Annotated in this window: 36 protein-coding genes and 2 pseudogenes (2 of these 38 cut by a window edge); 10 read left to right on the top strand and 28 right to left on the bottom strand. The window is 52.5% G+C overall.

Annotated elements, in window-relative coordinates; translation table 11 throughout:
* The 6 genes from GE107_RS03765 to GE107_RS03740 form a co-directional block, all read right to left on the bottom strand.
* A protein-coding gene (locus GE107_RS03765) for an extracellular solute-binding protein (RefSeq protein ID WP_219638156.1) crosses the window boundary here: on the bottom strand, window positions 1-45 show its 5' end (the start). Its footprint begins 1,653 nt before the window's first position; only the first 45 of its 1,698 coding nucleotides appear in the window; it begins with the start codon at window positions 43-45; the stop codon falls past the left edge of the window.
* Window positions 46-383: 338 nt separating this feature from the next.
* A complete protein-coding gene (locus GE107_RS03760; protein ID WP_219638155.1) occupies window positions 384-2,369 on the bottom strand; it encodes an alpha-L-rhamnosidase-related protein in 1,986 nt (661 codons plus the stop codon).
* Between the two features lie 104 nt (window positions 2,370-2,473).
* Window positions 2,474-3,928 carry a response regulator transcription factor gene (locus GE107_RS03755; RefSeq protein ID WP_219638154.1) on the bottom strand — a complete coding sequence of 485 codons (1,455 nt, stop codon included), beginning with the start codon at window positions 3,926-3,928 and terminating at the stop codon, window positions 2,474-2,476.
* On the bottom strand, window positions 3,906-5,660 hold the full coding sequence (locus GE107_RS03750; protein ID WP_219638153.1) for a cache domain-containing sensor histidine kinase: 1,755 nt from the start codon (window positions 5,658-5,660) through the stop codon (window positions 3,906-3,908). Before GE107_RS03750 ends, GE107_RS03755 begins: the two co-directional genes overlap by 23 nt.
* A 121-nt stretch (window positions 5,661-5,781) precedes the next feature.
* The gene (locus GE107_RS03745; RefSeq protein ID WP_219638152.1) at window positions 5,782-8,163 is read right to left on the bottom strand and encodes a glycoside hydrolase family 95 protein; all 2,382 of its coding nucleotides are present in this window, start codon (window positions 8,161-8,163) and stop codon (window positions 5,782-5,784) included.
* A 35-nt stretch (window positions 8,164-8,198) separates the two neighbouring features.
* Complete coding sequence (locus tag GE107_RS03740) at window positions 8,199-10,868, bottom strand: glycoside hydrolase family 2 protein (RefSeq protein ID WP_483298233.1); 2,670 nt, start codon at window positions 10,866-10,868, stop codon at window positions 8,199-8,201.
* Between the two features lie 152 nt (window positions 10,869-11,020).
* Between GE107_RS03740 and GE107_RS03735 the strand changes: the two genes are divergently transcribed.
* Window positions 11,021-11,869, top strand: coding sequence for an AraC family transcriptional regulator (locus tag GE107_RS03735; protein WP_255570155.1), 849 nt, complete (start codon window positions 11,021-11,023; stop codon window positions 11,867-11,869).
* Here GE107_RS03735 and GE107_RS03730 read toward each other — a convergent pair.
* From GE107_RS03730 to GE107_RS03710, 5 genes are all read right to left on the bottom strand, one after another.
* Window positions 11,857-13,413 carry a response regulator transcription factor gene (locus GE107_RS03730; protein WP_219638150.1) on the bottom strand — a complete coding sequence of 519 codons (1,557 nt, stop codon included), beginning with the start codon at window positions 13,411-13,413 and terminating at the stop codon, window positions 11,857-11,859. The genes GE107_RS03735 and GE107_RS03730 overlap by 13 nt on opposite strands.
* Window positions 13,388-15,205, bottom strand: coding sequence for a sensor histidine kinase (locus GE107_RS03725; protein ID WP_219638149.1), 1,818 nt, complete (start codon window positions 15,203-15,205; stop codon window positions 13,388-13,390). The genes GE107_RS03730 and GE107_RS03725 overlap by 26 nt, the downstream gene beginning before the upstream one ends.
* An 88-nt stretch (window positions 15,206-15,293) precedes the next feature.
* A complete protein-coding gene (locus GE107_RS03720; RefSeq protein WP_219638148.1) occupies window positions 15,294-17,033 on the bottom strand; it encodes an ABC transporter substrate-binding protein in 1,740 nt (579 codons plus the stop codon).
* Between the two features lie 67 nt (window positions 17,034-17,100).
* Window positions 17,101-18,009: a carbohydrate ABC transporter permease gene (locus GE107_RS03715; protein ID WP_219638147.1), complete on the bottom strand. Its 909-nt coding sequence runs from the start codon at window positions 18,007-18,009 to the stop codon at window positions 17,101-17,103.
* Window positions 18,010-18,024: 15 nt separating this feature from the next.
* Window positions 18,025-18,933, bottom strand: a complete 909-nt coding sequence (locus GE107_RS03710; protein ID WP_219638146.1) for an ABC transporter permease — start codon at window positions 18,931-18,933, stop codon at window positions 18,025-18,027.
* Window positions 18,934-19,236: 303 nt separating this feature from the next.
* On the opposite strand from GE107_RS03710, the gene GE107_RS03705 reads away from it, so the two are divergent.
* The gene (locus GE107_RS03705; RefSeq protein WP_219638145.1) at window positions 19,237-20,913 is read left to right on the top strand and encodes a cellulase family glycosylhydrolase; all 1,677 of its coding nucleotides are present in this window, start codon (window positions 19,237-19,239) and stop codon (window positions 20,911-20,913) included.
* A 226-nt stretch (window positions 20,914-21,139) separates the two neighbouring features.
* Here GE107_RS03705 and GE107_RS27380 read toward each other — a convergent pair whose 3' ends face one another.
* From GE107_RS27380 to GE107_RS26340, 9 genes and pseudogenes are all read right to left on the bottom strand, one after another.
* On the bottom strand, window positions 21,140-21,451 hold the full coding sequence (locus GE107_RS27380) for a glycoside hydrolase family 95-like protein (RefSeq protein WP_483298234.1): 312 nt from the start codon (window positions 21,449-21,451) through the stop codon (window positions 21,140-21,142).
* 54 nt (window positions 21,452-21,505) lie between these two features.
* Window positions 21,506-23,414: pseudogene (locus GE107_RS26975) on the bottom strand (glycoside hydrolase family 95 protein); the annotation flags it as partial.
* A gap of 100 nt (window positions 23,415-23,514) precedes the next feature.
* The gene (locus tag GE107_RS03695) at window positions 23,515-25,500 is read right to left on the bottom strand and encodes a beta-galactosidase (protein ID WP_219638144.1); all 1,986 of its coding nucleotides are present in this window, start codon (window positions 25,498-25,500) and stop codon (window positions 23,515-23,517) included.
* Window positions 25,497-27,029, bottom strand: a complete 1,533-nt coding sequence (locus GE107_RS03690; protein WP_219638143.1) for a glycoside hydrolase family 43 protein — start codon at window positions 27,027-27,029, stop codon at window positions 25,497-25,499. Before GE107_RS03690 ends, GE107_RS03695 begins: the two co-directional genes overlap by 4 nt.
* Before the next feature lie 154 nt (window positions 27,030-27,183).
* The gene (locus GE107_RS03685; RefSeq protein WP_255570209.1) at window positions 27,184-28,863 is read right to left on the bottom strand and encodes an ABC transporter substrate-binding protein; all 1,680 of its coding nucleotides are present in this window, start codon (window positions 28,861-28,863) and stop codon (window positions 27,184-27,186) included.
* A 76-nt stretch (window positions 28,864-28,939) separates the two neighbouring features.
* Entirely contained in the window at window positions 28,940-30,517 is a 1,578-nt protein-coding gene (locus GE107_RS03680) for a response regulator transcription factor (protein ID WP_219638141.1), read from the bottom strand.
* Window positions 30,510-32,318: a cache domain-containing sensor histidine kinase gene (locus GE107_RS03675; RefSeq protein WP_219638140.1), complete on the bottom strand. Its 1,809-nt coding sequence runs from the start codon at window positions 32,316-32,318 to the stop codon at window positions 30,510-30,512. The genes GE107_RS03680 and GE107_RS03675 overlap by 8 nt, the downstream gene beginning before the upstream one ends.
* Window positions 32,319-32,842: 524 nt before the next feature.
* Window positions 32,843-33,142 carry an MFS transporter gene (locus GE107_RS03665; protein ID WP_219638138.1) on the bottom strand — a complete coding sequence of 100 codons (300 nt, stop codon included), beginning with the start codon at window positions 33,140-33,142 and terminating at the stop codon, window positions 32,843-32,845.
* A gap of 4 nt (window positions 33,143-33,146) precedes the next feature.
* Window positions 33,147-33,344 (bottom strand): annotated as a pseudogene (locus GE107_RS26340) (alpha/beta hydrolase); the annotation flags it as partial.
* A gap of 542 nt (window positions 33,345-33,886) precedes the next feature.
* On the opposite strand from GE107_RS26340, the gene GE107_RS03660 reads away from it, so the two are divergent.
* A complete protein-coding gene (locus GE107_RS03660) occupies window positions 33,887-36,616 on the top strand; it encodes a glycoside hydrolase family 9 protein (RefSeq protein ID WP_219638137.1) in 2,730 nt (909 codons plus the stop codon).
* A 172-nt stretch (window positions 36,617-36,788) separates the two neighbouring features.
* On the top strand, window positions 36,789-39,803 hold the full coding sequence (locus GE107_RS03655) for a glycoside hydrolase family 9 protein (protein WP_219638136.1): 3,015 nt from the start codon (window positions 36,789-36,791) through the stop codon (window positions 39,801-39,803).
* A 1,300-nt stretch (window positions 39,804-41,103) separates the two neighbouring features.
* Here the strand turns inward: GE107_RS03655 and GE107_RS03650 are convergent.
* The 4 genes from GE107_RS03650 to GE107_RS03635 form a co-directional block, all read right to left on the bottom strand.
* Window positions 41,104-41,484, bottom strand: coding sequence for a hypothetical protein (locus tag GE107_RS03650; protein WP_219638135.1), 381 nt, complete (start codon window positions 41,482-41,484; stop codon window positions 41,104-41,106).
* 573 nt (window positions 41,485-42,057) lie between these two features.
* Window positions 42,058-42,306 (bottom strand): hypothetical protein, encoded by a 249-nt coding sequence (locus GE107_RS03645; RefSeq protein WP_219638134.1) that lies wholly within the window; start codon window positions 42,304-42,306, stop codon window positions 42,058-42,060.
* 127 nt (window positions 42,307-42,433) lie between these two features.
* Window positions 42,434-43,012, bottom strand: coding sequence for a hypothetical protein (locus GE107_RS03640; protein ID WP_219638133.1), 579 nt, complete (start codon window positions 43,010-43,012; stop codon window positions 42,434-42,436).
* A gap of 248 nt (window positions 43,013-43,260) precedes the next feature.
* Window positions 43,261-47,007 carry an LAGLIDADG family homing endonuclease gene (locus GE107_RS03635; protein ID WP_219638132.1) on the bottom strand — a complete coding sequence of 1,249 codons (3,747 nt, stop codon included), beginning with the start codon at window positions 47,005-47,007 and terminating at the stop codon, window positions 43,261-43,263.
* 340 nt (window positions 47,008-47,347) lie between these two features.
* Here GE107_RS03635 and GE107_RS03630 point away from each other — a divergent pair, with 340 nt between their 5' ends.
* The 3 genes from GE107_RS03630 to GE107_RS03620 all read left to right on the top strand — a co-directional run bounded on the left by GE107_RS03630 (window position 47,348) and on the right by GE107_RS03620 (window position 51,106).
* On the top strand, window positions 47,348-49,108 hold the full coding sequence (locus GE107_RS03630; protein ID WP_219638476.1) for a DEAD/DEAH box helicase: 1,761 nt from the start codon (window positions 47,348-47,350) through the stop codon (window positions 49,106-49,108).
* Window positions 49,105-49,986 carry a YqhG family protein gene (locus tag GE107_RS03625; protein ID WP_219638131.1) on the top strand — a complete coding sequence of 294 codons (882 nt, stop codon included), beginning with the start codon at window positions 49,105-49,107 and terminating at the stop codon, window positions 49,984-49,986. The genes GE107_RS03630 and GE107_RS03625 overlap by 4 nt, the downstream gene beginning before the upstream one ends.
* Before the next feature lie 172 nt (window positions 49,987-50,158).
* Complete coding sequence (locus GE107_RS03620; RefSeq protein WP_219638130.1) at window positions 50,159-51,106, top strand: hypothetical protein; 948 nt, start codon at window positions 50,159-50,161, stop codon at window positions 51,104-51,106.
* On the opposite strand, the gene GE107_RS03615 is transcribed toward GE107_RS03620, so the two are convergent.
* Complete coding sequence (locus tag GE107_RS03615) at window positions 51,097-51,342, bottom strand: YqzE family protein (RefSeq protein ID WP_219638129.1); 246 nt, start codon at window positions 51,340-51,342, stop codon at window positions 51,097-51,099. The genes GE107_RS03620 and GE107_RS03615 overlap by 10 nt on opposite strands.
* A 125-nt stretch (window positions 51,343-51,467) precedes the next feature.
* On the opposite strand from GE107_RS03615, the gene GE107_RS03610 reads away from it, so the two are divergent.
* Window positions 51,468-52,196, top strand: a complete 729-nt coding sequence (locus GE107_RS03610) for an N-acetylmuramoyl-L-alanine amidase (protein ID WP_219638128.1) — start codon at window positions 51,468-51,470, stop codon at window positions 52,194-52,196.
* Here the strand turns inward: GE107_RS03610 and GE107_RS03605 are convergent.
* Window positions 52,175-52,990, bottom strand: a complete 816-nt coding sequence (locus tag GE107_RS03605; RefSeq protein WP_219638127.1) for a divergent polysaccharide deacetylase family protein — start codon at window positions 52,988-52,990, stop codon at window positions 52,175-52,177. The genes GE107_RS03610 and GE107_RS03605 overlap by 22 nt on opposite strands.
* Window positions 52,991-53,445: 455 nt before the next feature.
* The gene (locus GE107_RS03600) at window positions 53,446-54,504 is read right to left on the bottom strand and encodes a LacI family DNA-binding transcriptional regulator (RefSeq protein WP_219638126.1); all 1,059 of its coding nucleotides are present in this window, start codon (window positions 54,502-54,504) and stop codon (window positions 53,446-53,448) included.
* 277 nt (window positions 54,505-54,781) lie between these two features.
* Here GE107_RS03600 and GE107_RS03595 point away from each other — a divergent pair, with 277 nt between their 5' ends.
* Entirely contained in the window at window positions 54,782-56,281 is a 1,500-nt protein-coding gene (locus GE107_RS03595; RefSeq protein WP_219638125.1) for a GMC oxidoreductase, read from the top strand.
* A gap of 5 nt (window positions 56,282-56,286) precedes the next feature.
* On the opposite strand, the gene GE107_RS03590 is transcribed toward GE107_RS03595, so the two are convergent.
* Window positions 56,287-57,078, bottom strand: coding sequence for an AraC family transcriptional regulator (locus GE107_RS03590; protein ID WP_219638124.1), 792 nt, complete (start codon window positions 57,076-57,078; stop codon window positions 56,287-56,289).
* A 138-nt stretch (window positions 57,079-57,216) separates the two neighbouring features.
* On the opposite strand from GE107_RS03590, the gene GE107_RS03585 reads away from it, so the two are divergent.
* A protein-coding gene (locus GE107_RS03585) for a sugar phosphate isomerase/epimerase family protein (protein WP_219638123.1) crosses the window boundary here: on the top strand, window positions 57,217-57,671 show its 5' portion. Its footprint extends 319 nt past the window's final position; the window shows 455 of its 774 coding nt (coding positions 1-455); the start codon lies at window positions 57,217-57,219; the stop codon falls past the right edge of the window.

Here is a 57,671-nt window from a genome sequence, read left to right as displayed (position 1 = left end):
CAGGGCCAATACTGTAAGCACTTTCAACTTCTTAAACTTTGTCATACTTGCTGTTCACCCCTGTGTTGAATGTTGGTTGAGACACCTTTATCTTAACTTGAACTCATGGCGCGCCATATGTTCACGTTTTGTTTTTGGTTTGGTGTAGATTTTTGTCGCAAAGCTCCTTAGCCAGATTCACTTGAACAAGATCGCTGTTTCCGTAGTATTTGTATACGAACAGTTATTTATTAATGGCGAACCGATTCCAAAAACAAAGGATGACCAAAATATGGAACAGAAATGCTGTTGCGCTAGCCGTTTGCCCTTTTGAAGGGTTCTTTGCCAGAATGAATTGGAAAACGGAGCCCGTAAACCCGCGCGGCTCCGTTTTTGTTGTGATGTTACGTTGTGCTGGATTTCATATTCAGCCTTAAAGGAATATCCTTCTGTAGTGGATACTCCCGCCCATTAACACGCACCATTCCTCCCGGCTTATCAGCGAGAACCTCCAGTGCCTCCTGTGTCAGTTCCACGGATACCGTTCCCCCGTTTACCGGAACCGTTCCTTTAATCCATTCCAATCCGCCAAGCTGCGGTTCCACTATAAAGGCATCGTATCCCGCTGCAGTTTGGTTAACGCCAAGATAATAACGTCCCAGCAAATAGATGGGGCTCGCTCCCCAAGCATGACATAAGCTTTTGCCGTAGCGGTCGCCGTACATTTCATATCGATCCAGACCGGTTACTGCAGGATTGTACTCCTCCCAGAAGGTAGTCGCCCCTAATTGAAGCATGCCTCCCCAATAATCCTGGATCTGCTTGGTGACGTCTTCCAAACGGCCGATTTTGCACATGGCCTCCAACTCATAAAATTTAAAATAGGGGGTACTAATTTTCGGTACGGCATCGTTGGAAAGTACGTTCATGATGATGCTCTCCCGCTGCTTCGGATCCGCATAATCCCATAGCAAAGCAAAAATATTGGCATGACGGGTGATGTTACGTTTCCCGGATTCAAAGCTGTCGATATACGCCCCCTTATCTTCGTCCCAATAAAACTTGGCTATCTGTTCCTTAAGTTGATTGTAACGTTCCAAGTAACACGTTTCACCGGCGCCAATCAGATCCCCACAAATCCATGTCGCTTTTAAACTTTCGGCAAAAAGTATTTGTTCCGCACACACAGCACCGGTTTTGTCTATTTCCGCCCAGTCGATGAAAACCCAGTCCCCCTCTCTTCCCCGGATAAAACCGTCCTCATCCGTAAGCGAGATACAATAATCCATCATGGATTTCATCCTGGGATAGATAAAGGAAACGAAATCCAAATCCTTTGTCGCTTGATAATAATCATGGATACTCATGATCCAGTAGAAGGAGTAGTCGAGAATCGTGTTGATATGCTTGGCAATGGGATCCTTGCCACGCAGTGCGATAATGGTCCGCTTGGTAATATCCGTATCGAAATAGAGGTAGTTGTTAATGAAATAGCTTTGGTACGCATCACCGGACCAGACCCAACGATCCCGTTTGATCCCATCCAAGAAGAACTCCCGGCTGTTCAAGTGTAACGTATACTCGGCCATATCCCAGATTCGGTTCACTTCATCATTCGAACAAGTAAAGCTTCCTTTTTTATAGAGGGGTAGATATTCATACAAAGCGGTCAGTTCGAATTGCTCTATCTCCGCTCCCTTGACAAATACATACCTAAATGCCCGGGAGGAGCAGCGATACTTGTCGCTTCCGGCCGGCACAGCATCAATCAGAATACTATGTTCCGTATCCAATGCTTCTTCTAATGATTCACCGTAGAAGATCCGAATATCCTTTGGTGCTTGGATATTCTCGAAAAGTAATGCGGCAAAGGTTTCTTTTCCATAGTCGTATAGAAGACCTTCCTGCCTCTTTTCTATCGATACAGGCAACATTTCCGCATATTGAAACGAGAAAATGTTCGGGTCATCCTCTTTATTCGGGTACAGTTCGTTGCAACCTGCGGGAAGCCATTCGAAGCTGTATTCGTTAGCCTCCCATGACGAATTGCTGGCACTCTGAACTCCATCCACATAGACACAAGGCAGACCGTCCGTACGGGCAACGCAAATTTCAATATTGTGGATTCCGGTTGAAAGAATAATTGGCTTCCGTAAGGCTTGCTTTTTCCCGTCCACCCAAACATGTCCGACACCATGGGCATATACGGTCATTTCTTCAGGAGTGTCGCAGTGCACCTGTTTCCGGAAACGGACATTGTGATAGCAGTCATCCAATCGCCAGAATGCAGGCCATTGATAATTTCGTTCTTCCCTCCGAATATTAAGCAGCAAATGGTGATAGATTTCAAAATCACCCGGATACCAGATCCATACAGAGCCTTTGTTCATCTCGTTCCCATCCTTTCGCAGCCTCTCGCCGTTATCTTACCTTGAACCCTTGACGCGCCATATGCTCACGTTTTGTTTTTGGTTTGGTGTAGATTTTGGCGCGGTTATCTTTTTCGGTGTTGGCTCGGCGTGAGGCCGAAGTGCTTCTTAAACAGCTTGTTGAAATGAAAGTAATCTTTATACCCTACCCGTTCCACGATTTCCTGAATCGACAACGATGAATCGCTCAGCAGCTCCTTAGCCAAACTCAATCTCCTGGCGACCACGTAATCCGAATAATTCGTTCCAGTCTCCTTCTTGATCAAGGCGCTTAAATATCCGAGACTGACGTTGAATTGTCTGGATAACATGCTGAGCGAAATATCTTCCGTATAGCTGGAATCGATGTAATCGATGATTTTCTTCACCGTCTCTTTGGAGAGCTGCATCTCTTCGTCCAACTGCCGTTCGAAGATGACGCCGATCCTTTCGAAGAGCTGCCGAACCGACTCGCAGGACCGCACGATTTGGGAATAGGTCATGTACTCCAAGCCTTGAACAAGATCGCTGTTGCCGTAATATTTGTAGACGAACAAGACGATCTGGTTGTAAACCGCGGAGATTTGGTCGATCGGCATGCTCCGCGTTTCGCATTCCTCGCACAGCTCGTCCAGCCCTTCCCTTATGATGTCCCGTTTATATCCTTTAATGGCCAGCTCAATTTTAAGGACCAGCTTGGTCAACGCCGATGCGTGGTCCGTCGATTTGTATTCGGCGATTCTCTTCTCCTGCAGAAAGGAAGAGCTGGACAGAGCAATATCCGATTCTTGATACAACTTGCCGATGGGCGTCGAGTAAAGCCCGATGCTGCTGATTCCCACGTACTGAGCGCCGGCAAGGCTTCCCGAGATAAAATCGAGCAAGCCGACCGGATTTTTCTGTTCGTCGTAATTGACCAGATACGATCGTTTGTTTTGCCCCGTGCGAAAACTGACCCAATGGATCCCCTTCTGCGCCGCTTGCTCGGCGACGGCATCCCGAGAAGACGAATGCGGATATAAACAGCTGATGAAACGGTAGTGGGGAAACTCGAATTCCATTCCCCGATGGATCATGAAATTGCTGATTTTGATGTTGTTGTCGGGTTCGAGCAATTCGAACAGTTCCTCGAGGTGCAAATCCGGCTCGCGTTGACCTTTATGCAAGTTCTCCAGCTCATTCTTTAGCCGCAGCAAGGTTTCGGTCAGCGTATTTTTGTTGACCTGCTTGAGCAAATAATCGAAGGCCCCGAACTGGATCGCTTTTTGCGCATATTTGAACTCCGCATATCCGCTGATCAGGATGACCTTCGTATGAAGCCCCTGATGACGAATGCTTTCCATCAGCTCTATCCCGTTTAATCCGGGCATGCGGACATCCGAGAGAACGACATCGGGATTCATTTCCTGAATCGCTTCCATCGCCTCGATTCCGTCGTGGACGTCTCCAATAACGAAGTAGCCCAGGCTCTCCCAATCGATTAAGGCGATTAATCCTTTGGCAACCCAAGGCTCATCGTCAACGATCAATACCCTGTACACGATTCGTTCCCTCCTCTACTTCCGCGTTATCATGCGCCGGAATGGCTATCCTGATTATCGTTTCGGCATTTAGCTGACTTTGAATGTCCATCTCCGCCGCATCGCCGTAGAACAGCTTTATTCTTCGATAAATATTGGCAAGCCCTATGCCTTGCTTGTCACCCTTCGCCTCAGGTACGAGCGCATCTGAATTCCTCAGACGTTGCAGCAGCTCCTGCACCTGTTCCTCCTCCATGCCGCAGCCGTTGTCTTGTACGGTATATTGAATCCGGTTGTCTGAGAGCGGTTGTACCGTTAGCCGGACGACGCCTTTGCCTCTTTTTCTCTCCAAGCCGTGAAAGACGGCGTTCTCGACAATCGGCTGCAGCAGCATTTTTAGCGTCTTCCTATCGAGCAAGCCTTCGTCGGCTTCGACTTCCACCTGAATCCTTCCCGCAAATCGGAGCCCGATAATTTGGGCATATTCCTTGACATGCGTAATTTCATCCCGAATCGTCACGAAATCGTTGCCTTTCACCGAGTATCGGAACATATTGGATAAGGAGGCCGATATATCCGCAATCTCCTCGCCCTTATTGTGTAAGGCCAAAGCGCGGATGCATTCCAGCGTATTGTACAAAAAGTGTGGGTTGATCTGATTGCGGAATGCCGATATTTCCATCTGCTTCTTGGCGATTTCGATTTCATATTTTTGTTTTTGCGTAAGCTGGACTTCTTGGCCCAGGGCATCGATTTCGTCCAGCATTTTATTCAAATGGGATGCGAGCACGCCGATTTCGTTATGGTACTCGATGGTGAAGCGCGAATCGCTTCCCATCTTCGAATAAGACCTCATGAAATCCATCAACGCTTTGATCGGCCTCATGATCCGGGAGAAAAATAGCAGCAGAAACAAACCGAGCATGCCGGACATAACCAGGTAGGTCGCGATATTCAGTCTTTGTATCGTATCCAAATCCCGCAGCAGCTCGTCCTTCGGGATAATATTGATTAGCTTCCAACCGGTGTGGGGAAGCGTAACCGACTGCACGATGTACCGTTTATCGTCCTTCCATTCCGCCAAATCAATCGGATCGATATTGGACACGGCTCCTTCGCTCGCCAGAATTTTGTTGTTCTGATCTAGGAGCAGAAAGCGGGAGCTGGGGGTGATCTTCGTATTTTGCAGGATGCTGTTGAAATTGCTTACATCCATGCTGAATACGCATGCTCCCATATAGTCTTGAATCTGGAGGCTCTTCAGGTTATAGATCGGAACGGTGATCGTATAATGGGGACCGTCCGTCGATAATAAGCCGGAATACTCGGTCTTTTGGACCGGAAGCTTAGCGGAATCGCCGATTTCCTTGCCAGCTATGGCCAGCATCGTTCCTTCGTTGTTATAAAGACGTATGCCTCGAATATTTTCTTTCAGCGCCATCGTGTTGGCGAACATCGATGTCAAATCCGGATTCATGAGAACCAGGGTCACCTTATCTTCCACAGTCAACGCGGTTTGAATGGTCGGACTGTAGAGCAGCGATGTCGAGATTTCGCTCATATCCGCATAAAAGCTGGTCATCTTCTCTTCCGCCTGAAGCAGTATTTTATCGACGGAGTCCGTAACCTTTCTCTCGACGATCCGCTTTGCGATTTGGTTCGTAATGATGAATGAAATCAGAAGAATGACCATCATGATCAATATCAGAAACAGGATTTGTCTGATCAAGCTGAGCTTGCGAAATCGGTCCATGGATGGTTTCTTTCCCCGCCTTTATCATTTTTAGCATCAGTATAACCTGAGTGCGTAGGTATAAGAACAGGGGATGATGCGCAATGAACGCTTCATCCCCTTAACCTCTCGCCTTCCAATCCTATTCCGTAGCCAGTATGACGTATCGTTTACCGCATTCTGTACGGAATCCGACACGACCGTTTTCCAGTTCAACCTTATTTACTTCTTGGCCGTCCTGGGTAACCCGGATCGCCCGTTTAACCGACACTTCGCATGTCTGCGTGATGGAGGCAGAGATCTCTGCCTTCGACAAAACCCCGTTCGTCCACTCCAGATCGACCTCGTATCCGCCTCTGCCCCGCAATCCTCTGACATACCCGTTCTTCCAGGAATCGGGCAACGCCGGCAAGAACTCCAGGCATCCCTGATGAGATTGCAGCAGCATCTCGGCGATTCCCGCCGTTGCGGCAAAGTTACCGTCGATCTGGAAAGGAGGATGCGCGTCGAACAAATTGGCGTACACGCCGCCTATGTCCATATTGAGCGGTGCGTCACTCTTCACGAGTGTGAGCAAGTTCGAGATTAACCGTTCCGCGCGATTGCCGTCCTTGAATCTGGCCCATAGGCCGATCTTCCAGCCAAGGCTCCACCCCGTACCTCCGTCTCCTCTGATTTCAAGCGATTTCTTCGCCGCATGGAAGAGGTCGGGTGCAGACTGCTCCGTGATAAACCGCCCGGGGTATATTCCTACAAGATGGGAAACGTGCCGGTGATGCACATCTTCGCCTTCGAAGTCTTGGGACCATTCCTGCAATTGACCTCGCTTGCCGATCTGCAGGGGCAGCAGCCGTTGCTTTGTTTCCTGAAGGTTCCGGGCGAAGTCTTCGTCGATCTTCAACTGCTGTGCCGACAGTATGCAGTTGTCGAATAATTCCGCGATCAGGGACAAATCCATCGTTGTTGCTTCGCTTACGGCATGGCGCTTATCCCCAAACAGAAATTTTTGCTCCGGGGAGGTGGAAGGCGAGGTGATGAAGTGACCGTCCTTATTCTCGATCAGCCAATCCAGACAGAACAACGCCGCTTCCTTCATGATCGGGTATGCTGTATTCCGTAAATAGGCTTCGTCCCCACTAAACGCGTAATGCTCCCACAGATGCTGAGTCAACCATACGCCGCCCATCGGCCAGTACGCCCAAACCGGGTCTCCGTCTCCAAAATCGCCCACCGGCGCCGTTTGTCCCCACAAATCCGAATTATGGTGCGCAACCCATCCCCTTGCGCCATAGTTCGTTTCCGCCGTCTTCTTGCCGTTAACGGCCAGTCTGCCGATGAAATCGATCAACGGCTCGTGCAGCTCCGCCAAATTGCACGTTTCAGCGGGCCAATAGTTCATTTCCGCGTTAATATTCAGCGTATAGTTGCTGCTCCATGGCGCCCTCGTCTCTTCGTTCCATATGCCTTGAAGATTGGCCGGACTGGTTCCCAGGCGCGAGCTGGCAATAAGCAGGTATCGGCCATAATGGAACAACAGCTCCACCAGACCCGGATCGCTGCTGCCGTATTCGGCAATGCGCCGATCCGTAGGCATATCCGAGGGAGCTTTGCTTTCGCCCAGATGCAGGGCAACCCTGCCGAATAGCTTGCCATGATCGTCCAGATGACGATGAAGGACATCCGTATATCCCTTCCCGCATACGGAACGAATCGCTTCGGCGGTCGATTGTCCCGGATCGCGTTCGGGGCTGCTTGCGCCAAGCCCGAAGTCAAAGCTGGTCGCCGCGCTGAAGTACAAAGTCGCAACCGTCGCTCCGATGACATGCAAGCCGTCCGTATCGGCCCGCGCCGTTCCTCCATCTTGTACGACCGCCAGGCGTCCGTGGAATTTCAACCCTTTGGAGGCTACCGGATCGCCATATTGCACAGGATATTCCGCATCGCGGTAACTGGGCTCAACGTGCTCCGGCGCGTGGCCGGATATCGTAAAGTGATCGCCATCCGCTTTCGACGTGTATCGGAGCGGACTGTCCAGCTTGGCCCGGAAGCTCAGGAAGCCCTCCTTGCCCGCCGTTAATCGCACGACAATCGCCTGATCGGGATGCGAGGCGAATATTTCCCGCGTGTAATGAACGCCGCCTACGTTGTAGTCTACGGTCGCAATTCCGGTCGAGAGATCGAGCTTTCGGCTATACCCCCCCCAGCGGCTTACCTGACCGTGTTCCATCACGATGTGCAAATCGCCGAAAGGCAAATAGGATTGCGTATACGGCCCCATCATTTCCTTGCAGAGCCGATCCGCTTCCCCGTACTTTTCTTGCGCGATCAGCTCCCGTACTTTCGGCAACGCTTCTTTCGCCCCCGGATTGTTCCAATCCTTGGGGTAACCGGACCAGAGTGTATCCTCATTCAACGCGATGCGTTCTTTCTCAATCCCTCCGAAGACCATCGCGCCGAGTCTGCCATTGCCGACGGGGAGCGCCTCAACCCAGTAAACGGCGGGCGAGTGAAATTGAATGTTCATCTGATTTTGTCAGCCTCCATGAATCGATTCCCTGTCTATTCCATGTTCAAGCCGTACAGTCCGAACGATTTCAGATTTGCCGGTACTCCCGCCGGCAAATCCGTGAATAAGAGTTTCACATATCGGCAAGCATTAGGCTCAAGAAGTTCCGCGACGGCGTCGATCGCATCATGGTTCTGACGATAATCAAGCAGCGTTTGCCAATGATTTCCGTTGCTCGATCCGATGAGGACAAACTGATAAGTCCCTTTCGTATCAAACTCCAGCTCGATCCGTTTCGGATATTTGACGCCTTCCAGATCCAGCATCCACCATTCTCCGGAGTTGGTGCCGCTGGCTCTCCATGATGTGCTGCGGTCGGCGTTGTTGGCGTTGCTTTTGCCGTGTCCCTTCGCTTCGCTGCTTGCCCGGTTGGGCCGGTGCGTAGCCAGATCGAGCCATTCCGTATCGATGGAGGCCGCACGGACCGTTCCCGTCCGTACTTGAGGGATCGTCATGTCCGGTTCCATACCGCCGTCGTCGCCTGCCGTTGCGATAACGAAGGACGCTCCTTGCAACCCGGGTGCGGTAGCCGCTATGACCGTTTCGCCCGCATAGTAGGAACGAAAAGTAATGGCCCCAAGTCCTTCGATGATGACAAGTCCCGTTTCGGTATCTATGCGTTTTGGATGATAGGAAGGGAATTGACCGGGACCGGATACGACTGTCAGCGTTACATCCGCCGTGGCATCCACGCGGTTCCCGTGTTCGTCCACGAGTTCTATGATGAGCTGCGTATCGTCGGTTCCGTCATTTCTTATCGCGGTACTGCTGCCGACGCCCGGATAAAGCTTGATCCGCTTGGGCGTTCCCGGCTTCGGCCACGCCGGTTCGGCATCGCCGGCAGCAGGCGGCTGGATGCCTAAATAGCCAAGATCGCCGGCATCCGCACCCCCAAGATTCGCTGAATAATTAAACCGGTACCAGTACCAGCTGCGCAGGGGAAGCCGGTAGTAATCGATAATGCCCATGTGCCCCATATCGCCCGCCAGACTGCCATGATGGAAGCCGCACCAAACGGCTTGTCCGCAACGCCACCGGGGCGCGGCATAACGGTAAGGAACGGTCCGGCTCGCCGAAACGTGATCGTAAAACGGACGATATTGGCCAGGCCGGTTCATCACCTGGCTGCCGTATTCGGAGATGACCTGGGGGCACGCCGGCCGATCCGCCTCCGGGTCGTCGACGCGATCATCGCCATCCCATTTCAGATAGAAGCTTCCCCCGTCGCCATTCAGCCCCGCCACATCCGAGAAGTCCGGCCGGTCCAAATCCCACCTTTGGGCGCCGCCTGCCGCCGCTTTGCGTGTCGGATCTTCCTCGTGCGATACTTCCACCATTTTCCGAATGAGACCAATCGCCTTCTCCCTGACGGATTCGTGGCTGAAGAACGGCTCATTGCACATGCTCCAGACGATAATGCTAGGACGGTTCCGGTTGATGCGGATCATTTCGCGCAACTGCTGAATGGCGCTTTGTTCAAAGCCTTGTTGGTGCGCTTCCAGTACCGGATAAGCGCTGCATTTCCCCCAATGTGTCTGCTCCCCCGTGTCGCCGGCCGTTCCGCCGATTCCCCAGAAGGTCGCTTCCGACCAGAACAGAATGCCGTAATGGTCGCAAGCCCGGGCAAAAGCGGGATGATGGGGGTAGTGGCTGCCGCGAATGAAGTTCATACCGGCCTCCTTGATCATTCGAACGTCCCGGTATATGGCTGCTTGGGTAACCGCATCACCCCAGCCGGCTTGATCCTGGTGAACGTTCGCCCCGTTCAAGTACACATGCTTGCCGTTTAAGAAAAATCCTTCGTCAGCGGTCCACTCCATCCACCGGAATCCCATTGTTTCTTCTACAAGATCCTCCACCGCTCCATCCTTGATGATTTCAGTGGTAACATGATACAGATACGGGTCATCAGGGGACCAGAGCCGGGGATTGTCAATCGTCTCGCTTACGGCTTCAATCCGCTGCCTTCCCCAGGCCGGCACAACGGCTGTGCTTTCCAGCTCTATCAGCTTTAAACCCTGATGATCCTTCACAACGGTACGAACCATGGCATGCGCGTCCGAATCCGTATGATTGTCAACCTCCGTTTGCATGCGCACCTGCATCATAACATGATCCTTGCTCGCTTCCAGCAGCGGCGTAGATACAAAAGTACCGTTCCAGGCAATATGAACCGGATTCGTGATCGTTAAGCTCACGTCACGATAGATTCCTCCGGAAAACGTGTGCTCTCCGGCACGTGGAGCAAGCTGTCCGTTCCAATGGTTATTAACTCGAACGGCGATGAGGTTGTCCCCTTGCTTCAGCAGTCGGGTGATATTCAGACTGAATCCCGTATACCCGCCTTCATGCTTCCCGGCAATGGTTCCATTCACGAATATCTCTGCGACCTGAAATACGCCTTCGAATTCCAGACTTATCATTTTGTTCTCCCATTCCGGAACCCACTTGATATGCTTTCGGTACCATCCGTATCCCACGTACCATTCATTCTCCATATAATATGGAATACTGAACGAATGCGGCAATCCAATATGGCACCATGAGGAGTCATCATAATCCGGTTGTTCCGGACCGTTCTCGTGGAATCCTTCCCAGTCTCCGCGAATGAACCTCCATTCCCGATTCAATAGGTTGGATGATCGGATGTTGTTGCATTTCATGATTGTCCCCAGCCCCATCTTTATAACAAAATTATTTTCTAAATGAATTATATAATAACGGATATGCTATATTAAATAATATAATAATACTTAGTATATAACGATATTACGTTTTATTGACACATAAGAGCGGAAAGGGGTTCGTCTATCTCATGATGTTTCGTCATTATTTTTTGCCGCCGTTCGATGAACTCAATTTCTTTTGTTTCCCGCATTCCGTAGGCAAATATACTCGTCCCGACAAACACTACGTCCTCCGTGAAGAAGGTGTGAAAGATTTCAGCTTGCATTTTATCGTAGGCGGCAAGGGGTATCTGGAGATCGATAACACGGTCTACGCCTTGAAGCAAGGAGATGTTTTTCTACACGTTCCGTATCAGAAAATGAGTTACCATATGTCGAATGACGAAAGTTGGGATATCTACTGGATGCAATTCAACGGCAACAAACTGACGGATTTCCTATTGGAAAGGGGCTTTCACGAATCCTCCCTCTGGTTCATGAACGAGAGCGAACTGTTAGAGCGATCTTTCCTCGATCTCATCGAAGAAGTAGAGCAGTTTAATATCTCCCGACCGACCAAGCTATCCGCACTTACCTATGCCGTACTGATTGAATTCATCAGCAACGCGATCCCTTTTGCCAACAGGAAAGGAAAGGGAAACATCGAGAAGGTCATTCAACTTCTACCTCTAATGCGCAAAGACGCCCATCTTCCCTATGATTTGGAAAGATGGGCGTCGGAAGCGGGCCTGACACCGAATTATTTTTGCAGCCTGTTTAAAAAAATTACGAAGATGACGCCGCTCTCCTATATAACCAAGTGCAGAATTCAAATCAGTAAACATCTGCTGCTCAGCGACCCGTCGATGCCCATCAACAAGATTTCAATCGCATCGGGCTATCCCAACCCGAGCTACTTCAACAAAATATTCATGGAGTTGGAAGGCATCACGCCAAGCGAGTTCCGAAAAAATCATTCCCAGCTTCAAGCTTTATAAGAAGAAGGCGACATGCCGGTATACTTCTTGAATTTCAGATGGAAATAATCCGCGTTCGGGTACCCGACCCGTTCGGCCGCCTCGCGCACCTTGCAGCCCTCGCGAAGCAGCTGGATCGCGCGTTCGATGCGCACTTTATCCAAATAGGCGTTAAAGCTTAGACCGGTATGGTTTTTGAACATTCGGCCCAAATAACCGCTGTGATAGTTAAACAGCTCGGCCAAGGTTTCCAGCCTCAGAGGATCCTTATAGTTTCTATCGATGAAATCCGTCATTTGCTTCATGATGGGTTCAGAGCTGCCTGTTCCCCTCATCTCGATCGAGAGTCGAAGAAACCGGTGTTCCATCTCTTCGATCAAGCCGGAGAGATGACGGTGTTTATGCATGTTCGCAATCATGGAAAGACAAGGATCGATGGCCGGCTGCCGGCCGGAGACGGCTGCCAACTTCACGACATGTACGGCGAGTTTGGCGAAGCTTGATTTCACCGCAAGCTCTGTCTGGTCGTAATGGCTGATTTGGTCGGCCGCTTCCTTCAGCACGCTGCAGATATTTCCCGCGTTTCCGATCTCCAGCGCATAATAGATCCGACTGGCCAGGGCTTGGATGTCAGGCTCGGGGGCCGGCTCCCGGACCTTCTGCTCCTCGGCCCGTTGTCCGTGGATCTTGCCCGGCGCAAGCCAAAAGCTGCGGTTCATCAGATCTTTCGCCGTCCTATAGCTGTGGATTAGCGCTTCCACATCCCCCACGATCTGTCCCGAAGCCGCCGTAAACGTTGAGCCCGAATGGAATGCCGCCTGGATGTTCCGCAGCCCATTCCCGTTAAATTCATCCTGGGCGTTGCGGTCAATAAGCAATACACCCATATCCGTTCCGACTGGAAATACCCAGCCGATATTCCTGTCCTCCACATACTCGAACAAGGCTTCCTCAAACAGAGTCTTAGCTGCCGCGGAATCCCCCGTTTCCCCGGGGTTAAACCGAAAGAGAGTAATTTGAAACTGTTTGCCGGAACCGCCGAGAAAGCCTTTCAATTCCTGCAAATGGTTTGCCAGCATCCGCCTGTTCGGATCATTCACGAGGACGGCTTTCAGCAGCTCAGCCCGACGGACGGTCTGGGCTTGTTTCATTTTCCGCTCCGCGATGATCCGGTCGAGGATATACTCGCCGATTTGCTTCACCAAGAGCCCCAATTCTTTCTTGTTGATCGGCTTCAGCAAATAGCCCTTCACACCGTAGCCGATCGCTTGCTTGGCGTAAGCAAAATCGGAATAACCGCTCAAGATGACAAAGCAGCACTTCTCATCGACTTTCCTGACTTCTTCGATCACTTGCAGACCGTTCATGCCCGGCATTTTAATATCCACGACCATCAGATCCGGGGACAGTTGCAGATGCTTGGCCAAAGCCTCCACACCGCCCGACGCGTCGCCGACCACGCGAAAACCGTACGATTCCCAGTCGATAATCGTTCGAAGCCCTTCCCGGATCATCGGTTCGTCATCCACAATCAACACTTTAAGCGCTTTCGCTTGCGTTTCCAAGTTGCGTGCCTCCCAATGGAATTTGGAAAGACACTCTCGTGCCTTTGCCTTCTTCCGTGTCGATCACAAGACCGCAGGGTTCCCCATACATCATGTACAACCGTTGGTGAACGTTTCGAAGTCCGATCCGGTAATTTTCCGTCTCCTCCATATCGCTCAGAGAAGATAAGATTTCTTTACGTTTCGCTTCCGGAATCCCGCAGCCGTTGTCCGTCACTTCAAACCGAATGAATCCGCCAGACTTATAGATCGATATATCGATCTTGCCTCCTTGCTCAACGTCGTCCAAACCATGAACGACAGCGTTTTCAACAAGCGGCTGGATCACGAGAGGAGGAATATGAAACTCTTGGCCTTCGACTTTCGGATCCATGTGAATGCGGAACGTTAACCGGTCGTCTCCCAAACGGAACTTCTGAACCTCCAAATAGCAGCGCACGCTTTCCAATTCATCTTCCAAAGGAATATTGCGGGAACCGATGTCGAGGTTGCGGCGGATGATAAACCCCAGCATCTCGACGACGGATGCGAGTTGATCTTGCCCCTTGATGTGTGCGTTCATGCGGATCGATTCAAGCGCATTGAACAGAAAATGGGGATTGATCTGGCTCGCCATCATTTTCAGCTTGATATCCCTTTGGCGCAGTTCCAGCCGGTTTTTGATCCTTTGCGATTCGGCCACTTCGTCCATGAGCCGCCTGAGGCTGGCTACCATGTTGTTGAACTGCCTGGACAGCAAACCGATTTCATCGTTTCCCCGGATCTCGGAAATGATTCGCAAATCCCCAAGCCCTACCTTGTACAATTCCCGGTTCAGAACGCGGATTCTTCTGCTGAGGACGCCCGAGAACATATAGATGAGGATAATGGCGATCAGAAGACTGCCCGCGATGATCAGAAAACCGAGTATGCTGACATGCTTGGCCTCGTTTACGATGCTGTCGATTTCGAATATGGAGATGATATGAATCCCGCTTGTTTGCGGCTGCAGATCCTCCACGATCGCTTTGCAAAGTTTGCCGTTGTATTTGATCTGATAAGTTCCCGTTGGCTTGCCGGTCAGTTGATTCCCAAGCTGCAGCTCCGAAATGTGGGCATGATTCCAAGCCGCATGATTGGACGCGGCAATAAAGCCTTGTTCATCCACGATCATCGTATCAAAAGGTTCTTGCCGCAGAATCCCATTCAATTGATCCTCGTTAACGGCAATGACCAGCACCCCGCTTGTTCGGAATTGCGGGAAGGTGATTTTGCGTACCAGACTCAAATATTTTTTGTTCTCTTTCGTTTCGTCGGCAAGATCGAACCAATGGACGATGTTCTGTTTCATCGCATTGCGATACCAGAAAGCGTTTTCGATTTTGTCGGTTACCTTGATAAACTCCCAATTGTCGAGAAGAGACGGATTCGTGGTATAAAACCGGATGCTTGAAATCTCTTTGTTCTGCTCGAGATACTCTTTGAAATTCGAATAGTCCCAATAGGCATGCACCACGTCCAGCGTAGTCGGATATTCGGCATTCACCGTATACATCAATTTTCTGTCCGCCTGCAGGTTTCTCGATATCGCCGTCGGCACGCGGGTCAGATCGAGCATTCGTTGCTTGACCCGATCTACGTTGTTGATCGTTTGCAGGGTGGCTTGCTCGATCACGTCCTGCCGATATCGGGCGGTCAAGAAGATTCCGACAATAAGTACGGGAATAAATACGACGAGAACATAGGATAAGATCAGCTTGTTCTTAATTCGGACATTGTTTAAATACTCCTGGATGACGAGAAGCCGACTCATCTTCGGGAATCGCTCCCCCCTTGGTGTTGTGGAACGAATAGAAGCCGCCGAAGCAGAGTCGCTTCGGCAGCCGTTCAATACGATATTATCATTGTCCGTTCCAAAGTTCTAATCTTTCTTTCAAATACTTCGTAAAATCTTTTTCCATTTTTTCGGCGCCATTTTTATCCAGCTCCTGCATGAACGCATCCCACTTACTGTCGAATTCGGACGGCTTTGCAAGAATAATTTCCGGAATCCGTTTCCAAATGACGTTTTTACGGAGTTTCTCGGCAATGACGTTGGCGTCCGAATCGACCGGAATCGGCAAACTCCACGCCGCGCCCCATTCTTTGACCGGGAACTCGCTGCTTTTCGGGAACATGTCCCTCCAGGTTGTTTTGCCGTATGCCGCCAACACTTCTTTCTCGATCGGAGTATATTCGTTCACGATCTGTTCCGGGAATATCGGGGTATAGAAGTTTCCGCTCGGATCCTTCATGCCATCCGCGTAACGAAGGGAGTACCCGTAGGATCCGATTCCTGTTTCCTTAAAGAATGTGTTGGCATTATTGACTTTTTGGTCCAGCACTTCTTTCGGAATCACCCGCTTGCCGTTCTCTACAACATATTGCTTGCCTTCAACGCCCCAATTGTTCAACACTTGGCCTTCATCCGAAGCGAGGAAATCAAGGAATTTGATGGCGCGTACCGGATCCTTGCAATCTTTGGTAATGCCGATTCCCCAGCCGCCCGAGAAAGCCCACACCTGATTTACCCGTGTCTTCATATCCGGGGAAAGACTGACATCGTATATTCCGAAGGTGCGTTCGGCTTTACCTTCCTTGATCAAGGAACGCTTCGCATCGTTGAATTGCCAGGTTGCGCCAATCATGCCCAGAACGCGGCCGCTGGCGATTTTTGCTTTCCATTGGTCGTTCTTCTGAACGAAGGATTCGGGATCGATCAAGCCGATGTCGTTCATATGGTTGAGCCAGCGGAAGTATTCTTTCTCTTCGGGCCGTTTGTAGTGAAGGGTGGCTTCCTTCGTCTCGGGATCGACATAATATTCTCCGTCGTCGGCAGCGCCCGTCGCAATGAATGCCGGGTTGGTGACGGTGAAGATGATGTTCCAGTCATCGGCGTTCAAGGAAAGCGGAATCGTTTTCTGGCCGTCAATGGTGGGGTGTTTCTCATAGTAGGTTTTAATCGCGTTCTCGAAATCCTGAAGCGTACGGATTTTCGGATAGCCCAATTCCTTTACGACCGCATGCTGCAGCATGAATGGACCCACCGCATCCGTTACGCCTTCGACCTCCGGGGAAGATATCGTTTCGAGCGTAGGGATGAAATAGATCGAGTGGTCGTCCTTGCTCCAGCGCATATGGGTCAAGTTTTCTCCGGCCACTCTTTTGATGTTCGGCGCGTATTTGTCGATCAATTCGGTAAGATCCAGCATGGCGCCTGCGTCGACAAGCGTGGCCGCCCCGCCGGCAGGAGCGATCAGATCGGGATAGTCGCCGCTCGAAGCAATGAGCGCAATGTCCTGATTATCGTCCCCCAAGGAAAATTTGATGTCCAGCGAGACGCCTGTCTTGGCCGTGATTTCCTTGCCGACATCATCCTGCATTTTGTTCCAGTTCGCATTTGTTGCTGCGGAATACATGCTGAAGGTGATCGGAGATTGGTCTGCCTTCTCGCTGCCTGTTGCCGTGGTTTCGGCCGGCGTGCTCGCGGAAGGACTGCCGCTGCTCTCGGAATTTTTGCTGCCGCTGCTGCACGCAGCCATAAACAAGAACAGAATGGCGGCCATCAACAGGCTGATAGATTTGGTTACTCTGCTTTTCATCGGAAATACGGTTCCCCTTTCCATTCTCGATATATTGTACGAACAGGTTGCCCTGGCCTTACCAAGTTCAGCTTTTCACGGCGCCCAGCGTCATCCCTTTGATAAAGTACCGTTGCAAGAAAGGATAAACAAGCAGAATCGGCACCGTAACGATCATCGTAATGGCCATCTTGATCGATTCCGGCGATACTTTGCTCTGCATCTCAAGCAAGTTCTGCCCGCGAATTTGGGCTTCGTTCCCGGACGTCGTGCTTTGTAAAATTTTCATCAGCTCGAATTGAAGTGTTGTCAAATTTGCATTATTGGAATTGAACAAATAAGTGTCGAACCATGTATTCCACTGTCCAACGGCCAGGAACAGCGCGATGGTCGCGAGCACCGGCTTGCACAGAGGCAGCACGATACTCCAATAGATCCGGAAATCGTTGGCGCCGTCCAGCTTGGCCGATTCCTGCAGGGAATACGGAAGCCCGTCGACAAAAGAACGGATGACGAACACGTTAAAGGCACTGACTAAGCCAGGGAGGACATAAACCCAGAAGGAGTTCATCATCCCGAGGTTGCGGATCAAGATGAAGAATGGAATGAGTCCCGCCGAGAAATACATGGTTAAGGCCAGGAAAATGGATACGAACCGTCTGGCGATGAAATCTTTGCGGCTCAGCGTATAGGCCAGCATGGACCCCGAGAGAAGTCCCAGAATCGTACCGATGACCGTTCGCAATACGGAATTGCGAAAGCCGGTAATCAATCCCTGGAACGCGAAGATCGTATCGTAATTTTCCAGCGTGAACGCTCTCGGCCAAATATGGATGCCGCCTTTAACGGTGTCGTTGGAATCGTTGAGCGAAATCGCGAGAACGTTCAAAAAAGGATATAACGTAACGGTGATTACGAACAGCATGATCAGAAGATTCAAACCGTCGAAAATCTTGTCGGACCGTGCCGCTCTTCTTCTGCGCGTTTGCCCTGTCATCTTCTAACTCGCTCCTTAAATAACACTTTCCTTGGTATATCTTTTGAATAACCCATTCGCGATCAACAGCAGGACAATTGCGACAGCCGAATTAAAAATCCCGACAGCGGTTCCGAAGGAATACCGGTTCATCCCGATCCCGTAATTCAGGGCATACAGGTCAAGCACTTGCGAATACTCGATCACCAGATGGTTGCCGAGCAGGAACTGTTTCTCGAATCCCGTGCTGATCAAATGGCCGATGGACAGGATTAACAAGACTGAGAAGGTAGGTCTAATCCCAGGGAGCGTGATGTGCCATATTTGCCGTATCCGTGAGGCCCCGTCCACCTTCGCGGCTTCGTACATCTCCGGATCGATGCCCATCATAACGGCCAAGAAAATAATCGAATTCCACCCGGTCTCCTTCCAGAGATCGGATAGGGTGACAATCCCCCAAAACCATTCTCCCTTGGCCATGAAGTTGATAGGACTATCGATGATATGGAGGCTCATTAACAATTCGTTGACGATGCCGCCGTTAATGGAAAGCATCTTCGTAATCAATCCGGCGACAACGACCCATGACACGAAATGAGGCAAATAAGAGATCGTTTGCACGGCACGCTTGAACAATGAGCCTTTGAGTTCGTTAAGCAGAACCGCGAACAGGATCGGAACGGTAAAGCCTGCAATCAATCCCATTACACTCATGGCGATCGTATTTCTCAGCACCTGATAAAACAGGTCGTCATGGAACAGCTCCTGGAAATACTTCAGGCCCACCCACTGCTGATCAAATAATGACCTGCCGAAGCGGTACTTCTGAAAGGCCGTGATCCAGCCCCACAAGGGAAAGTAACTGAACACAAAAACCCAGATCACGAATGGAAACGACATCAACAACAAGTATTTCTGATCACGGATCGTTCTTACGACTTTCATTCCGAGATGTCCTCCTCCCTTGTTGAATATTATAAAAGCGGTGTAAGCGGATACATACCCTGTTGAATCACCTTGTTTTCATGTCAATATTAATCGTGTGGGCCCGGCCAAAATACCATAGCAAATTCTTACATGAAAAATCAGTTAATTATCGAGGTATCGAAGGGGGCAGCCGCCTGCTAAAATAAAAACCGGTAAACGCTTACATTTTTTTGAAAAGGAGGTTTGTGACTGGCATCGTTCTTCATAATGAATGCGGGAAGCTGCGAAACCCATTCAAACCAAAGGAGAGTGAGAGTATTTATGAGCATGAAAAAAACGTACCTATCGCTGCTGCTGGCCGTCGCGATGCTGTTGTCCTTGCTGCCGTTCACGCCTTCGTCTTCTGCCGCCACCGCCATGCAGTCGTATGTGAGCGCGATGCAGCCCGGGTGGAACCTGGGCAATACGCTTGACGCGACGGGAGCCGACGAGACGTCTTGGGGCAACCCGGTCGTCACGCAGGCTTTTGTACAGCAAATTGCCGCCCAAGGCTTCAAGAGCATTCGTATACCGGTGACCTGGATGCAGCATACGGGGCCTGCACCCGGCTATACGGTCGATCCGGCATGGATGAGCCGGGTACAGCAAATTGTGGACTGGTCGCTGCAAGCCGGTCTTTATGTCATGATCAACATGCACCACGACTCGTGGCAATGGGTCAATACGATGCCCGCGAATCACGACGCCGTTCTTGCCGAATATAAGGCGGTATGGACGCAAATCGCCAATCGGTTTAAGAACCATTCCAACAATCTTATGTTCGAGAGCATTAACGAACCGGTCTTTGACGGTGTGGACGATGCAACGCAGTTTTCGCTGCTCGATGAACTGAACACGGCCTTCTACAATGTAGTAAGGGGAACCGGCGGAGGCAATGCCACCCGTCCGCTCGTACTGCCGACGCTGCATACGGGTTCCGGGCAAACCTATTTTGATTCGCTTAACGCCACCATTACGAAACTGAACGATCCGAATCTGATTGCGACCGTCCATTATTACGGACTCTGGCATTTTAGCGTTAACATTGCGGGATACACGAAGTTCGATCAAGCATCGATCGACCACATCGTGAATCAGATTGACGGCGTCTATAACGCGTTTGTCTCGAAGGGGATCCCCGTCATCATCGGCGAATACGGACTGCTCGGCTGGGATTCCGGTGAAGGTGTGCCCGAGCATGGCGAGATGCTGAAGTTTATCGAAAATTTTACGCAGTATGCCCGCTCGAAGGGCGTTACTCATATGCTGTGGGACAACGGCCGGCACTTTAACCGTACGACCTACCAGTGGCGTGATCCAGACCTTTACAATGTCATCATGCAGAGCATGACGGGCCGTTCGTCCACCGCCAACACCGACTTGATTTTCCTCAAAAGCGGTACAGCTGTCCAGGATGCCGTCCTCGACCTGAATTTGAACGGCAACAGCTTCGTCTCGCTCAAGGACGGTTCCGCCACGCTAAGCCCCGGCACGGACTACACGCTCAGCGGCAGCGTCTTGACGGTCAAAGCGAGCGCGCTTGCCAAGTACGCTTCGGGCTCATTCGGTGAGAAGACGGTATTGACGGCGAATTTTAATGCTGGGCCTGCATGGAAAATCCATGTGCGTTACACCAATAAGCCGGTACAGTCGCAAGCTTCGGGCACAATCGGGGGCGGGCTGGTGATTCCGACATCCTTCAACGGCGATCTGCTTGCCACGATGGAAGCCGTATACGCAAGCGGCGGCAACGCCGGTCCGCAAAACTGGACGTCTTACAAAGAGTTCAACTACACATTCACCCCCGATTATGCGAATAACACGATCACGATTAAGCCGACTTTCTTCGCTGAAACGACCGGCGGCACGATCAACCTCACGTTCCATTTCTGGAGCGGTCAAATCGTGAAATACCAGATTTCGTTGAAAGGCAATCGCGTCACCGGCAAGCCCATGTAATATTTTTGAAGCGATAGTCGTTGATTACGGGGGAGGTGCACCCGCCTTCACTTGTAGGGAAAACCTCCTCCTAATTTCCGGGTTCGTACCCGATTGCGATAAATTGAAGGAAAACCTCTCCCTAATTGAACGTTTTTCGCGGAAAGTACCGATTCCGTCGAAATTAGGGGGAGGTTTTCCATCAAGGGCCTTGCGCCTGATCGATCGTTTGCAATATTGGATCAAGTTAACCTAAAGCAATCGTATAAAGAACATCTTTCTTGGCGATGAATTCGGTGCATCCGTCATTGACCCGAGCCGTATCGACAGGAGTGCCATCCTGTTCGTATATGGAAAGCCTCGCCGCATGCGGAACGCGGAGCCTGCAGGCGCCGCCAAGGCTTGTCACGAGCGCTGCTTCCTGCAGCTTCCCGTCTGCCCAACGCAAATCCACGGTATAACCGCCTCTGCCCCGCAGGCCTCGTACCGAGCCGTCCGCCCACGCTCCGGGCAGTGCAGGCAAAAGATGCAGCTCGCCGGCATGGCTGTGCAGCAGCATCTCCGCGATGCCTGCCGTTCCGCCGAAATTCCCGTCGATCTGGAACGGCGGATGGTTATCGAACAGATTGGGCAGCGTGGAGTGCCGAAGCAATTCAAGGAAGTTGGCATAAGCGGCCTCGCCGTCCTCCAGCCGAGCCCACATATTGATGATCCAGGCCCGGCTCCAGCCGGTATGTCCACCGCCGTGCGCCAGCCTGCGTTCGAGCGTCACTCTGGCCGCCCGCGCCCATTCCGGCGTGCGGCGCGTCGTGATTTGGCTTCCGGGATGTAGCGCGAACAGGTGGGAAATATGCCGATGGCCCGGCTCCGCTTCTTCATAATCGACGGCCCATTCCTGAATCTGCCCATGTTTGCCGATTGCCGGTTGCGGAATACGCCGCAGCGTCTCCTTCACTTTCCAGCGGAAATCCTCGTCACAGCTCAGCAGCTCGCTCGCTTCGATGCAGGCTTGGAACAACGCGTATAGAATTTGGCTGTCCATCGACGGTCCGGCGCATAGCGTTCCGGATTCGCCGTTCGGCAGCAGATACGTATTCTCCGGGGAAACGGACGGGCTCGTGACGAGCATCCCATCCGGATTTTCAATCAAGTAGTCCAGGAAAAACTCGACGGATTCCTTGATCGCCTCATAGGCCCTGGACAAATGGTCCCGGTCCCCTCCGAATGCGTAATGCTCCCAAAGATGCAGACAAAGCCATGCCGCCCCCATCGGCCAATGCGTAGCCGGCATCCAGAGGTCCTGCGGCGCGGTATCTCCCCAAATGTCGGTGTTGTGGTGAGCGGCGAACCCTCCGCAGCCATACATCACTTTTGCCGTCCGGCGGCCGTTCGATCAGATCGAATAGCGGCTCGTGGCATTCGGACAAGTTGCACGTCTCCGCCGGCCAATAGTTCATCTGTGCGTTAATGTTGATCGTGTACTTGCCGCCCCAAGGCGGAATCGTATGCTCGTTCCAGATGCCCTGCAGATTGGCGGGCAAGGAGCCGGGCCGACTGCTCGCCATTAATAAATAGCGGCCGTACTGGAAGTACAGCGCCGCCAGACCATGGTCCTCTTCTCCCTGCCGCAGCCGTTGCAGCCGCTCGTCGGTTGCCAGCCCGGACAACTCGCGATCTTCCGCCCCGCCGAGCCGCAGCTCCACCCGCCGGAACAAGGCGGCATGATCGTCCGCGTGTGTCTGAAGCAGCTCGGCATACGGCATCCCGGATGCCGCCTCGAGCGCATCCATGCAGGCTTGGTACGGGTCCGCCTCGCGGAACGTCGTGGCGGCGGCCAGCAGCAACGTCACGCTGTCCGCTTGCTCGACATGCAAATATTCGCCGAGCGTGCGAACCGCTCCCCCCTCGGGGAAAGCGGCGAGTACGGCTGCGAAGTCCGAGCCGCCGCGGCCGCCGCATGAACCTGTCATGAAAATCGCATTGCCGTTAACGGACGACACCTGATCCACATAATAATTGTGCACTCTTGACAGTTGAGCCGAGAACGAAACCGAACCGGGCCGGGCCGCTTCCACGCGTACGGCCAACACCCCGGCGGGATAGCTGGCGAAGTATTCCCGCCGATAGCGGACTCCTTCCGCCTCGTATGTAACAGACCCGACGCCCCGCTCCAAATCAAGCGAACGCCGGTAATCGCTAACCTCCCGGTGGCCGAATTGCAAATACAGCTCGCCCAGGGTCGTGTAATGGCGCATTTGCAGCGGCGTACCGGACATGGCCTCGGCGGCCAGCTTCTCCGCATCGCTCAGTCTGCCTTCCGCAATCATGCGGCGTATGTCCGCGAGGGAGGTCAGCGCATCCGGATTGTTCCGGTCCATCGGCCCGCCGTACCAGACGGAGTCTTCGTTCAACTGCACCCGTTCACGGTCGCTATATCCGAACACCATCCCGCCAAGACGCCCGTTGCCGATCGGAAGCGCCTCATTCCATTCGGATGCGGGCTTCCGGTACCACAAGCTCATCGTACTCATACCCAACGTATCCTCTCTTTTATCCTCGCACCCGCATTCCATGGGAAAACCCGCAAAACGCCAACTCTCGTCCGTTTGCGGGCCTTTTCCTTTATGAGTCGATTTCAAGGATCTCTACCCCGTAAGGCTCCAGCTCCAGGTTCGGCGCGGCGATCGTTCCGGTCAGCAGACTCTTCATCGGCCGCTCCAGCTGGACCGCGTTCGGTTCCCGGCTCAGATTGAGAACGAAGAGGACCGACTCCGTACCGCGCTTTCTGCGGGACAGGTGCACCCCTTCCGGCAAGTCCGTCCGGGCTTCGATTCCGGTTTCTCCGGCGATCATCCCGAACAGTGACCGCAGGTAAGCTTCCTCCGGGAACGTTCCGACGTAGTAGGCTTGTCCGCTGCCCAGCCGATTCCTCGTCACCGCCGGCGTGCCTTTATAGAAGGATTCGGCGTGCCGGGCGATCGGCTCGGCGCTTGTCGTTTCCAACAAATCGTTCCATAAACCGCAGGAATAAAGATTTCCGCTCTCGTCTTGGATGGCATGTACGCCCGGGCCGATCGGATCGTACTCGGAGACGCGGACGCCAAAGCAATCGGCCAAGGGACCGGGAAGCTGCAGCATATGGCACTGGTTGTTCGTCCGCTTGACGCCCGTTCTCGGCGTGGCGACCACCGTGCCCCCTTGCTCTACGAAGCTGCGGATCTTGGCGGCCGTATGCTCGCCGATGACGAACAAGGACGGAATGACGAGGAGCTTGTACCGGGAAGCGATTTGATCCGGGGTATGAAGGACATCCACGCCAATCCCCAACTTTTGGAAAGACCGATGAACGGCTTTCATGTGCTCATAGTAATCGAACCCGTCGACTTGAGGCTGCAGCTGCAGCGCGGTGTGGCTGTCGAAATCGTACAGGATGGCCGCTTCGTTCTCCACGCGGGAACCGTACAGACGCTCGGACAGAGCGCCCGCCTCCTCCGCGAAACGCCGGAATTCGGCGAGCCGCCTGCCGGGCACGTTGCCATGATCGATCAGCCCGTGCCAGAATTGCTCGGCGCCGGCAACGCCGCTCCGCCAGCGGAAGAAGAGAACGCCGTCGGCCCCCCGGGAAATGCTCTGCCAAGCGAACGCGCGAATAAACCCGGGGTACGGGCTTGGCCACGTAGGCATCCAGCTTCCGGGCGGACCGCCGTACTGCTCCATGACCCAGAAGTTTTTCCCCTTGATCCCCCGGATCAGATCGAGCAACAAAGCGCCGCTATAGGGGTTGCTTACTGCTTTGTCGGCACTGGAGGCCGGATAGTAATCGATGGACGCGAAGTCCAGCTCCCCGTACAAGGCTGCCAGATCGAGAGGCAGCGGGGCTGTCCACGTGTTGTGCGTGATCCATTGGCCTTCGCTGTGCTTGCGGATCTCTTCCACCTGAACACGCTGGAAGTTGACGACCGATTCGCTCTGGAATCGGCGATAGTCGAGCAGCAAGGACGGATTCATGTACCTCTCGGGCGTCTCGTGCAGCCCGATCTGCTCCCAGTCGCTGAATTCTCCGCTCCATACGACGGTCCCCCATTCCCGGTTGAGGCGCTCGAGGGTCCCGTATTCGTTCCTGAGCCATTCCACGAATCCATTCTTGCAATGGCGACAACGGCACATGTGAAGCATAAACTCGTTATCCGTCTGCCAGCCGATGACGGCGGGATGCTTGCCGTACCGCATCGCCATTCGTTCCGTAATGATCCGGGTGAATCTGCGCATCGACGGGCTGTTGTAGCATCGGTGCCCTCGAACGCCCGGTCGCGACGAAGCCTGTCCGGGCAAATCCGGCAACACGTCGGGATAACGCTGCGTAAGCCATGCCGGAGGCGTCATCGTAGGAACGCCGAGCACCACCTGGATGCCGTTGCGCTGGAACAGATCGATCGCATCGTCCAGCCAACCGAAATCGAACCGGCCTTCCTCGGGCTCCATGCGGCACCAGGCGAATTCGGCCATCCGGACGACATTCACGCCGGATTCCTTCATGAGCCGAGCGTCCTCTTCCCACAGTTCCCGGTCCCAATGCTCCGGATAATAATCAACGCCGATTCCGATCATGCTTGGATGTGCTCCTCAGCCAGGCCTTCGTATTCAAACCAATCGAAATGCGCCGGCGTTGCAGATCGAATGCCGTTGCCGGTCGCGTACATGGCGATGAGTACGCCCGTAAACCCGCCGGCGAGTTCCGTGGACAGCATCGAGCATTCCCCGCGTCCGAACCAGAACGGCTCCCCGGCGTCAACGCTTCCGGAGAACCCGAAGGCGTACTGTTCCTTGTCCGCCTTGACAGTCAGCACGACCGAATCCGCGGACCATGGCGCCTCGTTCTCCACCTTCCACATACTCCCGATCCTTCTGCGGCAAATGATCTTGCGTTCGCCTGCGATTCGGGTCACCGCGATCTCGTAATGGAACTTCTGGTTCATGTACACGGTAATGCCCGCTTCTTCCCCGTCCCGCTGCGGCGCGAACGTCAATAACGCGGACGCTCGGCAATGGAAGTGCTGCTGCCTTCTGCCGACGAAAGCGGGGGAGCCGGCGTCGTTCAAGGTCGCCGGGGAGCCGTGCAGTGTCAGGCAGCTCTCCCGCTCCGCGAGCGACCAGTTGTCCGGATCCGGCGAACGCAGGAAATTCCACTGCGGCGCGAGCGCAGAATCGTCAAAGCCGTCTCTTGCCGAAGGCGCGGCTGCCGGCTGCAGCGGAAGACTGCCGGCCGGCATCGTCTCCGAGGCGGTGCCGTTATCGCCCACAATCGGCCACCCGTCTTCCGTCCACGTGACGGGCGCCAGGAACGTCTCTCTCCCGAGGTGATGCTTATTCGGATAGCTGGCCGGCCGAACGCCGAGGAACACGGTCCACCAGCTGCCGTCCGATGCTTGAACGAAATCCGCGTGACCCGTCGACTGGATGGAATTGCGCCGGCTCCGATGGGTCAAGATCGGATTGTGCGGACAGCTCTCGAACGGACCGTCCGGCCTCTTGCTCCTGGCGATCGTCGCCATATGTCCGTACTCGGTTCCGCCTTCGGCGATGAGGAGATAGTACCACTCTCCGATCCGATAAAGATGCGGGGCCTCCGGGTACTGGCCGCCGGTCCCTTCCCATAGTAACTTGAGTTCGGAAAGCCGTTTCCCCGTCTTCAAGTCGATCCGGCTCTGGAAGATGCCGCCGTTCGCGGAGGACGTGAAATAAACCGTTCCATCTTCGTCGAAGAACAAATCGGGATCGATCCCCGGGTGATCCACCCAGATCGGGTCGGACCATTCTCCGCGCGGATCGTCCGTATGCACGATGAAATTGCCGCCTTTCGTCACGTTGGTAGTCGTCATGTAGAACGTGCCGTTGTGAATGCGGATCGTCGGCGCGTAAATCCCGCAGGAGCTGGGAACGTCGACAAGATCCAATTGCCCGGGCCGGGTCAGGCAATGGCCGATCTGCCGCCAGTTCACGAGATCCTTGCTGTGAAAGAGCGGTACGCCCGGAAAATACTCGAAGGAGCTGGTGACGAGATAATAGTCTTCGCCGGCTCTGCAAACGCTGGGATCGGGATGGAAGCCGGGAATAACGGGATTGCGATAGGTCTGCATGTTCAGATCATTCTCTCCTTTAAAATGCTTGCTTGTCCTGATATTGACGAATAACTGCCTAGACTTTCCCCATCATGATCATAGGACGAATTTACGCGGTTTAACACCACTCGAATTGTTCGCATTTTCATGCAATTATTTGACATCGTGCATCTTATTCACTCCAAAGCTTCACGCGGTCTTTCACCAGCTTGGTAAATTCTTCGTTCAGCTTGTTGACTCCGGCTTTCTCCAGATCCAGCATGAATTTGTCCCATACGGCGTCGAATTGGTCCGGCTCTGCCAGAATCGCTTCCGGAATGCGCTTCTTCATGATATCTTCGCACTTCTGGAAGAGAACGTTCGCTTCGGAGCCGGTCTCGAAGTTTATGTTCCATGCCGAGCCCCACGGCCTAACCGGGAACTCTTCCTCGGACGGCCATAATTCCCTGAAGCTCTTGATATGGTAGGCAGCCAATGTCTCTCTGTCCGCTTGGGTGTATTCCTTCTCGATTTGTTCCGGGAAGACCGTGGTGTAATAATTGCCCGTCGGATCCTTCACGCCGTCGCCGTAGCTCGGTCCTATTCGGTACATATCTACGCCTGTCGTTTTCCTAAAATTTTGGTTATCATTGATCTTCATCTTCAGAAGGTCGTCCGGGATGACGCGTTTGCCGTTCTCCACCTTGTAATGCTTGCCTTCGATCCCCCAGTTGACCAACACTTGCCCTTCATCGGACGCCAGAAAATCCAGGAACTTGATGACGCGAGCCGGGTCTTTGGCGCTCTTCGTGATCGAGATGCCGGTACCCGCCATGTAGCCAGTGCTCTGAAAGTCATGTCTCTTGTAAGTTTCGTTCAAGGTAACCGGGAAGTGCGCGTAGGTTTGATCGAACTTGCCGTCTTTCCTCAGCAATGCTACTGCACCGGAGAAGTCCCATTCCATATCGATGAGTCCCAGAACGCGGCCGCTGGCGATTTTCGCGTTGTACTGATCCGTCTTCTGCACGAAGCTTTCCGCCTCCAGCAAGCCAATGTCGTGCATATGGTTCAGCCATCTGAAGTATTCCTTGTCTTCCGGACGAAGGTAATGGAACTTCGCCTCATAGGTTTGCGGATCGATGTAAAATTCGCCTTCATCCGGCGCGCCTGTCGTGGCGACGGCCGGGTTGGTGACGGTAATCAAAATTTGCCAATCCCCTGCGTTCAGGGTCAAGGGAATGATCGGTTTACCGTCGGCCGTGGTCTTGTGCTTGTCATAGTAAGCTTGAAGAGCGTTCTCGAAATCCTTCACCGTCTTGATCGGCGGATAGCCAAGCTCCTTCAGCACGGCATGCTGCAGCTCGAAGCCGCCGTCCGCATTGAAGTACGTTTGGTTTACCGGAGCTGTCGGCAGAACATAAATGCCATGGTCGTCATTGCTCCAGCGCAAACGCTTCATGTGATCGCCATACAGCTTCTTGATGTTCGGCGCATGCTGGTCAATGAGCGGCGCCAAATCGATCAATGCGCCGGCGTCCTTCAGCTGGCCCACGCTGCCTTTGGCCGCAACCATATCCGGATACTCGTTGCTTGCCACCATCCGGGCGAATAGATCCCCGTCATGGCCGTCAATCGGGAATTGCGCCTTGATGAAGATGCCGGTTTTTTCCGATATGAGTTTGCCGACTTCGCTCTTCATGTCGTCCCAGAGCGGATTGTTGTCGCCTACAGCGAAAGTAATCGTCATGGGTGTAAGATCATCTTTCGTTGTTGCGGGTGACCCATCCTTAGACGAAACCGGTGCCGCAGAACGGCTTTCGCTGTCGGTATTCGGCTTGATGCAGCCGGTGGCCGCCAACAAGGCGATCGCCATCAGAACGCTCGCCACTTTCGTTGCGGTGACTTTCACGGCATTCTGCCTCCCTAGCCATAATAAAAGCCGTTAAGTACTAGGATATTTCCAGTGGAATTGGCTTTGCCTTGGGCGGGGCTCCTTTAAACGAAGAAGGGTAAACTCCCACATATTTCTTGAATTTGCTGCGGAAATAATCCACATTGGGATAGCCTACCAGCTCCGAAACCAGGTAAACCTTGTGACCTTCCCCGAGGAGCCGGATCGCTTGCTGAATACGAATCTTATCCAGGAAGGTATGGAACGAGTCGCCCGTATGCTGCTTGAACATTCTGCCCAAGTACCCCCTGTTGTAATTGAACATCTCCGCAAGCGTTTCCAGCTTCAGATTTTCCTGGTAATGCCGCTGAATGAAATCTATCACTTGCTTGACCACGGGCAGGCAGCCGTCCGCCCCCAGCCTTCCCGCCAGTCCGGCGAGCTGGGCATGAACGGCGCTCACCACCTCATCGTAATGGGTGTGCTGATAGAGCTCGGCCAGCAGAGGCGCATAGTCCTGGATGTTGACGCTTGGATGGAGAACCGCCAGCTTGTTCAGAGCTACAGATAGCACTTGGGCAAAGCCCGACTTGATCGCGGCTTCGGAAGAATCGAAAGCCGCAAGCGCCCTTCCCGTCTCCTCAATCGCCTCCGCCACCTCTTCGCGTTTGCCAAGATCCAGCAGGTAGAACAGCTTGAGGGCCAGCGCTTCCAGATCCGGAGGCGCATCCTTGTTCGGCGCCGCCGCCGAATGACTCAAGTCCGTTTCCGTCTCCAAGTGGATCCGTCCTCCGGCAAGCAAAAAGCGGTTTTTCAACACTCCCAAGGCGCCCTCGTACGATTGACGGATATCCGCCAGGTCATAGACGATCCTTCCTGCGGCGGCAGTGAAGCCGAGATTCGTCCCGCAGGCGTCTTGCAGCAACCGGGTCCATTCGTTAAAGGCGGCAGGCCGACTGAGATCTTCCTTCAACAGGAATCCGACATACGATCCGGTTTGAAACCCGTACCCGAGTTCCTCCGCTTTCACGGCTTCCAGCCATTTCCTTTTGACCGACTCCAGATCCCCCATCCCCGCAAGAGAGATGTCCTCCGCCTCTGCCAGCAGAATCTGCTTGGATTTCCCCGCAAAAAGGGTTAAAGGCTTCAGTGCGCTTTCCAGTTCCGGAGCATACGCCGGATCCGCTGCGATCAGCTTGAGGATAAGCTCCTCCTGCAGCGCATCGGAAGGGATTCCGGACCATTTGCCGCGATCCGACAGCTGGTCCAGACTGGATCTAATGCGCAGCAGTTCCTTCTTCAGCTCCTCTTCATCGATCGGCTTGAGCACATAGCCGCTGACATTCATTGCGATTGCTTGCTTGGCATAGTCAAAATCGGCATATCCGCTCAGAATGAGAAATTGGCAATCCCCATCCGTCTTGCGAATTTCGCGGATCGCTTCAAGACCATCCATGACCGGCATCCGGATATCGATGACGATCAGTTCGGGAGAAAGCTCTTGATGGAGAGCAACTGCCTTTCTTCCGTTCGAGACGTCTCCGACCACGCGGAAGCCAAGAGCATCCCAATCGACAATTTTCAGGAGCCCCTGCCGGATTGCCGGCTCGTCGTCGACCACCAGTACTTTATACATGCAATTTTCCCCCCAACGGTATGGAAAATGTTACCTTTGTACCGGATCCCGGCGGGCTTTCCAGCTTTAGCCCGTATCCTTCGCCGTAAGTCAGAATGAGGCGCTGATGCACGTTGCGGAGTCCGATCCGATACTCCTCGGCATCCTCCAGGTCCTGGAAGGAAATCCCGATTGCCCGCATTTTGTCCTCCGATATGCCGCTCCCGTTATCCTCCACCGTAATCACGACCCGGTCCGACTCCACACGCGCCTCGATGCACACGATGCCCCCCTCTTCAACCTCCTCCAGCCCGTGCACAACCGCATTCTCTGCCAGAGGCTGAACGATGAGGGGCGGAATTTCCACTTTCTCCGCCGCATCATCCAGATGGAGCTTGTAGGTCAAACGTTCGTCTTCGAAACGGAATTTCTGAATTTCCAAATAGCAGCGCACAATCTCAAACTCTTCCTTGAGCGTGATCTTGCGCGCTCCGATTTCGATGCTGCGCCTCATCAGCTTCCCCAAGAGCTGCACGACGTTGGAGATCTCCTTGTCACCTTTCACATACGCCTTCATTCGGATGGACTCCAGCGTATTGAACAGAAAGTGCGGGTTGATTTGGCTCGCCATCATCTTCAGCTTGATGTCGCGCTGCCGCAGCTCCAGCAGGCTTTTCTGCATGTGGGACTCGCTCACTTCTTCCATCAGGCTCCGGATGCTGGCCAGCATGTGGTTGAACTGTTTGGATAACAAGCCGATTTCATCGTTTCCATCCACTTCCGAAGTCACATTCAGATTGCCCATGGAGACTTTGTTCAACATCCGATTAAGCAGAAGCAGTCTGCGGGACAACAAGGAGGAGGTGAAGTAGATCAGTACGCACGCGATAAACAAACTGGCCGCAATGATGATGAACCCGAGCCTGCTGACCCGGTTTGCGCCGCTCACGATGCTGTCGATCGTAAAGACCGAAACGACCTTGAGCCCGTTCCGGCTAAACGGAGGAACCACTTCCTCCACGACGATCTTCGTGGGCTGCCCCTCATAATGAAACTCATAGGCGCCAGCCGGTTTATCGCTCAAATCTTTGGCAAAATCCAAGCTTTCGATTTTCCGGCCGACCCACTGCGGGTTTTTGGCAGCGACAATAAAGCCCGTCGCATCGAAAATCATCGTATCGAACGGCTCCTGGCTCAGAATCCCGCCAAGCTCATCCGGATCCAAATCGATGACCAGCACTCCGTAGGAACGGTACAGCGGGAAATCAATCCTGCGAACAAGACTGAGATAAGGGCGGTTTCCCTTCGTTTCATCAGGGACGTAATGCCAACCGATGGACGAGCTGGATTTGTCCAACGCCTCCCGGTACCAGTCCGAGTTCTTGACGGACTCATCCGCGCTGAGAAACTCCCAGTTGTTGATGGGCAACGGATTGGCCGTATAGAAGCGGACGTTGTCAATCTCCTTGTATATCTGCACGTAGTCCCGGAAATTGCGAAAATCCCATAACGCTTTGACCAAGTCGAAGATATGCTCATAGCGGGTATTGACCAAGTTGGATAACCTGTCATCCACCTGCAGCTTGTTCGAGATTTCAATCGGCACCCGCAGAATGTCCGAAACGCGTTTCTTGATTTTATCCACGTTGTTCCTGGTTTGCTGGGTAGCTTGGTCAAGGACGTTCTGGCGGTACGAAGCCGTCAAGATCGTACCCACGAGAAGAACCGGGATGAACACCACCACCACGATGGAAATGATCAGCTTATTCTTTAGCCGGATATTGTTCGTCTTCCTGACCGCGGCGAGGATCTTGCCTCCCATTCCGGATCTCCTTTCGGATGTATGAGCACATGACCTTGATGACGCTTTCATAAGACCCATGATAGACACATTAGGGCTATCGTTGCTTCACCTTGATATTATACCCCACAAATACTAGATTTTTTACCCCCGTTTGATGAGTTTAACTTTTTCTGTTTTCCTCACTCCGTCGACCGATATGCATGCCCCGATCATCATAATGTCTGCCAGGAAGCAGGAACGAGGGATTTCAGCTTGCATTTCTTGATAGGCGGCAAGGGATTTATCGAATTAAACGATACGGTCTGCAAGCTGAAACAAGGGGATGCCTTTCTTCATGTTCCGTTTGAATTTACGTGCAACGCCATTTCTTTCTCCAATAGGAGGAGGAAAGAAAAAATCGACGCGATCATTGAGCTCCTTCCGATGATGCAAAAAAACTCGCATCTTCCTTTTGTCCTGGAAGAGTGGGCAAATCAAGCCGGGCTGACTCCGAATTATTTCTGCAGCCTTTTCAAAAAGGTAACCAAGATGACCCCGCTTGCCTATATAACGAAAAGCCCGGCAATGTAATCTGTCAGTAAGGCGGTGCTCAAGCTTCCGGCAATAAAGAGCAATAACGAGCTCATTAAGAGCTTCTTCCTCCCCATTGCTGCCGTCATCGAGATCACGAGCGGGGTACCGATCGCATACGAAAGCGAATAGGCCGTAATCAATTGGCCGGCCATCCCGATGGATACATGTAATTCCTTCGCAAGCATGCCCGATATCCCTGCGACGACAAGTTCGGCGGTCGCTGTAAGAAAGATTCCTCCGGTAAGAAGATAGATGATCGGTCGGTTCATTCGCTTACTTCCTTTCTTGACCCCATAACGCTCGCTTAAGGGCTCCAATATACTCGCTTCTTGCCCGTCGACTTATAGCGGCGTCCGGAACGATATCGTCAAATCCATGGTAACAACCCGGTTATACATGAAGCTCCACAGGTACACCGGCCTGAGCCAGACGGGTGACGTACTGTATCGTCTCATCTCTAAAGGGATCCAATCATTCCGACACCGCACAAAAGAATCAAAAAATGAAGTAAGCTTCATCCCCCCAATCAACAACACTATTTCCCTGATTAATAACATAATCAGAAGAATAGTTCCATCTCCCTATTCTCCACGGTCAATAATCACAATATCACGACCTTATAATCAGACACACGCTACGCTTCGTCATCATGGGCTATTTGATTGCTGACGTATCGGGCAGAGTTCCGCTCGCCATTTTCCAACATGTTTCTATAATTGTTCCTTGAAAACATAGCGAATTGTTTGGGTATCCAATCTTCATCCAAACATATTAAAATATCGAAACGGGAGGGGGTGAATTTTGTAAGCGCTTCAATGCGAAGAGAGACATCAGTACTGCAAGTAAAACTATTTGCCCTGAATTTCGAAAAATCTCTGAACAGCCATCAGTCTAAGCAAGTCCGAATCTTCCTGTGAAATGCCACGAGTTTCGGTCGCATCAAAAACTTCCTATTTGGGTTCGAAACGTTTTTGAGCATCGATAATATGGTTAACAACATGAGGAGGCAGCTTATGAAAAGGAAAAAATTATTAGCTCTAGCCGCTTGTATTGCAATCGTATTTACTCCTGTAATCTCTCCGTCTAAGGTGGCCCATGCAAGTATTTACGGCGCTCCGGATGGGTGGAGGAATCTTCAAGACTTTTATATCTTCAAAGATACTTTCAGCGGGACGGCCGACAGCAGCGGCGGATTGGAAACTGTAAACGGTGGTTTGCCTGTTGATACGCAAGTAACCTTTGAAAATTTACCTTCATTGAGATTTAATGTTACAACTAGTGGAGGTCCGTTGAAAGCCATGCAAGTAATGGCTGGATGGGCAAATCATGATATTCACAATTATGTTCCTAACGGATACTTGGAATTCAATGTAAAAGGGAAAAATGGCGGGGAGCAATTTAAAATCGGCGGCGATGACCATGTAGAGAGACGTACGTCGGGTGTTGAACACACGATATTTAAATCCATAACGGATTACGTTACCGTTACAACGAATTGGCAGCATGTAAAGATCCCATTAAAGGATATTTACAATAACCCAACGTTTGATCTGGATGAATTCAATGCAAAGTCTATCCTACTGGACAGAGTGAACGATGTGCCGTTTACGGTTTGGATAAACCAGATTAAATTAACTTCTCCCGATAAAGAACCAGCATTTCCGGCTATTAAAGTAAATCAGGTGGGATTCCGGAACGCTTCCGAGAAATATGCTTATGTTTCCGGATTTGAGGATGAATTAACCGCTGATGTCGGAACCCAATTCCAGGTAAAGAGAGTTGCTGACAACACAGTCGCATATAGCGGGCAGCTGGTCCTCGACAAGAATTATGACATTGATTCCGGAGAAAGGGTTTTAAAAGCTGTATTCTCGGACCTTAAAGAAACAGGTGATTTTTACATTACGGTTAATGCGGCCGGTATAAATAATTCTCCCAAATTTAAGATCGGTGATGCCATTTATAAGCCTTTATTGGTCGATGCGGCAAAATATTATTATAATCAACGTTCAGGAATTGTGCTTTCGTCACAGTACACTCCTTTCCCGAAGGATGATCACATTAATGATACGATTGCCTACTTCGCATCCAATCCTGCGGTTACTAAAGACGTATCGAAAGGTTGGTATGATGCCGGCGATAGAGGAAAGTATGTAAGTACCGGATCAGAGTCGGTTAGGACTCTATTATGGTCTTATGAGATGTTCCCGGAGACCTATACGGATAATCAGTTAAATATTCCGGAAAGCGGAAATGGCGTTCCTGATTTCCTTGATGAAGCACGATGGGAACTTGAATGGCTTCTTAAAATGCAAGACTCAGCAAGCGGCGGTGTTTACTCAGAAGTCGCGTCAGATGGGAATGATAGCAAGAGGGTAATACTTGATAAAGTAGGCAATATCGGAAATATAAGGGCGACCAATGATACTGCATGGGCAGCGGCTGTTTTCGCACAGGCTTCAATAGATTATGCCAATTATGATTCGGTGTTTGCTGCTAACTGTTTGGCGGCTGCTAAGCGTGCATGGGGGTTTCTCGAACAGAATCCCGATAATATTAAAGGAGCAGATGCTTATGCAACTGACTCCGATAAAGCCACGAGGCTGATGGCTGCCGCATCTTTGTATCGGGCTACCGGCGAGGCAAAGTATAACACCTACTTCTTGAATAACTATTCGCAAAGTAAGGCCATCTTTGAGGATTCGACAGGAGATTGGATGGGCGGCTGGCATTGGGCATTTTTCTACTACATGAAATCTGCTAACCGCGACATGACTGCTGTGAACTGGTATAAAGATGAATTTACGATTTGGTCAAATTTAAAATTGAATAGATATCAAAACAATGCTTGGAATAATACGGCTAATCAGGGGAATTATTACTGGGGAAGCAATAACATAATACTTAATACGGCTACAGAAGCGCTGATTGGTTCCAAACTTCTTGATATGAATAACGAAACGATTAAAAATATGGCGCTTTCTTCATTAAATTATATTCTTGGCGCTAATCCATTGAGAAAAAGCTTTGTAACGGGATATGGCGACGACAGCCTTAAAACCGTATATGGAATTTTGAACAACTATCCTGGGTCAGAGGTACTCAAAGGGGTTATGCCGTTAGGACCAAATAAGTATAATAATCCAGGCATCTCCATGTTCCCTGCCAAAAACTACATGGATAGCGCTACCGAATGGACCACGAATGAGCATACTGTTGGTTCGACTGCCAATCTGGTGTTTGTGACCGCATTTGCCGCCAGCGCTCAAAATGCAACAAATCTGGTAGCAAATCCGGGATTTGAAGCGGATGGGACCGGTACGCAGACACCAACGGGATGGACGGAATGGAGCGGTACCGGCACGAACAACGCTTCTTATACCGAAACTAACGGAGGGGCCCATAGCGGTACCTATCATCTGACGCACTACAACGGTCAGACGGGAAGCTGGAATGTTTACACCTACCGCACGTTTACAGGATTGGCCAACGGCACCTATACCTTGAAAGCTTGGGCAAGACGAAGCGGAAACGGGTTCGTCGTCAGTCAATTGGAGGCCAAGGACTTTGGCGGAAGCACATTGTCTGCTGCGATTCTTGACTCGCCAAGCTACCAAGAGGTGACCGTATCCAATATTAATGTCACGAACGGACAATGCACGATTGGCTTCTGGACGCAAGTCAATAATGGCAGCAACTGGCCCTATGTTTTTATGGATGATGTATCATTCACAAAGAATTAAGCAATGCCCCCGTTCATTCAAACAGGCTTTCAGCCTGTTTGAATGAAATATAATATATACCGGGTTTAGTGGTGTTGGCGACGGCTCATCGTTTCGTCCGGATCGAACCAAGTGCTAAAGGAAACAGGCTTCGCCTATGAGCTTCTAATACGATTTTTCGAGGAGGTTTATTATGAAAGGTAAAAAATTATTAGCTCTAATCGCTTGTATTGCCATCGTATTTACTCCTGTAATCTCGCCGTCAATGGTGGCCCATGCGAGTAGTTACGGCGCTCCTGAAGGGTGGAGAAATCTTCCGGACTTTTATGTATTCAAAGATACTTATAGCGGGTGGTCCGGTAGCAGCGGCGGATTGGAAACGGTAAACGGTGCTTTGCCTGTTGACACGCAAGAAACCTATGAAAATTTACCTTCATTGAGATTTAATATTACAACTAAGGTAGATTGGATGTCCGCCGTGCTTGTAATGGCTGGATGGGCAAATCATGATATTCACAATTATGTTCCGAACGGATACCTGGAATTTAATGTAAAAGGCAAAAATGGCGGGGAGCAATTTAAAATCGGCGGCGATGACCATGTGGAGAGACGTGCGTCGGGTGTTGAACACACGGTATTTAAATCCATAACGGATTACGTTACCGTGACAACGGATTGGCAGCATGTAAAGATCCCCTTAAAGGATATTTACAATGACCCATCGGTTGATTTGGATGAATACAATGCAAAGGCGATCCTGCTGGACAGAGCAAACGATGAGCCGGTTACGGTTTGGTTAAACCAGATTAAACTAACTTCTCCCGATAAAGAACCTGGATTTCCGGCAATTAAGGTAAATCAGGTGGGATTCCGGAACGATTCCGAGAAATATGCCTATGTTTCCGGATTTGAGGATGAATTAACCGCTGATGTCGGAACTCCATTCCAGGTAAGGAGAGTTGCCGACGACACAGTTGCGTATAGCGGACAACTGGTCCTCGTAAAGAATTATGACATTGATTCCGGAGAAAGGGTATTAAAGGCTGTATTCTCGGACCTTAAAGAACCGGGTGATTATTACATTACGGTTAATGCAGACGGTATAGATAAGTCTCCCAGATTTAAGATCGGAGATGACGTTTATAAGCCTTTATTAGTCGATGCGGCTAAATATTATTATTTTCAACGTTCAGGAATTGCGCTTGAACCACAGTACACTCCTTACCCAAGGGCAGATATAACACCTAAGGATACGGCTGCCACCTTTGAATCCAATTCTGCGGTTACCAGAGACGTATCGAAGGGATGGTTTGATGCCGGTGATAAAGGAAAGTATGTAACTACCGGAGCAGGAACGGTTATGACTCTCTTATGGTCTTATGAGTTGTTCCCGGAGACCTATACGGATCAGTCCAATATTCCGGAAAGCGGAAACGGTGTTCCTGATATTCTGGATGAAGCAAGATGGGAACTCGAGTGGATTCTGAAAATGCAAGACCCTGACAGCGGCGGTTTCTACGCAAAAGTCGAGTCAATGGGTAACGATAATAACAATAGGGCAATCAGGGATAAAAGAGGCGATGTCACAAACGTAAGGCCGACCAATGATACTGCATGGGCAGCAGCTGCTTTGGCACATGCTTCAATCGTTTATGCCAAGTATGATCCGGCGTTTGCCGCTACCTGTTTAGAGGCTGCTAAGCGTGGATGGATGTATCTCGAACAGAATCCCGATAATATTAAAGGTCCGTCAGGAGCTTATGAAACGGACTTCGATAAGGACACGAGGCTGATGGCTGCCGCATCCTTGTATCGGGCTGCCGGCGATGCAAAGTATAACGACTACTTCTTGAATAACTATTCGCAAAGTAAGGACAGATTTGAGGATCCGACAGGAGATTGGCTCGGCGGCTGGCAATGGGCATTTTTCTACTACATGAAATCGGATAACCGCGACGTGGATGCTGCGAACTGGTATAAAAATGAATTTACGATTTGGTCAAACCTAAAAATTGATCGATATCGAAACAATGCTTGGAATAATACGATTAATCAAGGGAATTATTACTGGGGCAGCAACAACATCATTCTTAATACGGCTACAGAAGCCCTGATTGGTTCCAAAGTTCTTGGAATGTATAACGAAACGATTAAAAATATGGCGCTTTCCTCATTAAATTATATTCTAGGCGCTAATCCATTGAGAAAAAGCTTTGTAACGGGATATGGCGACGACAGTCTTCAAACCGTATATGGGATTATGAACGACGACCCTAGACCAGGGGTAATCAAAGGGGTAATGCCGTTAGGACCAAATAAGTATAATAATCCAGACATCTCCATATTCCCTGCCAAAAACTTTATGGATTGCTATACCGAATGGACCACGAATGAGCATACTGTTGGTTCGACTGCCAATCTGATGTTTATCACCGCATTTGCCGACAGCGATCAGGATGCTCCTGTTACGACAGCAACTATAAATCCAGCGGCTCCAAATGGAAGCAACGGCTGGTATACATCGGATGTGACAGTCAGCTTGAATGCAACTGACAATGTATCGGGCTCTGTCAAAACGGAGTATAGTCTGGATAACGGGACTACATGGCTCACCTACACGGCGCCTGTCACTGTTAGTCAAGATGGCCAACATACAGTGAGCTACCGTTCGACGGACAGCGCCGGCAATGTTGAAGCTGTTAAAACCATCAGCTTTAACCTGGATTCGACCGGGCCGGAAATTACGGTAACGGGTGTGGAAAATGGTTCGTACAATGATTCACTGGAGGTTACGCCGGTCATCACGCTGGATGATAGCTTATCCGGAGTTGATGCAAGCATGACGACCGTTACGCTGGATGGGAATGCCCTGCAGCAAGGAGCGATTATCCCGCTCTATACGCTGCCGCTCGGTTCGCATACCTTGACGGTCACTGCAAGTGACTTGGCTGGTAATGCAAGCAGCAAGAAGATCGTGTTCCAGACGACTACCAGCATTCAATCCATGCAGGCCTTGGTAACAAGCTTTGTGAAATCGGGGTGGATTGATAATGCAGGCATCGCAAACAGCTTGCAAAGCAAATTGTCTTCGAAAGCGCTTGCTGCTTTGGTGAATGAAGTGGAGGCGCAAAGAGGCAAGCATATTTCTGTGGAAGCTGCTGATTGCCTGATCCGAGATGCCCAATACTTGTTGTCCCAATCGAATTAACTAATCTTGTGTTCATAAAAAGGCTCAACCAGTGTTAAATCACTGCAGTTGAGCTTTTTTTATTTCTCGCGTGAAATTCGGTCGCCTCAGACAATCAGCATCGACTTGTTCGCGGTGGGAGACCCCAGGAATCGAAACCGCGACAGTTCGTGGCGGTCCTGATCACTACCGTTCTCCAACTTACCTACTTCAAGCGTCAGGAGGTGGAGAACTGAAGAATACGAGAAAACCGGGATTGATTCCTCTTGAGATTGTCATCTCCTGCTCGCTCTGTTGTTCCTGTTCCCGATCTTCATTTCTCATTTCAAAAACGCTCAACAAATTGTGGGCCTTTCAATATATAAGGGTTTGTAGGAAACTTTCAACCTCATCCCTTAAGAATAAATAGGGTTGTCCGCTGTGCAACTCACTACCTACAACAGGCTGTAACCCTTTTTTTATTAAAAACGATACAGAGATCGTCGCTTTTATTTTTTTACTGGTGAAGTACTTCCATACCTAGCAGCGCTTCCGGCAGCGTCTTCGAAGGGGATTTTCTCCGTATCATTTTATTTAATAAGTTTTCTAACGTTTTTTCTCGATATTTTCTTTAAACCCGCCCCCGAGAAGGATACTACGCCTTTGTTCAAAAAATCGTTAATGCACCTCCCTCCAACACCAAGAATAATTTGATCTGTTCTCTATGTATCTATCATTTTCATTCGAAATATTGATCCTCTTTTCACCTTTATCATTAATTGTTATTGTCCCCTCAATTTCGCCGGCTTCATTCAGTGATATGCATAAATGAACTTTAGGAAGTTCTGAAACAACACTTCCAACTTTCTTTGAAACATTTACAACTTTCAATGAAAAATCACAAAAAGAAAAAGTGTGTGGTGTCAGAATTGTTGAGAAAAAATTGGGGACAATCCCTATTACTATAAGGACGTTTTCATAATTGGTGATAATGAAAAATTCACAATTACTTCGTGACGATATCCATTTTCACATTTAATGAGAAAATCCTCTCGAGCAGCAATGTATAAATATGCACGACGTTAACTCTAAGCTTTTGTTGACGTTGCTAATGAAAAGAAATCCAGCCAAAATGACCGGATTTCTTTTCATCGTTTCTTTTCATCGTTCTTCAAAATGCCTTTTCTGACCCTGAATAACTTCCACCGGCTTCCCAGAACTTCCTTGGTGAAATTCAGGTGCATCGGGATTTCTTCCTAAATTCTGCGAGTTGAATGTTTAATAAAACAGAGACAACATGGAGTTGTTACGCTCGCATGTGGTCTATCAGCATTTGGAGATACTATCTTTGGATTAATTTCGAAATAACAACAAACGCTATCATCAGGAGTGCTACAATAAAAACAACAGCACAAATAATCACAATTCTTCTTTTTTCCGGATTATCTTTCGTGCTTTGAAAAGCAGCTACCAAAAACAACGGTAGTCCTGCCAGCCCCGGCAACGGTAGCCATGTCGGAAGATGAAGTTGCCCGTTACTTACGACATCAATTTTAATTAATCCAGCTGATACTGAAGAATAAGAGGTCATTAGCAAAGCTATTGTAAATGAACCTGGATATTTACAACGATTTTTAATAATATAAATCAAAATCGGTATTGGTACACCAATAGACAAAATTAGATACATTGGCCATGGAATATTTGCATAAAAACTAAGCATTAAACGTTTACCCCCATTGTCTCCAAAAAAGACACCTGGACCAATTACCACACCGGATAGAATTGGTGAGCAAACTATTTTCGACTATCCCCCAATCCTTCTTGTTGAAAGAAAAGAAATCCAGTAAAATTGACCGGATTTCTTTTCTTATAGCTGGAACTCATTTCGTTCAATGAGCCTTCAACTTGACAGCTTCAATATAAGAACACTTTTGCAAATAAGACAAATAAAATTAGAAAAATCAAAAGAATTATTAATACTTTAAATGTCTCTCTCCATCTAAGCCTCTGTTCATCGGGGCCCTTATTATAGGATATATATACTCCATAAACCATGATGATTAATGAAACTAATAAACTCCCGATTTCAAGATTGCCTAGTTGGTTTGATTCAAGAACATCTAGGTAATCGAGTAAAGTAACGAATGAAGTAGAAAAAGCGGCGATCACGAATGCACTTGCTGAAACGCGATTATGAGAAGGAGTTCGTAATAATTTATATAGGAAAAAGCATCCCACAACTAAAGAAATAAGCCCTAGTACTGGTTTAGGCAAAAGCTGTAATCCAAGCATTCTAAATCACCACCAATTCATTAAAGAAGACTATGCCACCCAATTTTCTTCCAGCACTTACAGCTGAATACCCTACTCCGTATAATAGTCCTGCACCAAGCGCGACTGGTGCAGAAGCACTAAACACAGTTACAGCAACGAAACCAATCCCAATACCAATTGCTGTATTTATTACATTATCAATAAGACTATCTCTTGCATTATAATCAGGATCTAGTCCAGTTGCACCTAATATGGCATCTGAGGCCATTCCTACGACAAAACTTGATGTTCCAATTTTGCCTACGATTTAACTCCAACCCTTACTGCACTTGTTGAATACAAAGGATTAATAGGAGAATAATTTGTATTATAAGACTTATGCGGACTAATATTACTTATTTTGCTGTCGAGCTTTGCGCCAGTGTATCCTGATGAAATTGATGCGGACACGGCAGCTCCAATTGACAGACTACTCGAGGATTTGATAGGTAATACGTTATTAGTAGTTCTAATTGCCTCTGCCAACTGGTTTGTGCTTCTTTAGAATAAAACTCGATTTCTGCATTACCAATAGTAAAGTCCAGTATCGATCCATCATTCGTGGTTGAAGAAAAGTTAACTTCAAATTTGTTTGCTTTATTTTTGAATCCATTTTTCTTTTTGTCAGAGGCAACGAGTGTATTGTCTATATCTTTCCACTGTTTTGTTTTAACATCTTGATAAAAAATGGAATCCTTTGAAACCTCCATCTGGAAGTCGCCATCATCTTTAAAAAAATGTTTGGCGTTTGCAGAGCGCCATTCAGCAATTTCTATCCTTTGTCCTTTGGCGGGACGGTTTTTAAATTCTTTCTTGACTTTTTCAGACGACATGGGAAGCTTGGATGAAGCAGCATTAGCAATGTTGAGGTTAATTGGGGATAAAATAATCATCAGACTGAGTAACAAAAGAGAGGCTGAACGAAGAAAAACCATAAAGGCAAAATCCACCCTTTATTAATAAGTATTTGTCATATTTGACACATCTATTTCTAAGAGGGTGGAAACAATTAATCACTGAAAACATATTGGGCATCGAGGTTATATTTGGAGCAAAGATTTGAAGAAAAAGAAAAAGAAAAAGAAACGAGGAAAATAGAAGAAAGAAAAGAAGAAGAAAAAGGAAAGCAAAGAAAAAAAAGAAAAGAGAAAAAAAAGACCCCGTCGCCGGGGTCTTCTCTGTTTTACGAACACTTGCTATACCCGCAATTCCCGCAGGTTTTACATCCTTCCATGTTCAGCAGCGAGGCCGAGCCGCAGGACGGGCACAAGTCCTTGGATTGGTACGGTTTATCGGTTTGCGGAGCGACCGGGCCGCCGGATTCGGCGGTGGCTGCGATCGGCGGCGTATGGTTCCCCGCGTACTGCTCGGAATCCGCCAGACCGGCATGCTGCTGGAGTGCCTTGGCCACCGCGTCCGCGATCGATTCGACGCGGTTCGGGCCGAAGCCGACGGCGCCGGAGCCGCCGATGCCCTTGAGATGCTTGACGAGCAGCTGTACCTTGTTGCCGTGGTCGCCGTACCTCAGAAACAGCGAGCAGACGCGGCCGAGCGCTTCCGCCATCGCGAACACGTCCGAGCCGGCTTTGCCGACGTTCAGGAAAATCTCTCCCGGCGTGCCGTCGATGTCGTTGACCGTAATATACGCCATGCCGAACGGCGTATTGTATTTGTACGTTGCGCCCCGCAGCACTTTCGGGCGGGACTTGTACTGCTTGTCGAACATCTGGGCTTGAGCCGGCGTCACGTTCTCGTTCAGCGCCGCGTTCAGTCCAGAGGCGGCAGCCGCGTCCGCTGCGGGAACCGCGGCTGCCGGCTCGGATGCCGGGGCCGACGCTTCGGCAAGCGGCTTCTCATCCTCTTTCTTCTTGTCCTTCGACGTACTCAGGACCTGCACGTCGCGGCTTCCGTCGCGATAGATGGTTACGCCTTTACAGCCGAGCTCGAACGCTTTCTCGTACAGCTCTTTGGTCTCTTCGACCGTGAAGTCGGCCGGCGCGTTCGCCGTCTTGGAGATGGAACTGTCGACCCAGCGCTGGATCGCCGCTTGCGCGCGGATGTGGTCCATGGCGGACAGATCCATGGCGGTAACGAACCATGCCGGCAGCTCTTCGCCCGGGTGCGCGTCCTTCCATTCTTGCGCGATCGGCACGTATTGCTTGTCGAAGCCGAGGCGGCTCTGACGGAAATATTCGAACGCGAAGTACGGCTCGATGCCGGTGGACGTACCGACCATCGTACCCGTGGAACCGGTCGGCGCCTGGGTGATGACGGTGACGTTGCGCATGCCGCGTTTCCGTACGGCTTCGCCGACTTCGGGATAAACTTCCGCCATGTTCTTCATGAAGCCGGATTGCAGGAACTTCTCGGCGTCGAACGCCGGGAAGGAGCCTTTCTCTGCGGCGATTTCCGTGGACGCGAGGTACGCTTCCCGGGCCATGAAGCCGTACAGCTTGTCGAGGAATTCCAGGGAGTCCTCGCTGCCGTAGCGTATTTCCAGGCGGATCATCAGCTCGGCCAATCCCATCGTGCCCAGGCCGACGCGGCGCTCGTTCTTCTGGTTGCGCTCGTTCTCCGGGAAATGGTAAGGCGTCTTGTCGATGACATTGTCCAGAAAACGGGTCGCGTAACGGACAACCTTGCCGAGCTCCTCCCAGTCTACATCATGCTTCTCGGCGTCGTAGAACTTGGACAGGTTGATCGCGGACAGGTTGCAGACGCCCCAAGCTGGCAGGCCTTGTTCCCCGCAGTTGTGAACAACCATGCCGTTCGCGATAAGGGAATGCGTCATCGGTTCGGTAATGTCGTATACCGTTACAACATCCCCTGGTGTTACGTTTTCGACCTTGGAGACAAATTTCTCGGATTTGCGGGAAGGCCGAGCGATCCGGTTCAACGCCTCTTGCTTCCTCGATGCATACCGGAAACCAATCTCTTCCTTAAACACAGCAATGTTGTTTCCGTTGAGCTCCAGCTCGAAAAACGGCCTGCTTTCGTACGTACGGTGCTCGCCATTCAGCTTCGTATACTGAAAGTTCATTTGCGACGATTTGGGCCGTTCGTAAATCAACCCGTGAATACCGTAGTTCAACAACAGCAATTGCACACCTTGCAGAAGCTTCTTGGAAGAGGACGAGAGTCGTACGGTACGATGCATTTCGTCCCTGTCGCAAACCGTACCGTCTGCACTGAACAACGCCTGCAGGAAGGCGGTAACCGTCGGTTTGGAGGCCGTAAACAGCGCTTGCGGCACCTCTTTCTCCGGCGCCTTCACATGCTTCACACCGAGCTCCAGAAGCCGATTCCGCAGCGCTTTCCTATGCCAAAATATATGTTTCGTTCCATTAGGGCGTTCGAACACTTTCGCCTTAATGCCCGAAATTGATTCCCCTGCTTCAACCATGCATTCGATGACTTCGGCATCGTTCGCACCGAATACCATACCGATGTCGCCTTGTTTCGAAATCCAACCGTCGCCTGTCAGCCAACCAAGGAACATCCCCCATTGCTCACCCAAACCGTCATGATCCGAAAATGCTCCTTCTCCCGATTGCACGTATACGTAATCCTCGGTGTTCAGATTCCGGGCTTCTTTCCAACCGTTATGAGTATATATCCGGTGCTCCGGCGTGACTTTCAGTTCCATACCGTTCTTCAGCGCGATATTTAAAGTCTGCTTAACCCCCGTCGGAAAAACGACGGCTGAACGCATATGAACGCCCGGCACTTCATATGAACGACCTCCTGCGACGCGGGCCTGCTCCACCAAACGCGCATCCGTACCGACCAGAAACGACTCTCCGCCCATTTTCCGATACAAATCTTCGATGCGGATCAAACCGAATTCCGTCGATATCCGGGTATCCGGATGAAAGCATGGGTTCGTGCAGATGATCGGGTTGAAGTACCAGCTGTTGGACATCTGGTTGTAGTATTCCATGAACACGACGCCCGGCTCCGCCGATTTCCACGCGGATTCGATGATCGTGTGCCACACGTCGCGCGCGCGGACGGTGCGGTAGTGGTCGACCTTCTTGCCGAGCTTCTTCCACTTGTCCAAATCGCCGTCCCAGATTTCGTTGTATTCCGGATCGGATTTGTCCGGGAACACCAAATCCCAATCCAGGTCTTCCTTGACGGCTTTCATAAACGCATTACTGACGCACACGGACAGGTTGGCGTTCGTCACTTGGCCCATCGTTTGCTTAACCGTGATGAAGTCCAGCACATCCGGATGCCAGTCGTTGATCATGAGCATTAAGGCGCCGCGGCGCGAACCGCCCTGCTCGATCAACCCGGTCGTGTAGCTGAACAGACCGCCCCAGGAAACGGCGCCGCTGGAGGTACCGTTCACGCCTGCAACGATTGAACGGCGGGGACGCAACGAAGACAGGTTGATGCCGACGCCGCCGCCGCGCGCCATGATCTCCGTCATTTCCGTCAGCGTTTCCATGATGCCGCCGCGGCTGTCGTGCGGGGACGGGATGACGTAGCAATTGAACAGCGTCAGCTCTTCGCTCGCTCCCGCGCCCGCGGCGATACGGCCGCCCGGTACGAGCTTCCAGTCGTCCAGCACCCAGCGGAACTTTTCGGTCCATTCTTTCTGCTTCTCGGGAGAGGTTTCGACGGATGCCATCGCCGCCGCCAGGCGGTCCCACATTTCTTCCGGGGTTTTCTCGATCGTCAGGGTCAGCTTCTCGACCGTGGACTCCACCAGCTCGCCGCTGCGCAGCTTAACCGTCACTTTGTTGCCGTCGCGACCCACGACTTCCCCTACGTCCTTGGCCGGAAACTTCGGATCGTCCTTCGTCAGGACGAGCACGACGTCGCCGATTTTGGCGGCGCTGGTGTCCGCATTCTTCCATGCGTACCGGTCCAAAAAGATTTTCTCGCTTAGCCCTTCCAACCGCTTTGTTTGCGCCGTCTCCACCCCGGATCACTCTCCCGATCGCTTGATATGATGGATGTTTCATGATTTCCAACGAGCCGTAACCGAATCCCGAATCGCCCAAGATCACTCAAGATATTGTGATCGACTGTCATTATATTATACCACATATTGAGAATCCATAGGACAAAACGTATAGCTCCCGGGCTCCTTGCCGGATGATAAGAATTCGGCATCCGCTTCGAAGGACCGAGTCACTTTTTGGGGATATCGTTTTGAATGCCGTTTCTAAGCTCATACTAATGGGGTAACTTCCGACGATGAGGAGGACCCGCCGTTGCTCACCCCGAAACCCCAGCCGATCGGCATGCCGAACGTTCCGATGCCTCCCGCCGCGGAGCCCGCCGCCCTGCCCCCGTCCTCATCCGCCTCTGGCGATACGCCCGCGAGGCTTATTCATCCGCTCGTAGAGCTGTCGTTCGAACGCTCCGCCTTCGAAGATTTGGAACGCAGGTCGGAGCGCAACGGCCCTTGGGACGATTGGACGCTGTACAAGCTCGCCTGGGAAGCAGAAGAAGCTTCGCTCGTCACCGATTTTCACGAGCTGCAGTGCCTGCGCGCGCTGCCCGCGTTCGAGCCGATGCCCCATCAGATCGAAACGGCGCGCAAAGTCCTCCACGAGATGCGAGGCCGGGCCATTCTGGCGGACGAGGTCGGGCTGGGCAAAACGATCGAAGCCGGCTTGATCCTCAAAGAATACTGGGTTCGGGGCCTTGTCAAAAAAGCGTTGATCCTCGTACCCGCTTCCCTCGTGCTGCAATGGGTGCGCGAGCTCGTGCAGAAGTTCGACCTGCCCGCGATTCCCCACAAACGCATCCATTCCTGGCAGCAGGAAATCGTCGTCGCCTCCATGGATACGGCCAAGCGGGAGCCGAACCGCCAGCTGCTGCTGGAGAACGAATACGATCTGCTGATCGTGGACGAGGCGCACAAGCTCAAAAACAAGCGGACGAGCAACTATCGATTCGTGAACGAGCTCCGCAAGAAATATTGCCTGCTGCTGACCGCTACCCCCGTGCAGAACGACCTCAGCGAGCTTTACAACCTGATCACCTTGCTCAAGCCCGGGCAATTGGGAGAAGAGGGCGATTTCAACTCCAACTTCGTGAGAGGGAAACGCGCGGCCAAAAACGAGGACAAGCTGCAGGAAAACATCGGCCAGCTCATGATCCGCAACCGGCGCACCGACGGAGGCGTCGAGTTCACCCGCCGTTTCGTCACGAACGTGCCGCTGACGCTGTCTCCCGAAGAGATGGCGCTGTACGAAGGCGTTACCGATTACGTCAAACGGCATGCCTACGCCGAGAACGGGGATCTCGCGAGCATGCTCTCCCTCGTAACGCTGCAGCGCGAGGTTTGCTCCAGCCGGGATGCCGTGTTCCTCACGCTCGTGAACCTGTTCAAGAAAACGCCGGAGGGCTCGCCCTTGCGCGCCCGCATCTGGGAGCTGGTCGAGCTGATCCGCAACATCAAGGCCAATACGAAGGCGGAGAAAACGATGGAGCTCATTCGGGAAATGAACGACAAAGCCATCGTGTTCACGGAATACCGCCAAACGCAAGACTATTTGCTCCGTTTTTTCAGAGAGCACGGCATTCAGGCCGTTCCCTACCGCGGAGGCATGAACCGGGGCCGCAAAGACTGGATGATGGATCTGTTCCGCCGGCGCGCCCAGGTCATGATCGCCACCGAGGCCGGAGGAGAAGGCATCAACCTGCAGTTCTGCCACCATATCATCAATTTCGACCTGCCCTGGAACCCGATGCGGGTAGAGCAGCGAATCGGACGTGTCCATCGGCTGGGGCAGACGCAAGACGTCAAAATCTACAATCTGTGCACGCTCGGCACGATCGAGGAACATATCGTTCACCTGCTCCACGAGAAAATCAATCTGTTCGAATCGGTGATCGGCGAATTGGACGATATCGTCGAGCGGCTGGAACGGGAAGAATCTTGGGAGCGGAGAGTCGCCAAAATGGTGCTGGAGTCGTCGGACGGGGAAGATTTGCGCAGGCGGATGGACGATCTCGGGGATACGATGCTGGAAGCCCGCAATCAGTCGCAGCGTGGGGTGACGACATGAACGCGAAGAAGGTCCAGAAATTCGTTCTTTCCTATATAGATGCGACCGGGTGCGATCTGCTAGAGAAAAGCCCGAACCACGTGACGGTCAAGCTGTCCCCGGAAGCCGACCGGGCGCTGTCCGGCCGACCTTTCTACTGGAGCTTCATCGACAATACCGGCACGGAGCCGGAAACGATGACTTATTCGTGGATGTTCGAGAAGTCCCCTCCCCCTCCCGCCGGTGCCCTCTCCACCCCCTTGTCCTATCTCATGACGGCCGGAGGCAGAGTCGTCCGGGAAGAGATGTATTTCGGCTCGCGCCGGCTGAACCAGCTTTTCGACGCCGTACGCCAGGCCGGACGATGCGTAACGATGTTCGAGGAGCCTCCCCGCGGCGTCCGCGATCCGCTCGGCTCCGCCCCCTATTCGGCATGGCTGGGGGTCAATTTCAAAGTCGGCTTCACTTGCGACATGAAACGGGAGGAGCTGTACGGCTGGGGCATCTCCCTCGCGACGGGCGTCATTGACGACAAATTTTACGAACGATTGAAGGATTCGCGCCTGACGCCGCGCTTGCCTTCCAACGTCCATTTGCTGAGGAACGGCCTGTCTTTGCGCAAAGGAATGGCGATGCTCGAGAGCGCGTTGGAGCGCAGGCTCAAATCATCCGATTTCGCGTGGGCCATGGAAGCGGAACAGCGGCGCCGGGAGGAACGGAACCGAATCGATCTTTATTACGGGCCGCAGCTGGAGAGAACGAAGGATGATCCGCAGCAGAACGCGGCTCTGCGCAGCCGGCTGCAGCAGCGGGAAGCCGAAATCGACTGGCAATACCGTCCGCGCGTTAGCGTCTCGGTGCTCAATTGCGGGATTTTCCATCTCCCGGGGATCGACTGAGCGCCTTGTGCCCTCTCTGCTCCCCTTCGGGGAAATCCGGCAAAAACAGAACCGCCGGACCGCCTTCGGCCTGACAGATTGCAACAGCATCGGCGGGGCTTGTCCCTTACAATGAACCTAACTTGCCCCCGCATGTAAGCAAGCCAAATTCCCCACAAGCAGGTGAGCGCTAATGAACCGTACCGAACCGAAACGAACGCTGTCCCGTCTCCCGCGATGGTTGCCCGTCGTGCTCGCCCTGTCGGTTTTGTTCGCCTCGCCTCTTCTCATGGCTTCCTCGCCCGTTTCGAAAAGCGTCGCCTTTGCCGAGCCGATGTCGAGCGTGGAGCGGCAAGTGCGGGAATGGGCTTCGGTCCTGTCCGCGCAGCAGCCTTTCTCCGAATGGAAGGACGCCAAACCGGACGTACAAGCTCTCGGCCCCGGTACGCACGGCTGGCTGGCGATCCTGAAGAAAAACGGGCGGACGGTCGGCTACATGGTCGTTCACGCGGCAAGCGACGGGACGTACCGGTTGGGCGAATACGGCGCGGGACCGAACGTGCTATTCTCTCCGGCCGCGCTGCGGAAGTCTTTGCTGGAAAACGGCTTGATCCGGACCGAAAACGAAGCCTATTCGGCGATACGCCATTATTACCATCCGTTCGCGGCGGTTTGGGAGGTGACCGTCGGCCGGGAGTCGTATTGGATCGACGCCAAGACGGGCGAATTGCTCCCGTTCGATCGAGCGGGTTGGGAGAAAGCTCTGCCCCTGATCAAGCCCCTGGAAGTCGAAAATGCGGGGGCCTCCAATCAGATTGGGCTCGGCGGAACGGCGGCTGCCGGCCAATCGGCGGTATCATGGATGCGGGAAGACAGCTTCGACCCGTACGAAAATTTGCCCTGGCTGACCGGTAAAGCCCCTGTGTCCGTGCGAAACGGCAAAAAGGTGCAGAGCCTCATCCGCGGCGGCCTGCACCTCCGATATGTGACCGAGCCATATGGAGACGCCGCCCTGTACGCTCTCCCCGTCGTCGGATTCGTGGACTGGAGCGGCGGGAGCCTGGATCTTGCGCTCGATATGGAAGGGAACCGTTTCATTCCGATCCTGACGCTGCAGAAGCTCGGTCGCTTTTACGAATAATCGGCCTGTCCTTCTCCGTAAGACAGGGTCTCGGCCGTATCCGTCCTCCCGGCATGCTGCCGGCGGCTTCTCCACCAGATGCCGATGCCCGCGGGCAGAAGCTGGCCGAACCATCGGAAGGCCCATGGCTCCCGTTTGAGCCGTCGTTCCCGGCGCGCTTCGGGAGATGGGGGGGCCTCCCAATAGCTGACAATCCGTTCCGTGACATATTTCAAATACTCGGCGCCATCGCTCATCCGTGCTCGCCTCCTTCGTTGCTGTCCATAGTTTGCCCCGAAAACCGGCCCGCCAAACTTCGTATGACGGTAACGGTTTGGTGCTACGCTACGGGGAGGAACCTCAGAGAAGAAGGTGAGCGAGCATGCGCCGTGTTTTCGTTCTGCTGATAACCGCGGTCCTGACCTGCTCCTCGGGGTGGACGGCCCCTCCCGTCTCCGCCATCCCGGCAGCGCCGGCCAAGAAATCCGCAGGCGTCGCCCCCCCGGACATCCGGCGTGCGATTCCCGCCGCCGACGTCATCATCGATGCCGGCCACGGCGGGATTGACGGAGGAACGCACTGGGGCGACATTAAGGAGAGCAACATCAACCTGGCGATCTCCCGCAAGCTGTATCTGCTGCTGCGGAGCCGCGGCATCCACGCAGTATTGAACCGCACGGGCGATTACGCGCTGAGCGACGACAACCGTTGGCACCTTTCACGCTCCCGGCACCGCCGGGATTTGTCCCAGCGGCGCGGGCTCTCGGACGAGCTCGAGGCCGGCCTTCTCGTCAGCATCCACGTGAATTGGTCCACCCGCAGCAGCAAAAGCGGCCCCCTTGTCCTCTTCCGGAAAGACGACGCCAGCGGGGCCTTGCTGGCGGGCTTCCTCCAGGACAGCTTGAACCGACAGCAGGGAACGCGTTACTTGCCCAAAGCGGCCGGCCGCTTCTATCTTCTGAACACGGCGAAAATCCCGAGCGCCATCGTGGAGACCGGCTTTCTGAGCCATGAGGGCGACCGTGCGATGCTTACTTCCCCGCGCGGCCAAACGCGCATCGCGGAAGCCATCGCGGCCGGCATCGCCGCTTATCGCTGCTTGGCTCCCTGAGCACGGCTGACGGCCGGGATCAACTCCGAGAGGCGCACGAAAGTCGCTTCGGATTGCAGAGCCGGGATCGCATTCTTCAATTCTCCGGAAGTAATCAAACCCGGAGGCCCGACATGCCCGATCACGACGCAAGTATTCCGTTTCTTGAGCTCCTTCCGCAGCACCGAGAGTTGGCGCGACACATGTCGGCGGGTATAGACGTCATCGAGAAAGACGTCGTTCTGCAGCAGGGGAACCCCGAGCTCCCGGGCCACCTTCGGAATGACCGTCCTCCATGAAGTCCGGCTGTCGAGAAAGAACAGCCCTTTCTCCTTGCATACCTGGAGGACGATCCGCATGACCCGTTCATCCGAAGTCGCCTTCGACCCCATGTGGTTGTTCATGCCGACCGCATAGGGGACGTCCGCGATGGCCGCCTCCACCCGCCGCCGGATTTCCTCGTCCGACAGACGGGTCAGAATGGCGCCCGGACCAAGCCAGCTGGCCTTGCCGCGCAGCGGTTCCATTGGCAGATGGATGAGGACGTCATGGCCCATGGCGTGGGCAGTCTCCGCATCCTTGCGGGTGGTCGGAAGAAACGGCATCACCGCCACGGTGACCTTGACCGGCAGCTTCAGCATCTCTTCGGTGCCCTTCATCCCGTTGCCGAAATCGTCGATGACGACGGCGATATGGCGACTCCGGGCGGACGCCTGCGGCGGCTCCGAACCGTCGGGCGGAACGGGATGCGCCTGCGCTAGCCCCTGGCCCCAGCCCAGCCATGCCGCCAATAACAAGAGCAATACCTTCAACATTCGATACCCACTCCTTCAGCGCCCTTGGAGCGCTTGGCCTCCCTCCTATTGTTTCCAACTGAAAATGAAAAACAACCTTCCGGCAGGTTTCGGGATTAAAGGGAAAACCCTCCACTAAAACTCGCTGTTTTCGGAGATTTGAACAAAAAAGGGAAAACTGCCCACTAATTTGGCCAATGCTGCCTTTTTCGAGGTAGGTCGGCAGAAATAGCGGGAAGTTCTCCTTCTAAATGTTAAAAAATACCGAATTTCCCGAAATTAGTGGGAGGTTTTCCATCTAAATTGCGAGATGCGAGCAGCGAAACGCGAGCACGAGCGAGAGCGAACGTTAGCGACAGGGAAGTGATCCGGCGGTCAGCTGTACTTCCCGAATCGCTTCCGCTCTTGGGACAGCCAACCGCTTCGGGTGACTTTTTCCGGTCGGACAACTTGCTCCGAGAACACCGCTCCCACCCTCACGGAGCCGCGGACGTGGACTGGCGCAGAAGAATATCGCCCGCGAGCAGGATTTTCTCCATCGGGCTGTCCGGATTTCCCAGGCGCCAGAGCAGCGTCTCAACCGCCCGGTAACCAAGGGCTTCCTTGTTGACGTGTACCGTGCTGAGCGCCGGGCTGGCGAGCGCGGCGTCGTCGATGTTGTCGAAGCCGGTGACGGACACTTGGCCCGGCACGTCGATCCCCATCTTCATCAGCAGGGTCATCACGCAAATCGCGATGGAATCGTTCGCGCAGACGAACGCGCTGGGCATCGCCTTGCGATCCGCCAGATCGAGGAGGGCAGGCTCGAGCTCCTCCGTCATCTCCGAACGGTTGAGGCCCTCGAACTCGAGCAGCCGGGCGTCCTGAGCCAGCGGGATACCGTGCTCTTCCACCATGGAACGGAAGCCGAGCCACCGGTCCTGGAAGCTGCGGGCGAAACGGATGTTGCCGACGAACTGCAGGCTGCGGTGACCCCGTCCGAGCAGATAGTTCGTCACCCGGCGCACGCATTCGTAATTGTTCATGAACAGCGTATCCGACGGGATCAGCGGATCCTCGTGGTCCACGAGCACGAACGGAATGCCCAGATTGCGGATTTCGAGCAGCAGCTGGTTGGAGATGTGACCTACGCCTACCAAGCCCAGCACGGCATCCGGGTTGATCAGCTGAGCGAAATTGTCGGTAATCTGCTCCGTCACGATCATCATGCCCAGATGGTGCTCCTCCAGCGCGTTCGTGATGCCATCGATGATCCTTCCCCAATACACGGACTGTCGGTTCTGGTACCGCACGTTCGGAATGAGCACGATGATCGTGTTGGGCTGCCCCGGCTGGGCTTTGCCCGCGGCGGCGCGGGCTGCCGCGGGCGGCTTGTTCCGCTTCTGGGCGAAATAGCCCAGCTGCGTAGCCGCGTGGATGATTCTCTCCCGCGTATCCGGACTGACGCCCGATTTGCCGGACAGCGCTTTGGAAACCGCGAATTTGGAAACGCCCACGTGGTCGGCGATTTGCTGCATCGTTACTTTTTTGGACATTCGGCCCTTCACTCCGCTCGCGCACAGAAATAACAAAGAATAATTGTTATCATAACATATCGATTCATTTGCGATAATGTTATTTCACAGCGCCAGGTAACGCCAGAAGAAATGTACCGCCGAAGCAGCAGGACGATCAAATGTTTCAAGTGAACGTTCGCGGACTTGCGGACGAACCCGCTTTCCCGAAAAAAGAGCGTAGACGCGGTATTTTCGCGCTGCGAGCGAAATATGATAGGTTGTCGACGAACGTTTAACGGACGGGATGTGATTGGAAATGCTCCATCAGCCCCCTCAAACGCCCGGTCCCCTTCCTGTTTGTCCGTCCGGACCGGTTCCGACGTTAAGCAACTGGATCCCGCTGGCGTCGCTGGAACAGATGTCCCATAACGAATACGACGTGCTGATCGTCGGGTCCGGCGCCGGCGGAGGAGCCGTGCTGTGGCGTTTATGCGAACAGTGGAAAAGACAGCGCAAACGCATCGGCATCATCGACCGGGGAAACCTGGAGCTGCAGATGCATGCCCGGAATTTGCCCACGATGAACCAGGAACGATTGGTCGCATATTTCAACTACCTCTCCAGGCTGCTGCCCGGCGGAAGTCCCGAATATCCGAACGCCCGGCAGCTGTTTGCCCTTGGCGGACGGACGTTGTTCTGGTATGCGTTTACGCCCCGCATGCACGAATGGGACTTGGCAAAATGGCCCGTTCCGATGAAAGTGCTGGAAAGCTATTACGGCATCGCCGAGCAAGTGATGAACGTGACCCGGGAATTCGCGAAAGGATCGTCCTTCACGGAAATTTTGCTTGAGCGGTTATGGATGCGCGGGTATTCCAAAGCGTCGCCGCTTCCCGTCGCGGCCGATATCGAGCCGCAATCTTTCGGACGAATCCACACGGACATGTTTACCAGTTCGATTTCCTTAATGGCCAGAGCGTTGAACGAGAGGCCGTTCGATTTGGCGGTCAACGCGCGTGCCGTGCAAATTCTTCACGACAACGGGAGAGTAACCGGCGTTAAAGTGATGTCGCCGGACAAGAAGGCGCATATCCTGAGGGCCAAAACCGTGGTGGTCAGCGCCAGCACGTTCGAAACGCCGCGTCTGCTTCTCTGCTCCGGCATCCAAAACCGCGCGCTCGGCCATTATTTGACGAATCAAACGTTCCTGCAGGCGACGGGCAGGATCAGTACGCTGGGCTTTCCGGTCCCCCTCGGCCCTCTGAATATCATGGTTCCGCAAACGCCGGATCGTCCCTACTCCGTCCTGCTCACGGGACCGGAAGCTTTCTACTGGTATCCGGTTGCCCAAGAAAGACCGCTGCAAGAGGAAATTGATGCCACTCTGTACGGATACGGCAAACTCGAAACCCGGTATGAGAACCGGATTGAACTCGATTACGGCAAATTGGACGAATACGGCATCCCGGAAGTCAAAGTTCATTTTTCGCTCAGCCCCGCGGATTGGAACGTGGTCGGCCGAATGTCGCAAGGCGTCCGGCGCATCGCGGCGGACGCGGGCATACGCCTGGCTCCCCGCAACAATCGGCCGCCCATCTGCCTCACGCCTTTCGGCGATTTGCACCATGACGCGGGCACATGCCGGATCGGAGACGATCCCGCTACGTCGGCGGCCGACCGATACGGGCGCGTCCGCGGTACCTCCGGCCTGTTCGTCGCGGATAACAGCGCGCTGCCCGACACCGGCGCCGAAAATCATACTTTGACAACAGTAGCTTTGGCGATTCGAACGGCGGATATTATCGCACGGCTGTAAAACCGTCAGCTTTCGGAATTCCGATATCGGGCGGGGGAAACGCCGTATTTCTTGCGGAAAACCCGATGGAAGTACGAGTAGCTGGCGAAGCCGCAGGTTTCCGCGATTTGATCCAGGCTCATCGAGCTGTATTTCATGCGCTCCAATGCGGCGTCAAGCCGGATTTCGATCGCGTATTGGATCATCGTCAGGCCGTAGCAGGATTTGAAAAGATGGACGGCCCGGGAGAGGCTGAGACCTACGCTTTGGGCAGCCTCCTCCAGCTTGAACGTCGAGGTGGCGTGCTCCTCGATATACCGCTTCAGTCTCAGCGCGGCGAAGAAGGTGCGATCCGTCCGGCTCGTCTCCGTCATCGCCCGGTCCACGTACAAGCAAAGAGCGCGAAGCAAACAATCGGAGAGCTCGGCGCTCTCCTCCCGGGGCCCGCGCCGTTTCTCGAGCAGCAGATTCCTCCATAAAGCAAGAAGCCGTTCATCCGTGCCGATCCGGCTGACCGCCGGACGGGGAGAGCAGTTCCACCAGGCGTCGATCCACGCCCCTTGGCAGAATAAGTAGTAGTCCCCGCTTGCGACCCGTCCTCCCGGCTCGGCAGGCTCGATTCGCAGATCGTACTCGTCCCCCGGCTTCAAAATCAGCAGATCGCCTCCCCGCATTCGATAGTGACGCCCGCGGGCGTACACCTCGGAAGAACCCTCAACCTGCAACCGAAACAAATAATTGCTCAAACCGTTCTTAAAATTGGTGTAAAAAGGCTCGGCATGGTAAGAATATCCGCAGATCAGCAATTCCGTTTCCAAAGGAAGGCCCTCCCGGAGAACTATTAGCCAGATCGTTCATGTTTCGAGGATATCGTTTATTGTCTATTCTGTCTATCTTCGCGTATGATAGAACGAAATAGAGCAACATCAACGAATCCCGAAAGGCGGAATGGCATCATGAGGAGAATGGGCATTGGATTGCAATTGTATACGCTTCGGAACGAGACGGCCGAAGATTTTCGGGGCACGCTGCGCAAGGTGGCCGAGCTGGGCTACGAAGGCGTAGAGTTCGCGGGCTACGGCGGCATCCCGGCCGAGGAAATGAAATCGCTGCTCGAGGAGCTGGGCCTGAAGGCCATCGGAGCCCATGTCGGACTGCATCTGCTGCGCGAAGACCTGCAGAAGGAAATCGGTTATTTGAAGGCGATAGGCGCCAAGTACATGATCTGCCCCTACGTCATGCCGGAGGAACGCGGGAATCCGGAAACGTGGAAGCGGTTGTATACATTCCTGGAGGAAGTCGGCGCGGAAGCCCGTAAACAAGGTTTGATTTTCGGTTACCACAACCATGACTTCGAATTTACGGAGCGCGTCGGCGATTCGTCCGTGTTCGATGCGATGTACGCGGCGAC

The organism is Cohnella sp. CFH 77786 (assembly GCF_019400745.1).
Classification (GTDB): domain Bacteria; phylum Bacillota; class Bacilli; order Paenibacillales; family Paenibacillaceae; genus Cohnella.
The sequence above is the reverse complement of the archived record's forward strand: the minus strand, read 5'-3'. Positions and strand labels throughout refer to the sequence as shown.

Bases quoted from the DNA above. Each gene is read 5' to 3' on its own strand.
- GE107_RS03620 (WP_219638130.1), top strand. From the start codon at position 50,159: ATGAACCGTACCGAACCGAAACGAACGCTGTCCCGTCTCCCGCGATGG.
- GE107_RS03625 (WP_219638131.1), top strand. From the start codon at position 49,105: ATGAACGCGAAGAAGGTCCAGAAATTCGTTCTTTCCTATATAGATGCG.
- GE107_RS03735 (WP_255570155.1), top strand. From the start codon at position 11,021: ATGATGTTTCGTCATTATTTTTTGCCGCCGTTCGATGAACTCAATTTC.
- GE107_RS03745 (WP_219638152.1), bottom strand. From the start codon at position 8,163: ATGAACATTCAATTTCACTCGCCCGCCGTTTACTGGGTTGAGGCGCTC.
- GE107_RS03655 (WP_219638136.1), top strand. From the start codon at position 36,789: ATGAAAGGTAAAAAATTATTAGCTCTAATCGCTTGTATTGCCATCGTA.
- GE107_RS03610 (WP_219638128.1), top strand. From the start codon at position 51,468: ATGCGCCGTGTTTTCGTTCTGCTGATAACCGCGGTCCTGACCTGCTCC.
- GE107_RS03675 (WP_219638140.1), bottom strand. From the start codon at position 32,318: ATGGGAGGCAAGATCCTCGCCGCGGTCAGGAAGACGAACAATATCCGG.
- GE107_RS03595 (WP_219638125.1), top strand. From the start codon at position 54,782: ATGCTCCATCAGCCCCCTCAAACGCCCGGTCCCCTTCCTGTTTGTCCG.
- GE107_RS03605 (WP_219638127.1), bottom strand. From the start codon at position 52,990: ATGTTGAAGGTATTGCTCTTGTTATTGGCGGCATGGCTGGGCTGGGGC.
- GE107_RS03680 (WP_219638141.1), bottom strand. From the start codon at position 30,517: ATGTATAAAGTACTGGTGGTCGACGACGAGCCGGCAATCCGGCAGGGG.
- GE107_RS03725 (WP_219638149.1), bottom strand. From the start codon at position 15,205: ATGAGTCGGCTTCTCGTCATCCAGGAGTATTTAAACAATGTCCGAATT.
- GE107_RS03720 (WP_219638148.1), bottom strand. From the start codon at position 17,033: ATGAAAAGCAGAGTAACCAAATCTATCAGCCTGTTGATGGCCGCCATT.
- GE107_RS03715 (WP_219638147.1), bottom strand. From the start codon at position 18,009: ATGACAGGGCAAACGCGCAGAAGAAGAGCGGCACGGTCCGACAAGATT.
- GE107_RS03705 (WP_219638145.1), top strand. From the start codon at position 19,237: ATGAGCATGAAAAAAACGTACCTATCGCTGCTGCTGGCCGTCGCGATG.
- GE107_RS03750 (WP_219638153.1), bottom strand. From the start codon at position 5,660: ATGGACCGATTTCGCAAGCTCAGCTTGATCAGACAAATCCTGTTTCTG.
- GE107_RS03630 (WP_219638476.1), top strand. From the start codon at position 47,348: ATGCCTCCCGCCGCGGAGCCCGCCGCCCTGCCCCCGTCCTCATCCGCC.
- GE107_RS27380 (WP_483298234.1), bottom strand. From the start codon at position 21,451: ATGCTGCTGCACAGCCATGCCGGCGAGCTGCATCTTTTGCCTGCACTG.
- GE107_RS03600 (WP_219638126.1), bottom strand. From the start codon at position 54,504: ATGTCCAAAAAAGTAACGATGCAGCAAATCGCCGACCACGTGGGCGTT.
- GE107_RS03615 (WP_219638129.1), bottom strand. From the start codon at position 51,342: ATGAGCGATGGCGCCGAGTATTTGAAATATGTCACGGAACGGATTGTC.
- GE107_RS03665 (WP_219638138.1), bottom strand. From the start codon at position 33,142: ATGAACCGACCGATCATCTATCTTCTTACCGGAGGAATCTTTCTTACA.
- GE107_RS03695 (WP_219638144.1), bottom strand. From the start codon at position 25,500: ATGATCGGAATCGGCGTTGATTATTATCCGGAGCATTGGGACCGGGAA.
- GE107_RS03645 (WP_219638134.1), bottom strand. From the start codon at position 42,306: ATGGCCTCAGATGCCATATTAGGTGCAACTGGACTAGATCCTGATTAT.
- GE107_RS03690 (WP_219638143.1), bottom strand. From the start codon at position 27,029: ATGCAGACCTATCGCAATCCCGTTATTCCCGGCTTCCATCCCGATCCC.
- GE107_RS03640 (WP_219638133.1), bottom strand. From the start codon at position 43,012: ATGGTTTTTCTTCGTTCAGCCTCTCTTTTGTTACTCAGTCTGATGATT.
- GE107_RS03710 (WP_219638146.1), bottom strand. From the start codon at position 18,933: ATGAAAGTCGTAAGAACGATCCGTGATCAGAAATACTTGTTGTTGATG.
- GE107_RS03650 (WP_219638135.1), bottom strand. From the start codon at position 41,484: ATGCTTAGTTTTTATGCAAATATTCCATGGCCAATGTATCTAATTTTG.
- GE107_RS03660 (WP_219638137.1), top strand. From the start codon at position 33,887: ATGAAAAGGAAAAAATTATTAGCTCTAGCCGCTTGTATTGCAATCGTA.
- GE107_RS03685 (WP_255570209.1), bottom strand. From the start codon at position 28,863: ATGGCGATCGCCTTGTTGGCGGCCACCGGCTGCATCAAGCCGAATACC.
- GE107_RS03760 (WP_219638155.1), bottom strand. From the start codon at position 2,369: ATGAACAAAGGCTCTGTATGGATCTGGTATCCGGGTGATTTTGAAATC.
- GE107_RS03740 (WP_483298233.1), bottom strand. From the start codon at position 10,868: ATGAAATGCAACAACATCCGATCATCCAACCTATTGAATCGGGAATGG.